Annotated in this window: 40 protein-coding genes (2 of these 40 only partly in view); 15 read left to right on the top strand and 25 right to left on the bottom strand. The window is 73.0% G+C overall.

Annotated features, from left to right (window positions below; all coding sequences use genetic code 11):
* A protein-coding gene (locus ACFVS6_RS24035; protein WP_389706732.1) for an AI-2E family transporter crosses the window boundary here: on the bottom strand, positions 1 to 455 show its beginning. It extends 643 nt beyond the left edge of the window; 455 of the gene's 1,098 nt are visible here — the first part of the coding sequence; the start codon lies at positions 453 to 455; its stop codon lies off the left edge, out of view.
* A gap of 87 nt (positions 456 to 542) precedes the next feature.
* Positions 543 to 1,169 carry a hypothetical protein gene (locus ACFVS6_RS24040; protein ID WP_389706734.1) on the bottom strand — a complete coding sequence of 209 codons (627 nt, stop codon included), beginning with the start codon at positions 1,167 to 1,169 and terminating at the stop codon, positions 543 to 545.
* Positions 1,170 to 1,327: 158 nt separating this feature from the next.
* Here ACFVS6_RS24040 and ACFVS6_RS24045 point away from each other — a divergent pair, with 158 nt between their 5' ends.
* The 3 genes from ACFVS6_RS24045 (at position 1,328) to ACFVS6_RS24055 (ending at position 6,542) form a co-directional block, all read left to right on the top strand.
* On the top strand, positions 1,328 to 1,633 hold the full coding sequence (locus ACFVS6_RS24045) for a hypothetical protein (RefSeq protein WP_389706736.1): 306 nt from the start codon (positions 1,328 to 1,330) through the stop codon (positions 1,631 to 1,633).
* A 131-nt stretch (positions 1,634 to 1,764) separates the two neighbouring features.
* The gene (locus ACFVS6_RS24050) at positions 1,765 to 2,739 is read left to right on the top strand and encodes a hypothetical protein (RefSeq protein WP_389706738.1); all 975 of its coding nucleotides are present in this window, start codon (positions 1,765 to 1,767) and stop codon (positions 2,737 to 2,739) included.
* Positions 2,736 to 6,542: a CHAT domain-containing protein gene (locus tag ACFVS6_RS24055; protein WP_389706740.1), complete on the top strand. Its 3,807-nt coding sequence runs from the start codon at positions 2,736 to 2,738 to the stop codon at positions 6,540 to 6,542. The genes ACFVS6_RS24050 and ACFVS6_RS24055 overlap by 4 nt, the downstream gene beginning before the upstream one ends.
* Before the next feature lie 63 nt (positions 6,543 to 6,605).
* On the opposite strand, the gene ACFVS6_RS24060 is transcribed toward ACFVS6_RS24055, so the two are convergent.
* The 5 genes from ACFVS6_RS24060 to ACFVS6_RS24080 all read right to left on the bottom strand — a co-directional run bounded on the left by ACFVS6_RS24060 (position 6,606) and on the right by ACFVS6_RS24080 (position 13,160).
* Positions 6,606 to 7,265 carry a DUF5825 family protein gene (locus ACFVS6_RS24060; protein WP_389706742.1) on the bottom strand — a complete coding sequence of 220 codons (660 nt, stop codon included), beginning with the start codon at positions 7,263 to 7,265 and terminating at the stop codon, positions 6,606 to 6,608.
* 24 nt (positions 7,266 to 7,289) lie between these two features.
* Positions 7,290 to 9,191, bottom strand: a complete 1,902-nt coding sequence (locus ACFVS6_RS24065) for a RiPP maturation radical SAM C-methyltransferase (RefSeq protein WP_389706744.1) — start codon at positions 9,189 to 9,191, stop codon at positions 7,290 to 7,292.
* Positions 9,192 to 9,494: 303 nt separating this feature from the next.
* Positions 9,495 to 11,372 carry an alpha/beta hydrolase family protein gene (locus ACFVS6_RS24070; RefSeq protein ID WP_389706746.1) on the bottom strand — a complete coding sequence of 626 codons (1,878 nt, stop codon included), beginning with the start codon at positions 11,370 to 11,372 and terminating at the stop codon, positions 9,495 to 9,497.
* On the bottom strand, positions 11,369 to 12,658 hold the full coding sequence (locus ACFVS6_RS24075; protein WP_389706748.1) for an MFS transporter: 1,290 nt from the start codon (positions 12,656 to 12,658) through the stop codon (positions 11,369 to 11,371). The genes ACFVS6_RS24070 and ACFVS6_RS24075 overlap by 4 nt, the downstream gene beginning before the upstream one ends.
* 286 nt (positions 12,659 to 12,944) lie before the next feature.
* The gene (locus ACFVS6_RS24080) at positions 12,945 to 13,160 is read right to left on the bottom strand and encodes a DUF6243 family protein (RefSeq protein WP_389706750.1); all 216 of its coding nucleotides are present in this window, start codon (positions 13,158 to 13,160) and stop codon (positions 12,945 to 12,947) included.
* Between the two features lie 427 nt (positions 13,161 to 13,587).
* Between ACFVS6_RS24080 and ACFVS6_RS24085 the strand changes: the two genes are divergently transcribed.
* Positions 13,588 to 14,250 carry a deoxynucleoside kinase gene (locus tag ACFVS6_RS24085; protein ID WP_389706752.1) on the top strand — a complete coding sequence of 221 codons (663 nt, stop codon included), beginning with the start codon at positions 13,588 to 13,590 and terminating at the stop codon, positions 14,248 to 14,250.
* A 145-nt stretch (positions 14,251 to 14,395) separates the two neighbouring features.
* On the top strand, positions 14,396 to 15,487 hold the full coding sequence (locus tag ACFVS6_RS24090; RefSeq protein ID WP_389706754.1) for a PP2C family protein-serine/threonine phosphatase: 1,092 nt from the start codon (positions 14,396 to 14,398) through the stop codon (positions 15,485 to 15,487).
* 22 nt (positions 15,488 to 15,509) lie between these two features.
* Here ACFVS6_RS24090 and ACFVS6_RS24095 read toward each other — a convergent pair whose 3' ends face one another.
* The 9 genes from ACFVS6_RS24095 to ACFVS6_RS24135 form a co-directional block, all read right to left on the bottom strand.
* Positions 15,510 to 16,481 (bottom strand): TauD/TfdA dioxygenase family protein, encoded by a 972-nt coding sequence (locus ACFVS6_RS24095; RefSeq protein WP_389706756.1) that lies wholly within the window; start codon positions 16,479 to 16,481, stop codon positions 15,510 to 15,512.
* A 78-nt stretch (positions 16,482 to 16,559) separates the two neighbouring features.
* The gene (locus ACFVS6_RS24100) at positions 16,560 to 17,510 is read right to left on the bottom strand and encodes an AEC family transporter (protein ID WP_389706758.1); all 951 of its coding nucleotides are present in this window, start codon (positions 17,508 to 17,510) and stop codon (positions 16,560 to 16,562) included.
* Positions 17,498 to 18,412, bottom strand: a complete 915-nt coding sequence (locus tag ACFVS6_RS24105; RefSeq protein WP_389706760.1) for an aminotransferase class IV — start codon at positions 18,410 to 18,412, stop codon at positions 17,498 to 17,500. The genes ACFVS6_RS24100 and ACFVS6_RS24105 overlap by 13 nt, the downstream gene beginning before the upstream one ends.
* Before the next feature lie 10 nt (positions 18,413 to 18,422).
* Positions 18,423 to 19,244, bottom strand: a complete 822-nt coding sequence (locus tag ACFVS6_RS24110; RefSeq protein WP_389706762.1) for a hypothetical protein — start codon at positions 19,242 to 19,244, stop codon at positions 18,423 to 18,425.
* Positions 19,245 to 19,253: 9 nt separating this feature from the next.
* Positions 19,254 to 21,053 (bottom strand): asparagine synthase (glutamine-hydrolyzing), encoded by a 1,800-nt coding sequence (gene asnB, locus ACFVS6_RS24115; RefSeq protein WP_389706764.1) that lies wholly within the window; start codon positions 21,051 to 21,053, stop codon positions 19,254 to 19,256.
* 36 nt (positions 21,054 to 21,089) lie between these two features.
* Positions 21,090 to 22,067 carry a peptidase gene (locus ACFVS6_RS24120; RefSeq protein WP_389706765.1) on the bottom strand — a complete coding sequence of 326 codons (978 nt, stop codon included), beginning with the start codon at positions 22,065 to 22,067 and terminating at the stop codon, positions 21,090 to 21,092.
* A complete protein-coding gene (locus ACFVS6_RS24125) occupies positions 22,064 to 23,344 on the bottom strand; it encodes an ATP-grasp domain-containing protein (protein WP_389706766.1) in 1,281 nt (426 codons plus the stop codon). The genes ACFVS6_RS24120 and ACFVS6_RS24125 overlap by 4 nt, the downstream gene beginning before the upstream one ends.
* A complete protein-coding gene (locus ACFVS6_RS24130) occupies positions 23,341 to 27,180 on the bottom strand; it encodes an amino acid adenylation domain-containing protein (protein WP_389706768.1) in 3,840 nt (1,279 codons plus the stop codon). Before ACFVS6_RS24130 ends, ACFVS6_RS24125 begins: the two co-directional genes overlap by 4 nt.
* Positions 27,181 to 27,456: 276 nt before the next feature.
* Entirely contained in the window at positions 27,457 to 28,683 is a 1,227-nt protein-coding gene (locus tag ACFVS6_RS24135; RefSeq protein WP_389706770.1) for an MFS transporter, read from the bottom strand.
* 448 nt (positions 28,684 to 29,131) lie between these two features.
* Here ACFVS6_RS24135 and ACFVS6_RS24140 point away from each other — a divergent pair, with 448 nt between their 5' ends.
* Together ACFVS6_RS24140 and ACFVS6_RS24145 are read left to right on the top strand one after the other, a co-directional pair.
* Entirely contained in the window at positions 29,132 to 30,262 is a 1,131-nt protein-coding gene (locus ACFVS6_RS24140; protein WP_389706772.1) for a glutamate--cysteine ligase, read from the top strand.
* 200 nt (positions 30,263 to 30,462) lie between these two features.
* On the top strand, positions 30,463 to 30,966 hold the full coding sequence (locus ACFVS6_RS24145; RefSeq protein WP_389706774.1) for a cupin domain-containing protein: 504 nt from the start codon (positions 30,463 to 30,465) through the stop codon (positions 30,964 to 30,966).
* Between the two features lie 73 nt (positions 30,967 to 31,039).
* Here the strand turns inward: ACFVS6_RS24145 and ACFVS6_RS24150 are convergent, their stop codons facing one another.
* From ACFVS6_RS24150 to ACFVS6_RS24160, 3 genes are all read right to left on the bottom strand, one after another.
* Entirely contained in the window at positions 31,040 to 31,774 is a 735-nt protein-coding gene (locus ACFVS6_RS24150; protein ID WP_389706776.1) for an NPP1 family protein, read from the bottom strand.
* Positions 31,775 to 31,983: 209 nt separating this feature from the next.
* Entirely contained in the window at positions 31,984 to 32,307 is a 324-nt protein-coding gene (cutA, locus tag ACFVS6_RS24155) for a divalent-cation tolerance protein CutA (protein WP_389706778.1), read from the bottom strand.
* 131 nt (positions 32,308 to 32,438) lie between these two features.
* Positions 32,439 to 33,083, bottom strand: coding sequence for a hypothetical protein (locus ACFVS6_RS24160; RefSeq protein ID WP_389706780.1), 645 nt, complete (start codon positions 33,081 to 33,083; stop codon positions 32,439 to 32,441).
* Between the two features lie 136 nt (positions 33,084 to 33,219).
* Here ACFVS6_RS24160 and ACFVS6_RS24165 point away from each other — a divergent pair, with 136 nt between their 5' ends.
* The 3 genes from ACFVS6_RS24165 to htpG all read left to right on the top strand — a co-directional run bounded on the left by ACFVS6_RS24165 (position 33,220) and on the right by htpG (position 37,376).
* Positions 33,220 to 33,897: a response regulator transcription factor gene (locus ACFVS6_RS24165; RefSeq protein WP_389706782.1), complete on the top strand. Its 678-nt coding sequence runs from the start codon at positions 33,220 to 33,222 to the stop codon at positions 33,895 to 33,897.
* Between the two features lie 154 nt (positions 33,898 to 34,051).
* Complete coding sequence (locus tag ACFVS6_RS24170; protein ID WP_389706831.1) at positions 34,052 to 35,506, top strand: sensor histidine kinase; 1,455 nt, start codon at positions 34,052 to 34,054, stop codon at positions 35,504 to 35,506.
* The gene (gene htpG, locus ACFVS6_RS24175; protein ID WP_389706784.1) at positions 35,499 to 37,376 is read left to right on the top strand and encodes a molecular chaperone HtpG; all 1,878 of its coding nucleotides are present in this window, start codon (positions 35,499 to 35,501) and stop codon (positions 37,374 to 37,376) included. The genes ACFVS6_RS24170 and htpG overlap by 8 nt, the downstream gene beginning before the upstream one ends.
* On the opposite strand, the gene helR is transcribed toward htpG, so the two are convergent.
* Entirely contained in the window at positions 37,373 to 39,601 is a 2,229-nt protein-coding gene (gene helR, locus ACFVS6_RS24180) for an RNA polymerase recycling motor ATPase HelR (protein WP_389706786.1), read from the bottom strand. The genes htpG and helR overlap by 4 nt on opposite strands.
* 403 nt (positions 39,602 to 40,004) lie before the next feature.
* Here helR and ACFVS6_RS24185 point away from each other — a divergent pair, with 403 nt between their 5' ends.
* Positions 40,005 to 40,784 (top strand): hypothetical protein, encoded by a 780-nt coding sequence (locus ACFVS6_RS24185; RefSeq protein ID WP_389706788.1) that lies wholly within the window; start codon positions 40,005 to 40,007, stop codon positions 40,782 to 40,784.
* Between the two features lie 197 nt (positions 40,785 to 40,981).
* Here ACFVS6_RS24185 and ACFVS6_RS24190 read toward each other — a convergent pair whose 3' ends face one another.
* Complete coding sequence (locus tag ACFVS6_RS24190) at positions 40,982 to 41,830, bottom strand: MurR/RpiR family transcriptional regulator (protein WP_389706790.1); 849 nt, start codon at positions 41,828 to 41,830, stop codon at positions 40,982 to 40,984.
* Positions 41,831 to 41,920: 90 nt separating this feature from the next.
* Here ACFVS6_RS24190 and ACFVS6_RS24195 point away from each other — a divergent pair, with 90 nt between their 5' ends.
* Positions 41,921 to 42,796 (top strand): EamA family transporter, encoded by an 876-nt coding sequence (locus ACFVS6_RS24195; RefSeq protein ID WP_389706792.1) that lies wholly within the window; start codon positions 41,921 to 41,923, stop codon positions 42,794 to 42,796.
* 15 nt (positions 42,797 to 42,811) lie between these two features.
* Here the strand turns inward: ACFVS6_RS24195 and ACFVS6_RS24200 are convergent, their stop codons facing one another.
* The 3 genes from ACFVS6_RS24200 to ACFVS6_RS24210 all read right to left on the bottom strand — a co-directional run bounded on the left by ACFVS6_RS24200 (position 42,812) and on the right by ACFVS6_RS24210 (position 44,399).
* Complete coding sequence (locus tag ACFVS6_RS24200; protein ID WP_389706794.1) at positions 42,812 to 43,636, bottom strand: hypothetical protein; 825 nt, start codon at positions 43,634 to 43,636, stop codon at positions 42,812 to 42,814.
* Positions 43,637 to 43,649: 13 nt separating this feature from the next.
* A complete protein-coding gene (locus ACFVS6_RS24205) occupies positions 43,650 to 44,024 on the bottom strand; it encodes a hypothetical protein (RefSeq protein WP_389706796.1) in 375 nt (124 codons plus the stop codon).
* A 93-nt stretch (positions 44,025 to 44,117) separates the two neighbouring features.
* Positions 44,118 to 44,399, bottom strand: coding sequence for a hypothetical protein (locus tag ACFVS6_RS24210; RefSeq protein ID WP_389706798.1), 282 nt, complete (start codon positions 44,397 to 44,399; stop codon positions 44,118 to 44,120).
* 350 nt (positions 44,400 to 44,749) lie between these two features.
* On the opposite strand from ACFVS6_RS24210, the gene ACFVS6_RS24215 reads away from it, so the two are divergent.
* A complete protein-coding gene (locus tag ACFVS6_RS24215; RefSeq protein WP_389706800.1) occupies positions 44,750 to 45,628 on the top strand; it encodes an endonuclease/exonuclease/phosphatase family protein in 879 nt (292 codons plus the stop codon).
* 36 nt (positions 45,629 to 45,664) lie between these two features.
* Here ACFVS6_RS24215 and ACFVS6_RS24220 read toward each other — a convergent pair whose 3' ends face one another.
* Positions 45,665 to 45,895, bottom strand: coding sequence for an I78 family peptidase inhibitor (locus tag ACFVS6_RS24220; RefSeq protein WP_389706801.1), 231 nt, complete (start codon positions 45,893 to 45,895; stop codon positions 45,665 to 45,667).
* 498 nt (positions 45,896 to 46,393) lie between these two features.
* Here ACFVS6_RS24220 and ACFVS6_RS24225 point away from each other — a divergent pair, with 498 nt between their 5' ends.
* Both ACFVS6_RS24225 and ACFVS6_RS24230 read left to right on the top strand, forming a co-directional pair.
* Complete coding sequence (locus ACFVS6_RS24225) at positions 46,394 to 53,563, top strand: SDR family oxidoreductase (RefSeq protein ID WP_389706803.1); 7,170 nt, start codon at positions 46,394 to 46,396, stop codon at positions 53,561 to 53,563.
* 1 nt (position 53,564) lies between these two features.
* A protein-coding gene (locus tag ACFVS6_RS24230) for a beta-ketoacyl synthase N-terminal-like domain-containing protein (RefSeq protein WP_389706805.1) crosses the window boundary here: on the top strand, positions 53,565 to 57,671 show its 5' portion. 729 nt of this gene lie beyond the right edge of the window; the window shows 4,107 of its 4,836 coding nt (coding positions 1–4,107); the start codon lies at positions 53,565 to 53,567; its stop codon lies off the right edge, out of view.

Raw genomic sequence — 57,671 nt, forward strand, 5'->3', positions numbered from 1 at the left:
GAGACCGCGCTGCCGACGCTGTTCTGGAGTCGGTCCATGGCGGCGTCGAAGGCGCCCGTGAGTTGGTCGTCGCCGATGTTCAGCGGCGGCCCGGCGGCCCATTCCCGCAGTTGCTGGATGCCCTGGCGCACGCCCTCGACCAGCTCGCCCGACTGGGAGGCCACGGGGACGGCGATGAGCGCGACGATGCCCGCGGCCACCAGGAGGAACAGCAGGGTGACCGCGGTCGCGGCGAGCGCGGGCCGCCATCCGCGCCGCCTCAGGAACGAGGCCAGGGGCCAGGTCAGCGTGGTGAGGAACAGGGCGACTATGAGCGGCCAGACCACCGACCACATGCGGCCGAGGATCCAGAGGGCGACCGCCGCCATCGCCAGCACCACCAGCGACTCGGCACTGACGCGTGCCGACGTACGAAGAGCGGCGGCGGCTCTTCCGGAGCTCAATGTGACAGACATGGGGGTCACCTTAAGCACCCCGGCGCACGGCTCCGCCCTCCGGCCCCGCGGCCGGGGCACGCCGGAAGGACGGGCGCCGCCCCGACGTCAGGCGGGGCGTCGGCCCCACACCCGGGTGCACGACCTCGGCAGGTACAGGGACAGGGCCGCGCTGACGACGTAGACGAGGGCCAGCACCCCCATCTCCCGGTGGATCGGGAACAGGACCAGGACGGCGACCCCGCCGCACGCGAACAGGAGCCACGCCACCGGATGGAACGGGGTGATGTCGCCGTCCAGGCCGACACCGCTCCACCAGCCGCACAGCACGAGGATCCCCGCGACGGCGAACCAGATCCAGAACACGGGGTCGCCCAGCGGGTCCGCGGGAGGTGTGAACCAGGTGGCCAGGTCGACGTCGCCCGGGCCCTCGGTCTCGCGCACCGTGTGGTGGAGATGGCCCGCGATGAAGAAGCTCAGGCCGAGGTACACCGCCTGCACCAGCGCCGTGATCACGGTGCGGACGGCCGCGGCGGAGCGCACGGCCGCAGGGGTCCGCGACACCCTCGTGTACATGCCGCGGGCGTGCCGGTGGGCGGAGGTGACGAGGGCGTACCAGGCGAGTGCCCATGTGGCGATGACGAACGCGTGGAGGACGAGGCTGTCTCCCCCGAACACCGTGAGCAGGATCGCCTCGACGATGTCGTCGGGCTTCGCCGGATCCGGAACAGCCATGCGCAATGCCCCCGTTCAGCCCGACGGGCGAGGACGTCGACCCGTACGGCGCAGGATCGTAGTGCAACCGGAGTCCCCAATTACCCTTCATGAGCCATGTAGTCGAAGGTCGGGGACACTGCCATCGGAAACCCGGTCGACCGACTGCGAGGAAGCCAGTGGACCAGTCCCCGGAGCACCGCGCCACCGATCACGCCGCTCGTGCCGGCGGCCCCGACCCCTTCGCCGAGGGCGGCCCCTTCGGCGGCGCCATCGACCCGGACGCCGCCGACGGCGACCTCGCCCTGACTCCCCCGCCCTCCGCGGCGGCCGCCCTCCCCCGCTTCAGTTGGCAGTGCGGGTTGGACCACGACGACCCGGAGCACTGCGCGGTCGACATCCCCGGCAGCATCGACTTCCCCCGGCGCGGCGACGGCACCTGCCCCCACGGGAAGCTCACGTACCGGATCCGTCGGCCCGCCTGAACCCGCGCGGCCCGCCGGCCCCGTGGCGGAGGCACCGCACGCACACGTCGCGGCCACGGCACCGCACGGCGCGGCCACGACGCAGCCACAGCACGGAGCCGGCACCGGAGCCGGCATGGAGGGGGTCCGCCATGGGCGTCATGTCCGTACTCGCGTCCGGTCCGGCCAAACGCTGGACCGCACTGATCAGCGGTGGCGCGTACGCCTTCGCCGCCGTACTCGTCCTGCTGCTGCGGCCCTGGGTACCGCCGGCCGGTGTCTGCCCGGGTACGGGCCTCACCCGCGCGGCGTGCGACCTGCGCGAGGGCGGCGCGCCGGCGTTGACCGCCGCGGCCGTCCTGCTGCTGGTCACGGCCGTCGGCGCCTCGCTCGTGGTGTCCGCGCTCGCGTTCCCGCTGCTGCGGCTGCTGTCCGGAACGCTCGTTCCGCTCGGGCTCCCCGGTGCGCTGCTGCTCGCCGGCCGCACGCTCCGCAAGGAACGACTGCTGCGCGTCTCCGGCCAGAGCGGCGACGCGCGCCCGGCGTCGGCGGCATCGGTGGCACGGGCGCTCGCGACGCTGCGCCGGATGCCCGAGAGCGACGCGGCCCTGCTGCCGACCCGGATCGGCAACAGCTTCGCAGCGATGTCCGAGCGGGTCCTGGCACGGCACGGGATCGACGTGAACCTCTGCTGGCCCACCCTCCAGCAGGTCTTCGACGATTCGGCGAGACGTGAGCTGGAGCAGTCCTCCGAGCTGGTTCTGGGCCGGGCCCGGAACCTCCTGTGGTCCTTGATCACCGTACTGGCGGCCGTGGCGTGCGCCTTCCTCGACCGGGTCGGCGCGTGGCCCGCCGCCGTCGCGGCCGGAGCCGCCGGCGTGGTGACGCTGATCCTGCTCCAGGGCCTCGGGAACAGCGTCGACGACTACGCCGACACGGTCGAGGCCGCCGTGCTGCGCCACCGCGATCCGCTCTACCGGGCCGCCTGTTGGCCGCTGCCCGCCGACACCGCGACCGAGCGGGCCGGCGGGGCGACGCTCACCGCCCATCTGAGCCGCAAGGACCACGAACCGTTCACGGTGGTCTTCGAACGCCCCGAACCAGCAGCCGAGGAGCGCCCGCAGTGATCGACTACACGCGACCCGCCACAGGGCCGGATCCCGACGGGGACCTCACCGCGACGCTCGCCGGCAGCAGCGCGCGGGCCGACGCCGTCCTCCGCCTCGACGTGCCGCCCCGCGACGAGGACTACCGGGTCGAGGACCTCCAGGTCCTGGAGGACTGGTACGACTCCGTGGGCCGAGTGGGCGCCGCCTGCGCCGCCTCCCACGCGCGCGCCGACCGACCGGTCGTCGCCCGCCTGGACGCCCTCGAATCATGGCTGCGCCGCGCCCATGACTGCCTCGCCCCCTTCCGGGTCCTGTTTCCCCGGCGCCGGGACGACCACGGCGACGCGGCCGCCGCCGACGACGCGAGCGCCCGCGAGCTCTTCCTGGATCTCCTCGCCGGGCTGGACCAGGTCCACGAGGAGACCGACCGGCACCGGCGCCACCTGTCCTCGCGCCGTGACGGCATCGGCCCCCAGGACGCCCGGGCCCGCTTCTCGAAGGGCCGCGCCGCACACCGCGCGTTGGCGGCCGAGGCCCTGGAGGTGCTGCCCGTCGGGGACCGGCGTCGTGACCAGTGGCTGCTGCGGCGCGCCCTCGCCACCGTGCGCCTCGCCGAGTACGGGGACGGTGCCGGGCTCGCGGCGATCGACGAGGCCCTCGCGGACGCGGACGCCCTGGCGGAGCCGGGAAGTGTCCTGGACGACGACCAGCGCAGGTTCGCCCGTTCCATCGGCGCGGCCGCGGCGACCCTGCAGAAGACCGCGGGGGACGCCTCCCGGGCGACGGACATCGAGGCGTTGGTCCTGCGCGACCTCGCCGTCCGGCAGGAGTCGGAGGGCGACCCACTGGCCGCCGCCCGGTTCGGTTGCAACCTGTGGCGGGCCGTCCAGCTCGGCGCGACGGTGCCCGGCCTGGACCTGCGCGACGCGGCCGACGCCCTCGACGAGGCCGTGCGGGACATGGACCCCGAGACCGCCGAGTTCCCGGAGACGGCAGCCGTTCGCGCGCTCGTGCACACGCAGCTCCTCGCGGTCGAGATGGGCTCGCAGCGCCGGTTGGACGAGGTGATCCGCGGGCTCGACGCCGCCCGCGCCGTCCTGCCGCCCGGGCACGAACTGCTCGTCCCCCTGCTGATGGCGCTCGCGCAACTGCTCGCCCGGCGCGCCGACCACCAAGGCTCGATCGGGGACATCCGCTCGGCCCTGGCGCTGCTGCGCCGGATCAGCGAGGAGGAACTCCCGGACCCCCTGAGCCGGTTGTACATCGACACCGTGCTCGCCTCGGTCCACCTGCGATTCCACTTCCACACGGCCGCCGACGACGCGGACTGCACCGCGACGGGCGACGAGGGCGCCTCCCCGGACCTGCGGCAGGGGCATTCCGCGCGGGTGCACCAGCAACTGCGCCTGCACCTGGCGACCGCGAGGAAGCTCGCGGCCGAACGCACCGACCACGCGCCGGAGACCATGGCCCTCGTCCTGGAGTCGCTGGGGCACTCGCTGATGCTCGGCGCCACCTACCCCGACGGACCCGGTGCCGGACCGTACCGGGGGGATGCCCGGCTCCCGCTCGTCACGGAGGCCCGCGCAGCCCTGCGGGAGGCCTGCGAGCACACCGACCCGGCCTCCCCCCACCGCGCGGGGCGCGACATGCACCACCTCCTCGCCGCGACGGTCGAGGCCCAGCACGGGTCGGACCCGGCCGCCGTCCGGGCCTGCGTCGAAGCCCTCGGCCACCTCGCCGATCGCGCGGACGTCGCGTCCCGGCCGGAGCTGCGGACGGTCGTCCGCGGCATCCTCGCCCACGCCTCGGCGACCCTGGCCCCGGCCGCGGGCGGCGCGGGCACCTCCCGTCGCGCCGAGGTGCTGCGCGGGCTGGAGGCCCGCTGCGCCGAGCGCCCCGGCGCGGTCGACCCGGCCGCCGTCCAGCTGCGCCTGCACCTGGCGCGCGCCCACCGCACGGCCGCCCCCACTCCCGTGGCGGCCGAGGGGCCGCTCGGCCACCTGCTGAACCTGCTCGCGACTCCCGTGCCGGCGACCGCCTCCCGGCCCTCCGCGTCCGACGCCGGCCGGGCCCGGGAGGTGGGCCGTTCCGTCCTGCGGATGCTGGCCTCCCGGGTCCTGGTACAGGAGTTTCCCGGAGACGCGGTCCTGACCGCCGAGAGCGCGGGGCGCATCGCGCGGGAGGTGGCGGTCTGGTGCGTCGAGGACGGGGCGTACGGGGAAGCCGTCGAGGTGTTGGAGAGCGGCCGGGCGCTCGCCCTGCACGCCGAGATGGCCACGGTCGACGTGGCGGACCGGCTCGCGGAACTGGGCCGGGGCGACCTCGCGGCGCAGTGGCGGCGGTGGCGGGCGACGCGGGTGGATCGGGCGCCCGAGCCCGAGGAGGCGGCGGGGCCGTGGGACTCGTACGCACGCCATCCGGTGCCGGAGCAGCTCGGCGTCCGGGTCCGGACGGTCCTGGAGGAACACGGGGTGCTCGACGGGTTGTCGGCTCCGGTTCCGGTGTCGGACATCGCGGCCGCGCTTCGGGCGACCGGCGCGGACGAGTTGGTCTACCTGCTCCCGGCGGACTCCGGGCCGCGGTCGGCCGGCGCGCTGCGGGTCGGCTCCGACGGGCGGGTGCGGTGGGAGCCCATGCCGGGGCTGGGCGACACCTCGGTGCTCCAGGGCTACCTCGGGGCGCTTGAGGCATGGCTGGCCTCCCCGGAGTCCGCATCCGCCCGGCGGACGTGGCGGCTCGCGCTCGGCGGGCTCTGCGATTGGGCCGGCGCGGCGGTGACCGGCCCCCTGAGCCGCGCCGTGACGAGCCGGCGCCGGGGCGGGCCGCACCCCGTCGACCCGACCGGTACCCCCCCGACAGGTACTGCTCCGGCCGGACCGACTCCGGCCGGTCCGACCCCCAACCGGCCGCCGCACCTGGTCCTCGTGCCGCTGGGGTCGCTGGCCGCCGTCCCGTGGGCGGCCGCCACCACCGCCCCGGCGGGGCCCTCCGTCGGGGGTCGGGGCCGGCCCGCGGTCGAGGGGCTCGTGCTGTCCACCGCCCCCTCGGCGCGCATGTTCGCCGTCGCGGCCGCCCGGCCGGCGGCCCGGGCCGGCGACTCGGCCCTGCTCGTCCTCGGTCTGACGGGCAAACAGGCCCGGGCCTCCTCCAGCCGCGGGCTGTACCTCCTGTACGGCGGTCGGGGTCGGTTGCTGATCCCTGGGGGCGAGCCGGACGCGGACACCCGTCCCGCGACGGTGCTCCAGGAGATCCACCGGGCCTGCCGGGAGCACGGGACGGTGGACGTGGCCGCCCATCTGATGCCCGACCCCTCGGAGTCCTGGCGGTCCTACCTGGCCTTCGGCCGCCCGGAGGGGGAGCGCGCCGACGGGCCGGACCCCGCCGCCGACCGACTCTCCGCGCAGACCATCGCGGCCCAGCGGTTCCCCGTCGCGCCCGACGGGCCGGGGCTGTGCGTGTCCCTGGCCTCGTGCGTCAACCACCTGGCCCGGCGCCACCACGACGAGTCGTTCACCATGGCGGCGGCCTTCCTGGCGGGCGGCGCCTCCAGCGTCCTCGGCTCCCTGTGGCCGGTCCGACTGCACGCCACGGCGCTGGTCGACCTCCTCTTCCACCACCGGATGCGGGAGGGGGACACCCCGGTACGGGCCCTGCGCGCGGCCCAGTTGTGGATGGCCGATCCCGCGCGGAACGTGGAGCGGGCCTTCCCCGCCCCCGTCCACGAGGCCGCCGGCGAACTGCTGGCCGCGCTGCGGACCTCCGGCCACGACCCCGCCGATCCCGCCCTGTGGGCCGGGCTGGTGGCCGTCGGCCGCTGAACGCCCCGACGGCCCCCGGCCCGGCTCCGGCCCGGCGACGCCGGGCGTCGCCGGGCCGGGGGGTCAGATCACCAGTGGTGCCTCCGACCAGCGGCGGACCCGGTACGGGGCCCACCACAGGTGGTCGCCGAGACGCAGGACGAGGGTCTCCCCCATGAGGTCGTCCAGGATCGGCCCCGGGATGGCGTCGGCGCGGGCGCCGTCGGTCAGGGCCGTGATGGCCTCGTGGTATTCGGGTTCGTCGATGGTGAAGCGGCGCAGTTCGCCGTAGCGCCGGTCGCGCACCTGCACGAACCCGGGGCCGTACCGGAAGACGCATTTGCAGATGTAGTACGCGTTGCGCCAGGCGAGAGCCGTCGCGACGGGGTCGGCGGTACCGAGCACGGCCGTCGGCGGGTGCAGATGGCCGTAGTGGCGCCAGGCTTCGGGGTCCGGGCCCGTGTGCAGCTGCCAGTCGACCGAGATGGCCAGGCTGGACAGGTCGCCCACGAAGCTGAGCGCCCGGACCGACCAGGCGGCGTCGGCGGGGTCGGTGACGTCGACCGGGCGCGGCAGCGTGACGTGCCGGGCCCCCGCCGCGAAGAGCCTGCGCGCCGCCTCACCACCGGTGAGGTCGATCTCGTAGCGGCCCAGGAACATGCTGGGCAGGGCGCCCACCTCGGGGTCGTAGTCCCGTGAGGCGGTCACCGTGAAGGGCGCGGTGCCCGTGAGTGCTGGAGTCATCGTCGTCCCTCTGTCCGGCGGTCGTCAGGCGGTCGTGGCGGCGAGTTCGGCGTCGCGGGCGGAGGTGTGCCGCATGAAGTCGATCCGCAGGAACTCCTCGTTGAGCGCGGGCGGCGCGATCTGCACGAACTGCCCGCTGTCCTCGAAGACCACCCCGAGCGCGCGCCACCGCGTCAGCACGTGCCGCAGCGCCTCCTCGCTCCTGCCGTGGTCGTCGTGGAGCTTGCGGGCGGCGGCCTTCACCGTGTGCGGCTGGTCGAGCAGCCGGAACAGCGCCAGTTCGAACGGGTCGGTCAGTTCCAGGTGCGTCCAGTCGAAGGCACGGCGCTTGCTGACGAGCACGATGCGGTCCTCCAGGTCGCAGTGGGTGAGACGGCTGCCGGCGTAGTTCCGCTTCCAGTGCGAGATGGCCTCGTCGAGGCGTTCGACGACGTCCTCCCCGATGCCGCGCGGTGGCACGTCGAAGACGTACGCCAGGTCGAACATCTCGGCGTCGGGGAGGTCGTAGGTGAGCCGGTAGGGTTCGGCGGCGCGCAGTTCGGAGAAGCCGAGACCGGGGTTGTTGAAGTACGGGCTGAACCGCTCGATGGCGATCCGGGAGGACGGTCCGACCGGCGGGTTGAGGTGTTCCAGGGCGGCCATCTGGGCCACGACGTCCGTGTAGTCCTCGGCGTCCTCGCCGGGGAAACCGTGCAGGTAGTTCCAGGCGACCGAAAGGCCCACGGTGGCGGCGTCGCGGAGCATGCGGACGTTCTGGCCGCCGGTCACGCCCTTGTCCATGAGGGTCAGGACCCGGCTGTTGAGGCTCTCGATGCCCGGTTGGACGAAGATCAGGCCCGCGTCGGCGAGGGTCTGGAGTTGCCCCTGGCGCATGTTGGACTTGATCTCGATGTGCATGCGCAGGTCGAAGCCGCTGTCGATGATGCGGGGCAGCACCGTCTTCACGTATCCCATGTCCAGGATGTTGTCGACGACGTACATGTCCAGGACCCGGTGCTTGCGGGCGAGTTCGATGATCTCGTCGTAGAACACGTCCGGGCTCTTGCTGCGGAACTGCATGAACGATCCGTTCAGCCCGCAGAAGGTGCAGTGGTGCTTCTCGCCCCACCAGCAGCCCCGGGCGCCCTCGACCACCAGCTTGGGCTCGACCCAGTTCCGGGCGTGGGAGGAGGCGAGGCGCTCGAAGTAGCCGGCGTAGTCGGGCGGGAGGATCGCGGCGGGCGGCAGCGGTTTGGTGCTCATGGCGTTGACCACGGAGGTACCGTCCGTGTCGCGCCAGCACAGGCCCGGGACCTCCGACAGCGGCTCGCCGGCGTCCAGCGCCCTGAGCAGCGCGGGGAACGACACCTCGCCCTCGCCGCGCAGGACGTGGTCGACGAAGGGGAAGTTGCGGTGGACGGTCTCGCCCTGCTTGCCGTCGCAGTTGGCGCCGCCCATGGCCGTCACGATGTGCGGGGCGAGGCGCTTGACGTACTTGGCGGCGGCGAGGGCGGCCGTGTTCTGCTGGAAGGTGGAGGTGAATCCGACCACGTCCGGTGCGAGTTCGACGATGCGCTCGGCGATGTGCCGGACGAAATCGGGGGCGGTCTCGTGCAGCGCCTTCGTCATCTCCATGCGGGGCCCGCGCACCCGAGTTCTCATGGCCTCGGTGAATTCGGCGACCCTCCATTTGGGGTCGTCGTACAGGGCGGAGGAGAACACCCAGTCGCCGCAGCCCAGGAAATAGGATCCGAGTGAGTAGTAGGAGTAGTCCTCCAGGGTGAATTCCGTGTTCTTGGTGATCCAGTCCACGTATTCGATGTTGGCGTGGAGAACGTCCGCCGTGGCGTTCGGAACGCGCTCGTCCACGCTGCGCTTGAGAATTCCGAGAGCCAGCGACGGAAGGTCGATCGGGGCCCAGGGCATGTTCACCAGGAGTACGCGCATGGCTGGCCTCTTCTCATGTGATCGGTGCGCGGTTCATGCGGTCGGTGCGCGGTTTCATGGGTCGGTGCGCGGCGACGGTGGTCCGCCGGGTGTCCGGCCGGGAGCCGTCGGGCTCCCGGCCGGGCCGGTGGGGCCGGTCGCGCACGCGGTGCGTGGCCGGCCCCTCGTTGCTGCTCGGCTACTTGTCCTCGTCCTCCATCTCCTCCGCGGAGCGGAGGTAGACGACGACACCGACGCCCGGCTTGCGGCTCTCCTCGTCGCCTTCCAGCGGGTCGCCGTGGATGATGTCCTTCTGCATGCTGTTCACCTCCTCTCCGGGTGTGGGGACGGCTCGGCCCGCACGGGCGCCGTGGGCAGCCCGCGACCGAGAAATCTGAGGGACCGCCGGATCACGGCCAGGTGGTCGGCGCCGTCGTAGCCGTCGTGGCCGGAGTCCAGCCACATGAGCTCGTGGGCGACCCCGGCGCCGCGCAGGACGGCCAGGTAGGCCTCGACCTGTTCCGGTGGGCACTTGGCGTCCCGCCGCGCGGCGACGACCAGGAGCGGGGAGCGGATGGCGGCCGCGTACGTGGACGGGGAGGCCCCGGCGTAGGCGTCGGGCACCTCGTCCGGTGTGCCGCCGAACAGCCTGCTGTCGAGGGCCTGGAGGGCGGGCGTGGAGTGCCGGAAGGCCGTGGCGCAGTCGGCGAGCGGCTTGACGGCCACCCCGACGTCCCAGAGGTCCGGACGGGTTCCCATGGCCAGCAGGGTCAGGTAGCCGCCCCAGGACGTGCCGCACAGGCCCACGGCGCCCTCACGGCCGATTCCCCTGTCGATCAGCTCGGCGCGGGCCCGCACCAGGTCGGCGACCTGGGTGTGGCCGACTCCCTCGGTGTAGGCGGAGCGCCAACGCGGCCCGTAGCCCGTCGAGCCCCGGTAGTTGACGCGCGCCACGGCGTAACCCGATCCGACGAGGGCCTGCACCATGGGGTCGTAGGCGTCGCGGTCGTGGTCGGCCGGGCCGCCGTGGACGAGGAGGACCAGGGGATGCGGCGCGGGACGGTCGGCGGGTGTGGTGACCAGGGTGTGCGCCGGGCCGTCGGGGCCGGGGGTCCACAGGTCCAGGCGGTGGCCGAACCGCGGGAGCCGCCACTGGCTCTGCCCGGGCAGGGACGTGCCCGACAGGGTCAGCGCGCGCGGCACGTTCACCGCGTCGGTCCAGATGAAGTGGACGTCCCCGTCGGCGGCCGGTGCCGCGTCCAGGATGCTGCCCTCCGGGGTGGGCACCGGGGTCAACTCGCCGCGGTCCAGGTCGGCGGTGAACAGTCGGCTGCGGCCGTGCCGGTCCTGTCGGACCAGGATGCGCGTGCTGCCGGGGCCGGGGTACCAGCGGGCGGTGGTCTCGGTGTCGAACGAGCACCAGGGCAGCAGCTCCAGTCCCCGGTCGGGGGCCCAGGTGCCGAGGTGGTAGCGGCCGGCCCGTTCGCGCAGGACCAGCAACAGGGTGCGGCCGGGCCTCGGTTCCGGGGCGGTCGGGGCGTCGGGCAGGGGCGCGGGACCGGGTAAGGGCGGTGTGCCCGCAGGCGGCGCGCCCGTGGGCGCGAAGCCGAGCGCCCAGGTGCGCTCCCCGGTGCCGGAGAGCACCGCGACGGTGGTCCCGTCCGGGGTCAGCAGTGTCACGGCGCGCTCGGAGTGCGCGGGTCCGGACACCGCCAACAGGCTCCCGTCCGGCGCCAGGTCGCACAGCGTCCCGGATTCCGTCGTCCGCAGCACCGATGCGGCGGTGCCGCCCCGCCGCCCCAGGTGGACGGCGAGTCCCCCGGGCGTCCGGATTCCGACGGCGACCAGTCCGCCTGCCGCCAGCGCCAGCCCGGCGGGCCGCCCGTGCGGTACGCCGACCAGCGCGGGGCGGTCCGGGCCGCCGTCGAAGTCCTGGATGCGCCAGCCGCCGCTGCCGCCCGGGTCCTCGTCGAACCACCACACGACCTCGTCGTCGTCGATGGCGCACAGCAGTGTGCCGTGCGGCCGGTCGGTCAGTTGTCGGCCGGTGCCCTTGGAGCGGTCCCACGTGAAGATCTCGCAGCGTCCGTCGGCGTCCCCCGTGTACACCATCCGGTCGGGGTCGCGGGGGCTGGTCACCGGCAGCACCGGCCGGTAGACGCCGTACGTGCGCGTGGCCGTCGTCGGTCCGGGGCGCGTCACGGCGCCTCCTCCACGACGAGGGCGGCTCTGGAGGTCGCGTACAGGGCCAGCCCGGCGAACGCGCCCGCGCACCCGAGTGCGACGGCGCGTCCCCCGTACTGCGCCACCAGGACCCCCGCCGCCAGTGGGGCGAGCACCGCGACGCCCTGGCCGGCGGTGCCCAGTACCGTCCCCATCCGGGCGAGCAGCCGGTCGGGGGTGGCCAGCACCGCCCGGGTCTGGAGTACGACCACCACGGACGGCACGATCAACGACACCCCGCCGAGCAGCAGGCCGTAGGCCCAGGTCCGGGTCGCGAACGCGAGCCCGGCCGCGGTCGGCACCATGACCCACGAGGCGGCCGTCACGATCAGTGCGGCCGGGACCCGCCGCACCAGCCACGGGGCGGCGAGTGCGCCGAGCAGCCCGCCGACGCCCGCCAGGGTGAGGATGAGCCCGATCGAGGAGGGGCTGGCGCCCTGGGCGTGGGAGGCGAACACCGCGTGGAAGTACAGCGCGCCGAGGAGCGCGTTGATCCCCGCGGTCCACACCACCACGAAGCGCAGGAAGGGCTCGGCGCACACGAAGCGGAGCCCTTCGGCGAGCTCACGGGTGAACGGCTCGGCCGGGCCCCCGCGTTCGGGCGTCAGGTCCGTGCGGATCGCCCTGCTCAACACCGCCACCAGCAGGAACGAGACCGCGTCCGCGAGGAGCGGCACCCACCGCGACAGTTGGTACAGGACGCCGCCCAATGTCGGCCCGACGATCTGCACGGCCTGGTCCCGTGCCTGCAGGTATCCGATCGCCCGGGTGTACCCCTCGGGCGGCACCAGCCGACGGATCGTCCCGGAGGCGGCGGCGCCGTAGGTGGCACTGGCGGCCTGCTCGACCGCTGCGGCGACGAGGACGTGGACGAGGAGGACGTGGCCGAGGGCCACGGTGACGAACACCGATCCCATGGCGCAGGCCGCGACGAGGGCGGCCGCGTACATCATGGGCTTGCGGGGCCACCGGTCGGCGAAGACGCCCGCGATCGGCGAGACCACCAGTCCGCTGACGAGTGCCACCGAGGCGACGAGGCCGGCGAGACCGGCCGAATGTCCGGCGCCCAGCAGGATCAGCGGGAGGAAGAGGGAGGAAGCGCAGGTGCCGAGACCGTCGACGGCGCCCGCCGTCCAGAAGAGCAGGAAATCCCGGCTGCGCAGAGGGGATGTGGATCGACGCTCGGCTTCGGGTAATAAAACGTCGGGCGATAAGTCGGGTAATAAGGGGCCGGAGGGTTCTAATTTCTCCTCGGCCTCTCCCATCAGGAATCCCGCTCGGCGGATATTGCTGACACGAACGAACCCACAATACCCCCCATTGATATGTGGTACGTACGGCCGTTGAGGGTTGCGATCGTATCGAACGCGGACACCCCTTACAACACTTCGTTCGAATGTAATTCTGGATCAAGGAACAGGGTTTTCCGGGGGTGCCGGCCGCGCCCGGCGCGGGCTCCCCCGGGGGGCGAGGACCCGATACGAGGGCAGGGCCCGGGCCGCGCGTCGCGGTCCGGGCCCTGCCCCCTGTGCCGCCCGCAGCGGCGGCGCGTCAGCCCTGCGCGGCGTCGTCGCCGGCCTGCGCGGCGGCCTCGGCCGCGGCCGCCTTCTCGCGCATCTTGCGGACCAGCTCGGCCTTCTGGTCGGCCGCGCCCTGGCGGTCGCGGTTGCGGTGCGGGCCGTTGTTCTGCCGTTCGGCGCGGGACAGCCGCTTGCGCGGGCCGCCGCCCTGACCCACGGGGTTGTTGATGTTCTTGCTGTCGGTCACGGGTTCTCCCGGTAGTGATGTGGAGTGATCCACGGAGCGATCGGTGGGGGACGGGCGGTGACGTCGGGGGACGTCAGCAGGGGCCCATCACGCCCTCACTCGTAAATCGGCCTCTGGAAGAACATGACAAAGACGTTACCCGGTTCCCCCGGCCCCGCACACCAACCCCACCTCCGCCCCGACGTCGACAGGGCCCCCGCCGTCGTGGACCCCGACGGCCCCGCGCTCCGGCCGGTGCGGGCCGAGTCTTCACTTATGATTCATGGCGGCCGCGGGACGGCGACTCGTCGATCCGGACGAAGGACCCCCGACGCAGGTCACGAGGATCTTGGGGGAATCGAGTGACCGCAGGCATGCGTTGCGCTGGTGTGGTGTGCCCGGTCCACCCGCCCGCCGACGAACAGAAGACCCCCGGGAGAAGTGAGGTATGCCAGTGATCTGCGTCGGAGGCATGATCGGGATCGGCAAGACGAGCGTGGCCGAGCTGCTCGCCAAGGAGCTCGGCAGCCAGGTCTTCTACGAGAGCGTGGAAGACAACCCGATCCTCCCGCTCTTCTACACGGCGAGCCCCGAGGAGATCCAGGCGAAGCGGTACCCCTTCCTGCTCCAGCTCCACTTCCTACGGACGCGGTTCGCCTCGATCAAGGAGGCGTACAAGCAGGACGACAACGTCCTCGACCGGTCCATCTACGAGGACTGGTACTTCGCCAAGGTCAACCACGATCTGGGCCGGATCAGCTCCCTCGAGATGCAGGTGTACGAGGGACTGCTCGACGAGATGATGCGCGAGATCGACGGCCTGCCCTACCGCAAGGCGCCCGACCTCATGGTCTACCTCAAGGCGGACTTCGAGACGGTGCTGCACCGCATCGGACTGCGGGGCCGCGATTTCGAGCAGGACGCGGGCCTCGTCGAGTACTACCGGACCCTGTGGTCCGGCTACGACGAGTGGGTGCACGAGCACTACTCGGCCAGCGATGTCCTCGTCGTGGACATGAGCCGCACGGACGTGGTGAACAACCCCGAGGACGCGGCCCGCGTGGCACAGCAGGTCAAGGACGCCCTGGAGGCGGGCCGCCGCACCGCCTGAGGCTCGACGGCGCCCATTTCGAACACACGTTCCCCAAGGTGTCGGGAGGCCCGTGCCCCCGGCACCCGGGCCGCGTCCCGGGGCACCGGCGCCCGGGGACGCTCCACCGGAGGACGCAGCACCACCCCGCACTTATGGTGGGTGTGTGATCGAGTCTGGACGGCCGCGGCTCCGTCGGCGTTACGGCCGGGGGACGCTCGTACGACTGTCGCCGATCATTCTGACCGTCGTGATCGCGAGCCTGGCCTACGCCACTCCGCCGGAGATGGCCTTCAGTCGTCTCCTGCCGGCGGCGCCGGCACTCGCGGCCGCGATGTGGCCCGTCCTGCCGACCGTCCTGCTCGGGACGGTGTGCCTCTGCCTGATGATCGGCCTCGGCCTCGTCTTCCCCGACCTGGGGACGTGGTGGACGGCCGCGGGGATCATCGCCGTCACCGTGGCCGCCGCGTACGGGAGCCACCTGCGGCTCCAACGGGAGCGCACCCTCCTCCAGGTGCGGCTCGTCGCGGACGCGGCGCAGCAGGTGGTCCTCAGCCCCATGCCGCGCCGCTTCGGGAACGTCGAGATCGAGTCGCTGTACCTCGCGGCCGCGGCGGAGGCGCGCATCGGCGGGGACTTCTACGAGGTCGCCGACACGCCGTTCGGCATCCGGCTGCTCATCGGTGACGTGCGCGGCAAGGGGCTGCCGGCGGTGGGGGCGGCCGCCGCGATCGTCAACGCGTTCCGGGAGGCGGCCTACGGCGAGGCCGACCTGGTCGACATCGCGCGCAGGATGGACGCCAGCAGCGCCCGCTACAACGCCGCCTTCCCCTCCGACGAGCCGATGGAGCGCTTCGCCACCGCCCTTCTCGCCGAGATCCCGCACGAGGAACAGCGCATCGTCATCCTCAACTGCGGTCACCCGCCGCCGCTGCTGCTGGGCGAGAAACGGATCCGTGTCCTGGAGTCCATGACCCCCTCGCCCCTGCTCAGCCTCGCGGAGCTGATCGGCGATCACTACAACGTCGACACCTTCGACTTCGCCCCCGGCGACCTGCTGCTCCTCTACACCGACGGGATCGCCGAGGCCCGGGCCCGCGACGGCGAGTTCTTCCCGTTGGCGGCCTGGATGGGGCGCCAACCCCCGACGCCGCCCCGCGAACTGCTCTCGGCCCTGCACCGGGACCTCCTGCACTACAGCCGGGGGCGCCTCGACGACGACGTCGCCGCACTCGCCGTGCGGCTGAGGCTGCCCTGAGGCGCCCCGCCACCGCGTAGGGCTACCAGGCCTCCAGCCGGTCGCCCGCGACCAGCTCCGAGGTGAACCCGTCGGGTCCGGTCGCGGGCTCCCCGAGGACGGTGACGCGGTGCATGACCCGGTCGACGTCGAGGTGGCCGAAGTCGGTGGGGGCGAAGTGGCAGGTGCTCCGGTTGTCCCAGAAGGCGATGCTGCCCGGCTCCCACCGGAAGCGGACCGTGTACTCGGCGCCGGTCATGTGCTGGAACAGCAGGTCCAGCAGGTGGCGGCTCTCGATCTCGCTGAAGCCGACGATCCGGGTGGTGGAGCCGGGGCTGACGAACAGCGCCCGCTCCCCCGTTTCGGGGTGTACGCGGACCACGGGGTGGACGGCGACCTGGGGGTCCTTGCAGTAGATGTCGAGGATCTCCCGGTCACGGGGGTCGGAGTGGCGCAGGTGGACGCCGGTGAAGAAGGCGTGCTCGGCCCTGAGCGAGTCCACGAGGTCGCGCAGCTGCGGCGAGAGTGCCTCGTAGGCGGCGACGGTGTTGGTCCACTGGGTGTCGCCGCCGAAGGGCGGGGTGGTCTCGGCGCGCAGGATCGACAGGTCCGGCGGGTTGACCGCCTGGGTGAGGTCGCTGTGCCAGCCGGCGATCGGGGAGACCCACTTGCGCCGGTAGTGCTCCTCGAAGTTCTTGCCGTAGCGCTCGACGTCCGCCTTGGCGTCCACCGTGAGGATCTCGGGGAAGCCCTCGGGCGAGACGCCGTGCTTGCTGCCGGGGCGGCGGGTGAGGGCGCCGAAGCGGCGGCCGAAGGCCACGTGGCGGGCGTGGTCGAGCCGCTGCCCGCGGAAGAAGACGACGCGGTGCGTGAGCACGGCCCTGCGGATCTCGGCAACGGTGGCGTCGTCGAGGTCCTCCCGCAGGTCCACGCCGGAGACCTCGGCGCCTATGTGTCCGGCGATCTGCCGGACGGTGATCCGGGTGGTCGGAGCTGCCTGGGTTGTCTGGGTCACGGTCGGGATCCACCTCTCGGATGGTGGGGTGAGGGGTAAGGGGTTCGGGTTCGCGGTGCGGGACCGGCCGCATCGGCCTCAGCCGAAGTGGACGGTCCACTGCACCCACAGGGGCAGCACGAGCAGCGACGCCAGGGAACTCTTGACGACGAGTTCCGCGGACAGGGCCACGTCGACGTCGTAGCGCTGCGCGAAGATGAACAGGTTCTGCGGGGCGGGCATCGCGGCGATCAGCACCAGGTAGGCGAGCCAGTCGCCTTCGACGCCGAAGACGTGGCGGCACACCGCCCACGCCATGAAGGGGAAGACCAGGCATTTGAAGGCGACGAGCCACACCTCCTCCGCCGTGGTGCCCCGCAGGGTGAGGCCGGCTCCGCCCAGGTGCAGGCCGAGCGCGAAGAGGGCCACCGGGGAGGCGCTGTCGCCCACGAACGCGAAGCTGTCCAGGACGGCCTCCGGCAGTCGCACCGACAGCAGGTTCAGCACGATCCCCGCGTTGCACGCGAGGACGACGGGCGTCACCAGCGAGGCGCCGACCGCGCGGGCCAGGCGCGCGCCGGGCCCGCCGGTGCGCTCCGGCCGGCCCAGCTCCATGATCGAGATGACGACGAGGGACAGCACGCAGACCTGGAACAGCAGCACGGGGAAGATCGGCGCGGCGTTCCCGAAGAGCATGATGAACACCGGTACGGCGAAGTACGCGGTGTTCACCTGGACGCCCGCCATGATGCGCAGGGCGACGCCCCGGGGGTCCAGCACGCCGAACATCCGGGCCGCGGTGCCCACCACGACCACCGCGCAGGCGGCGGTGGCCGCGTAGCCGCCGATCGCCCGCCAGTCGAAGAGGGCGGCCAGGTCGCTGGCGTAGATGTTGCCGAACAGGTAGCAGGGCACCGCGAAGAGGAAGGCGTAGTCGGCGAAGACCTTGGAGCTTTCGGCCGGTACCACCTTGCGTCGTGCGAGGAGGACGCCGCAGCCGAAGGCCAGGACCACCGGCAGCAGCTTCTCCAGGGCGGTTACCGCCCCCATGCGTTCGGCACTTCCACCGGGCTCCGGCCCGCGATCAGGTCGTGGTAGCCGGTGATGAGCCGTCCGATCACGTCGTTCCCGGTCAGGTCGTAGTGCTGGTCGTCGATGCGTGCGACCGGGAGGATCTCGCAGGCGGTGCCGCAGATGAAGGCTCCGTCGGCCTCGGCGGGGAAGTCGCCGCCCAGGTCACCGATCTCGTACGGGATGCCCTCGTGGTCGGCGATGGCCAGGACGCAGGCCCTGGTGATGCCGTCGATGGTGCACCGCGTGGTCGGCGTGTGGAGGGTGCCGCCCCGGGTGAAGAAGACGTGGGCGCCGGTGGCCTCGACGATGTTGTCCTCGTCGTCGAGGAGCAGGGCGTCGTCGAAGCCGGCCCGCAGGGCGTGGTTCTTGCTGACCGTACCGATCATGTAGTTCCCGGCGGCCTTGCTCTTGACCGGGGCGTGGCGCGGGGACGGCCTGCGGTATTCGGCCGTCACGAGGGAGATGCCCGTCCGGAGGGCGTCGGCCGCGGCGTAGTAGCCCGCCGGGATCTCCCACGCGGCCACGGAGGTGTGCACGGAGGTGCGCAGCGCGGCCGTCTGGATGACCTCGGAGCCGCGCCAGGCGTTGATGCGGACGTAGCCCTCGGTGATGCCGGCCTTGGCGACGACGTCGAGGGTGGCCCGGTGGAGGGTCTCCTCGTCGTGTTCGAGGTCGAAGTCGAGGATCCGTGCCGAGGTCCGCAGCCGCGCGAGGTGTTCACGGAGCATGAAGGGGGCGCCGCCGTAGACGCGGACGCCTTCGAAGACGCTGCTGGCGTAGTGCAGGCCGTGGGTGAGGACGTGGATCTTGGCGTCGGCCCAGTCCACGAGGCGGCCGTCGAGCCAGATGTGACCGGTTCGCTGGTCGAAGGGAAGCAAGGGGGGCACCTCAGAGCGCAAGGTCGAAGAGCGGGTTCTGGAGATCACCGACGAGGGCGACGAAGCGCCGCTGGTGCGGTGTGAGGCTGCGCACCGACACACCGTGCAGGGCCAGCGGGTTGATGGGGTACATCACGAGCGTGTTGCTCCGGTACGGGACGGTGGCGACCTCCTCGACGTACCGCGGATCGATGTCGAACCGGTTGTCGCCGTACTCGGAGGCGCTGGTGGTGAACTTGTGGGCGCCCTCACGGTACTTGTAGAGGACGAGGTCGCCGCCGATGGCGTCGTCCTCGGCGAGGCGCATGTAGAAGAGTCCGCCGAAGAGCTTGTAGGGCTTGTCCACGTGGGGGCCGCGGTAGGCGGAGGGCCGGCCGGTCACGGCCGAATTGATGACGGCGGTGCAGTCCATGAGGATGTCGTGCGTGTCGAAGCCGTCGTGGTTGCGGCGGCCGACGCGCAGGTCGCGCAGGGGGCCGCACTGCTTCTCGGCGTCGGGGAGGTTGGCTAGCAGGTCGTCCTCGAACAGGTCGAGGAACTGGGCGTAGAACTCGGGCGACGCGTGGTAGGTGACGAAGTCCTTCCACACCTGGGCCGTCGCCTCGTCCTGGAGGATGTGTTCGGACATGTAGTTGTAGCGCTCGTTCGACGTGATCTCCTTGCCGATCCGCGTGCCGATGTACTCGACGTCGGGCATGGAGGCGGCCAGCGCGTCGTACAGGGGTTGGGGCAGCGCGTCGCTGATCACGATGTGCGGGAACGGGTCACGGCGGATGTCGTCCTTGGTGACGCCTGCCAGCAGCGAGCGGATGGGCGGGGTGGACTGCGACATGTCTGTCTCCTACGGGTTGAGGTTCCTGGCGGAGAGCCAGGTTTCGAGCATCAGCAAGGACCAGAGGACTTCCGCGGTGTGCGCGCCCGGGTTCTCGGACTGCATGCGGAACAGGTCGTGTACGACGTCCTGGCGGACGTGGTCCCGGTAGCGGGCGCCGGGGGCGAGGAGGGTGTCGCCGATCAGTTCGTGCAGCGCCTCGCCGGGCTTGATCATCGCCGCGATGGGGAGGGTGAAGGGCTGCTTGGGCCGGTCGATGACGCTCCTGGGGACCCAGCGCCGGGCGGCTTCGGAAACGGGCGCCTTGACGGTGTCGCCGACGACCTTGAGGGCGGCGGGCAGGGCGTGGGCGAGGCGCATCACGGACGGTTGGAGGAAGGGGATCCTGGCTTCCACGGAGTGGGCCATGCTCAGGTGGTCGACCCGGCGCAGGATGTAGTACGGGAAGCGTTCGAACTGGTCGTAGCGCAGCAGCGTTTCCAGTTTGTCGAGCTTTCCCGAGCGGACCCGGCGGTCGAGTTCGTCGCCGGTGCGGTCGCCGAAGAGACCGCCGTTCGCGGCGAGGTGGGCGCGGTGGGCAGGGGTGTAGAGCCGCGCGAGGGTGCTGGTGCCGATGGCGGCCAAGGTGTCCTGGTAGCCGCGGTGCCAGGTCGCGGAGTCGTCGCGCGCCGCCTTGACGAAGCGGGCGTAGCCGCCGAAGAGTTCGTCGGCGCCGTCGCCGGTGAGGGCGACCTTGAACCCGGCCTGGTGGATCGCTTCGAACAGGGCGAAGGTGCTGAGGCTGTGCGGGGCGTTGTTCGGCTGGTCGAGGTGACGGACGAAGCGGTCGACGAGGGAGGGAAAGTCCGCGGGGTCGAGCAGGACCTGGTGGTGGCGGGTGCCGCTGTGGCGGGCCGCCTCCTCGGCGAAGTGTCGTTCGTCGGCCGGCCAGTCGCCCCGGTAGGCGACGTTGAAGGAGGCCAGGTCGGGGACGATGCCGGCGGCGATGGCCGATGTGTAGCTGGAGTCGAGGCCGCCGCTGGTGATGACGCAGACGGGGACGTCCGCGTCGAGCATGCGGGCGAGTTCGTGGCGCAGCGTCCCGTCGAGGAGCTCGGCTGCCGCGCCGAGGTCGGGCATCGCGTCGGGCCCGTGCTGTTCGTCGGGTGACAGCGGGGTCCGGGTGAGGGTGAGGCGTCCGTCGGCGAAGCGCAGGGTGGTGCCGGGGACCATGGTGCGGACCTTGGCGTAGACGGTGTCCGGGCCCCAGACGGCCCTGCCGCCGAGGTAGCGGTCGATGGCGAGCGGGTCGAGGGCGTCGGGGAAGTCGGGGAACCGGGACAGGGCCTGGAGTTCCGAGGCGAAGCAGAGCCGGCGGCCGTCGGCGGAGAGGTAGTAGAACAGGGACTTCATGCCGGCGTGGTCGTTGAAGAGCTTCAGACAGGGTTCGGCGCGGCGGTCGACGACGGCGATGGCGAACATGCCTTCGAGGCGGGAGACGAAGTCGTCCCCGTGGCGTTCGTACAGGGGCAGCAGGACGTCGCCGTCGCAGTCGCCCTCGAAGGTGTGTCCCGCCGCGACGAGTTCGGCGCGCAGTTCGCGGTGGTTGTAGATCTCTCCGTTGAACACGCACGTCATGTCGCCCAGGACGAAGGGTTGGCGTCCGTGGTCGATCCCCTGGACGGCGAGGCGGTTGTTGCCCAGTGCCCAGGTGGCGGCGGTGTGGACGGTCCGGTCGTCGGGACCGCCGTGGTGCATCGCCCGTGCGACGGCGTGCAGGACGTCGCGGTCGACGGGCTCCCCGCCGAAGTGGCCGTAGATGCGGCACATGCTGGTGACCTCTGTCTGTGTGCTGACCGGCCGGGCTCAGGGGCCGACGGGTGTCAGGTGGTGGCCGGACGGGCTCTGGCGGGCCTCGGGGTGGTGGCGGTCGAGGAACTCGGTGACGATCTCGACCTGGCGGAGGATGTCGTCGAGCTGGTTGAGGGTGGGGCTGACGCCGTGCCCCTCCAGTGCGCTGTTGCCGGTCTTGAGGTAGATCGGCGCGGCCACGCGGACGAACTCGGGTGCCTCGTAGGTGCGGACGAAGCCGCCGGACATCCGGGGGTTGTCGACGTGGCAGTCGAGCGGGATGGACACCGCCTGGCGCAGCGCCGCGATCATGGGCAGGGTCAGGTCGCGGACGGGGTTGAAGCTGTCGGCGCCGAGCATCTCCAGCATCTGCGCGGAGGCCGCGTTGCCGTGGCCGCAGTGGGCGGAGACCTTGAGGTGGATGTCCGCGGGGAGTTCTCCGGCGGTGCGCAGCCGGTTCAGCACCCACAGCAGGCCCTCGTCGTAGACGACGAAGCCGCGCACGCCGAGTTCGAGACCGCGTTTGACGTCCTCGACGGCCCGTACCATCTGCTCCTGGCCGCGCAGTCGGTAGCCGATCCGGACGCCCTCGGGGGTCTGGACGCTGCCACCGGTGTCGTAGCTGGCGCGGGGGCCGACCGACATGAGGATCTCGGCCCCGTACTCCCTGCCGAGGGCGACGTACTCGCCGATCTCCCGGGCGGTGTGGCGGTACATGCCGCGGGTCTCGGTGATGCGGTTGATGGTGAAGCCGCGGCGTCTGCTCTGCGACAGGAGCGTTTCGGCGGCCTGTACGGAGTTGACGGTGGGCACCTCGACGCGGAAGTGGCAGCCGTCGGCGAAGGTCTTGCCCGAGCTCTCGGTCGCGGCGGGGTCGGCGTCCGGCAGTCCCAGGCCGGCGAGCTGGGCCCTGGTCTCGGCGAAGAAGGGCCGGGTGGGCGCGTGCTGCGCCGGGGGCGCGGCAGGGGCCGTGGTGGGCGTCGTCATGGTCATCCCGTCACCTCGAAGCCGAGCAGTTCCGCCGTCCGTCCGACGATCCGCTCCGCGATCCCGATCGATGTCGTGTGGTCGGCGTGGACGACCTGTACCTCGCCGAAGTTGCCGAGGTTGCCCCGGCAGGCGGGCAGCACGTCACCGTCCGGGAAGCGGACCGTCAGCGCGTGCAGGGAGTCCCCGTACTCCGCGGCGGCCCATTCCAGGGCGGGCACGCTTTCGGGGCGGGGGGCGGGGTCCGCGGCGCCGAACCAGCGGACGGTCGCGTACCGGTCGAAGGTGGGGGTGCGGGGTTCGATCTCCTCGTCGAGGTGGACGCGGACCAGCAGTTCGAAGATGTCCCCGCCGCCGGCGAGCCGGTAGAGGTTCGGCAGGCAGGAGCCCATGATGCGCGGGTTGAGTTCGATGAGCCGGGGGCGACCGTCGGCGCCGAGCATGATCTCGACGTGGAAGATCCCGAGGCGCAGGTCCAGGGCGCCGACGACGGCCTCCGCGAAGTCCATGACGGCCGTCCGGTCCTCGGTGGAGAGGGCGGCCGGGATGGTGGTGCCGGTCTCCAGGGCCTCGTGACGGTGCCAGGTCGAGCGTTCGCTGACGGCCAGCCGTAGGAAGCGGCCGTGCGAGAGTCCGATCTCGGCGGAGACGAAGCGGCCGGTCAGGTACTCCTCGACGAGGATGCCCGCCTCGTAGGTGACGTCGTCGGCGACGGCCCGGGCGAGGACCTCGCGCAGCGCCCTCTCGTCGGGTACGACGTGAGCCCCCTCGCTGGCGGAGCCGCGGGCGGGTTTGACGACGACGGGGTACCCGGTGGTGGCGGTGAGGGCGGCGGCCCCGTCGAAGTCGGTGACGACGGCGTGCCGGGTGGTGTCGACGCCGGCGGCGGCGAGGACCTCGCGGCAGCGGTGCTTCAGTTTGGCCGCCCGTGCGCCGCTCGCGGCGGTGAAGGGGACGCCGATCTCCTCGGCGATCTCGGCGACCGGCACGACGAGCGCGTCGACGGTGGCGACGAACCCGTCGACGGGCCGACGGCGGTGGACGTCGAGGACGCAGGACCGCAGGGCCTCGTGCTCGGTGGCGTCGTCGAGGACGTGGACGGAGTCGACGAAGGCGCCGTAGGGCGAGGCGTCGAAGTCGATGTTCTGGGACTTCTCCATGCGCAGCGAGCGGATGAGGGTGACCTCGTGGCCGAGCCGTTTGGCCGCCTCGAACGCCGCCGCGTTGCCGGTCTTCCAGGTGACGAAGAGGACGTGCTTCGGGGTGGTGCGGGGCGTTGTCATCGGACCTTCCTGGCGAACCGCTGGCCGATCCGCACGAATGCCGGGAGGCGGGTTCCGGGTGCGGGGATGAAGGAGATGGAGCCTGCGAGGACGTTCTTCCTCGACATGGAGCTGAAGCCGCCGGCGCCGGAGAGGACGAGGTCGCCCTCGTCGAGGCGCTGCCACGTCCCGTCGTGGCCGCGCTCGGAGTACTCGTAGCCGAGGTGCTCGCGGCCCCGCAGGACGGTCAGCCGGTAGCCGTCGGAGTCGTACTGGCCGGCGCAGGCGTCGAGGTCCATGTCGAAGGGGCGGCCGGTGCGGATGAGGCCCTCGCCGGTCAGGGCGCGCAGGAGGTCCTCGTACAGGCCGAAGGCGGGGTAGGCGTTGGCCAGGAGGAGCAGGAAGGTGCGCTGCTCGGGGAAGATCTGGATGAAGTTGTGGTGGCCGCTGCCGTTGGAGTTGAAGCCGAAGGCGGTCGGTCCGAACATCAGCCAGCCCAGGCCCCAGGCGTGCATGAAGTGGTGTCCGGGGACGTCGATCTGCGGGGTGCGCATCTGTTCGGCGAGGTCGGCGGAGAGCAGTCGCTCGCCGCCGGGGGCGACGCCGTCGTGGAGGGCGAGGAAGGCGATCTTCGCGAGTTCGTCGAGGGTGAGGCAGACGGAGAAGGAACCGGCCGCGTCGTCGGCGATGGTCTGGGGCGGCGGGTCGTGGCGGACGTAGCGCTGTTCGCTCTCGCTCCACAGGTAGCCGGCCGAGACGGTGTCCCCGTAGTGGCCGCCCTCGGTGATGGTCTCGGGGATCTCCTTGATGCCGAGGGGGGTGAGCATGAGCTCGTTGACGGCGCGGCGCCAGGGGATGCCGAGGAGCTTTTCGATGAGCGCGGCGACGATGGAGGTGCCGCAGGCGGAGTACGCGAAGACCTCGCCCGGTTCGAAGAGCTGTCCGTAGCCGGAGAAGGTGTCGAGGTAGCGGTCGAGGTCGGGGAGGTCGGTGTCGTGCCAGACCTCGTAGGAGTCGTCGATGCCGCTGGTGTGCGAGAGGAGTTGGCGCAGCGACACCTCGACGGTGCGGCCGTCGCTGCGCCGGAACGCGTGCGGCAGCAGGGTGGTGAGGGGCTCGTCGAGGTCTACCAGGCCCCTGTCGACGAGTCGGAGCGCGGTGAAGGCCAGCATCGGCTTGGTGATGCAGGTGACGCGCTGGCGGGAGGTCTCGTCGCGCGGGGCGCCGGTCTCGACGTCGTCGACGCCGTGGTGGACGAGCCGGAGCGTGCCGTCGACGTACACGGCCGCGGCGGCTCCCGGCACGCCGTGGCCGCGGCCGGAGGCGTGGAGGGTCTCGGCGACGGCGTCCAGTCGGGCATCGGTTCCTGCCCCGTGGGTGGCGGCGGGTGCCTGTTCGCGCTTGCGGCGCAGCAGCCGCGCCTGGGCCGTCAGGGTGCGGTGTTCGTAGATCTCGGCGACGCGGACGGGGCGGCCGGCGGCGTCGCCGAGCCGGGCGGCGAGCAGGTTGGCCAGCAGCGAGTGTCCGCCGACGGAGAAGAAGTCGCGGTCGGGGCCGAGTTGGGCGACGCCGAGCAGGTCGGTCCAGACGGCGGCGACGACGGCCTCGTCGGGATCGTCGGTGGTGAAGGCGCGGTCGTCGCCGGCGGGGCCGCTCCGGTCGACGTCGCGGGCGGCGAGGGCCTTGCGGTCGACCTTGCCGTTGGGCAGTTGTGGGAGCCGTTCCTCGACGAGGATCCTGGCGGGCTGCATGTAGTGCGGCAGCTTGCGGCGCAGGTGGTCGGCCATGGCCTCGACGGGGACGTCGGCGCCTTCGAGGCCGACCCAGCAGACCAGTCGCGTGTCGCCGTCCGTGCGGACGGCGAGGGCCGCGACGTCCTTGAGGCCGACCGCCTCCCGGAGCACGGCCTCGATCTCGCCGAGTTCGATGCGGAAGCCGCGGACCTTGACCTGATTGTCCTTGCGGCCCATGAAGCGCAGTTCGCCGTCCTCGGTCCAGCGGGCCAGGTCGCCGGTGCGGTAGAGGGTGCCGGACGGCAGGGGCGGCGGGGCGGCGACGAACACGTCGGCGGTGCGCTCGGGGTCGTTGATGTAGCCGCCGGCGAGGCCGTCCCCGCCGAGGTGGAGTTCGCCGACGACGCCCCGGGGCACCAACCGTCCGCGTGCGTCGAGCAGGTGGGCCACCGTGTTGTGGACGGGTACGCCGATGGTCGGGCTGTCGGTGACGGGGCCGGTGAAGCACTTCCAGGTGGAGTACGTGGTGTCCTCGGACGGCCCGTAGAGGTTGAAGAGCCGTTCGACGCCGGTGGTCGCGAAGGCGGCGTTGACGAGTTCCTTCGCGAGGGGTTCACCGGCCACGTTGAGGACCGTGGTGCAGGCGGGTACGGCCGACCGCTGGAGCAGTACGTTCAGGGCGCTGGGCACGGTGTTGACCAGGCTCGGTCGCAGGGTGTCGTCCTCGGTGAGGGCGAGGACGTTGTCCACGACGACGACGGTCCCGCCGGTGGTGAGGGGGGCCCACAGCTCGAACACCGAGAGGTCGAAGTTGAGGGAGGTGGCGAAGAGCACCCGGGCCAGTTCCGCGGGCCGGTAGGTGTCGCGGACCCAGGCGAGCAGCGCGGCCACGTTGCGGTGGCCGATGACGACGCCCTTGGGCAGGCCGGTCGAGCCGGAGGTGTAGATCAGGTGGGTGGTGGCGGCCGGGTCCACCTCGACCTCCGGCGGGTCGGGTCGTTCGGCGCCGGCCTTCTCCCACAGTTCGTGCCAGGGCAGAGCGGTCGCGGGCACGGCGTCGAGCCAGGCCGCGGCGCCGGGGGCGTCCTCAAGGACGACGGCGGCCATGTCGGCGGTCGCGGCGATACCGCCGAGCCGGTCCGCGGGGTAGGCCGGGTCCAGGGGGACGTAGGCGCAGCCGGCCTTGTGGACGGCGAGGAGGAGGCAGACGGTGCGGTGGGTGCGGGTGACGGAGACGCCGACGCGTGAGCCGGGGGTGATGCCGTGCGCCAGGAGGGCGCGGGCGATCCGGTTGGCCTGCTCGTCGAGCTCGCGGTAGGTCAGGGTGGTGCCCCGCCACTCCACGGCCGGGGCCTGCGGGGTGCGGGCCGCCTGGGCCTCGACGTGCGCGTGGAGCGTGGTGTCGTCCAGGTGGGCGCGGGCGGCGACGCCGAGCTCCGTGAGCAGGTGACGCGTCTCGGCCTCCGAGAGCACGGTCAGGTCGCCCACGGGAGCGGTGGGGCGACGGCAGGCGTCGAGCAGGAGGGTCCGGTAGTTGGCGGCCATGCGGGAGACGAACGCCTCGGTGAACAGGGCGCCGTCGTAGGTCAGGGTGAAGCGGACGGTGTCGGGGGCGTGTTCGACCTCCAGGAGGAGGTCGAGGCCGTCGGGGCGGGCGGGCGCCGCCGCGGCCCGGGCCGGGGTGTCGCGGCCGACGAAGCCCACGCGCAGTCCGGTGCCGAGGTCGGCGGGTACGTCGGCGTGCTCGGGGTTCCGGGCCGCGGCGCGGTGGCGGGCGGAGAGCGCGGCCGTCAGGGTGGCGAAGGTGACGTCGTCCCCGATCCGGGAGCGGACGGCCACGGGGTGGACCCGGTCGGGGTCCGCCGGCCCGCCGGCGCGGGCCAGGACGAGGTCGTCCTGGCCGCTGTAGCGGTGCAGCAGCACGGTGAACGCGGCGTTGAACAGGTCATCGGGCTCAAGTCCCCTCGCCCCGACGAACTCGCTCAGCGGCTGGAAGGCGTGGTCGGTCCAGGAGTGCGCGGCCGGTGACTCCGATGCGCGACCACCGGTGTCCCGAACGGGGAGCTGGAGGGCCGGAACGGCTTTCGTCATCTCTTCGGGCGCGATGGATGTGGCGGCAGGCATTTCGCCCACGGACGTGATTCCCCTCGTTCGATGGCGCTTTTCGGTTCTGCGGGCGCGACGGACCGGCTTTCCCGGACGGTGCGGTGCACGGGAAAGCGTCCGGACGGGGCACGCAGGCCTTCTGGAATGTGCGCACGCCGATGGAACCCGGGGCCCGGAGGACGCGCGCGACACGGAATTGTTGAATGGCGGAATGGAAGAATGACGCAATGACGTGATGGCGAGGTGACTGGAGGAAATGACGGCGAATGACCGGAAAAGCGCAGCGGGTGCCGGTCAGGGGGTGGAGGGTTCGCGCGTGCGCTCGGAATGTCTGCTCCGGTCGGCCCAGCGCGCCACCGGTGGCATCAGGGCACCGACCGCGGCGAACCCGACGGCCATGACGAGCCACCCGACGGCGCCGTGTTCGATGGCCAGCCAGGTGAGCACGGCGGGCGCGATCATCTTGCCGAGGTCGGCGCCCATCGCGGCCGTGCCCTGGTACTGCCCTTGGGCGTGTTCGGGCGCGAGGCCGAAGGACATGCCCCAACTGCCGGCGGACTGTCGGATCTCGCCGAGGACGTGGGCCAGCGCACCGGCGACGAGGAGGGCGCAGGCGACGGCCGCGGAGGCGCCCTCGGTGAGGGCGAAGATCACGCAGGCCACGCCGAGGCAGAGCGATCCGGCCCGGGACGCGCGGGCCGCGGCGATCGGTTCGTCGGTTCCGCGCGCGGCCCTCACCTGGAGCAGGACGACCGCGACGGTGTTGGTGATGAGGATGGCGGCGATCATCCAGCGGGGCGCGCCGGTGTGGTGGAGCACCCAGAGCGGGAGGACCACGTCCAGCAGCAGGTTGTGCATGGAGAGCAGGCCGTCCAGCACGACGAAGGTGAGGAAGGGTCTGTCGCGCAGCACGATCAGGGCGGGCCCGGGCCTGGCCGGCTGTGGCGGCACGGCCGGGAGCAGCAGCGTGAGCAGGCCGGTGATCAGGTACGTGGTGGCGTTGAGCACGACGGCGGCCCGGTAGGCGGCGGGCGTGTCGACCACGAGCGCCAGACCGGCGAGGGCGGCACCGACGGAGACGCTGACGTTGCTGGTGGCCCGCAGGTGGGCGCGGACGGTGACCCGGTCCTCGGGCGGGACCAGTCCGGCGACCATGGCCATCCGGGCGCTGCGGCTGGCGCTGTACGCGACGGCCTGCAGGGACAGCACCAGCAGGTACTGGCGGAACCCGTCGACGACCAGCAGGGAGGCGGTGAGCGGCCCGAGGGCGAGGAAGGACCAGATCTGCACGGCCCGGGGGCCGATCCGGTCGGCCAGGTGCCCGCTGGGGGTGCTCAGGGCGAGCGCGACGCCCGCGGCGACGCCGACCCCGATGCCGAACTGTCCGGGTGAGAGCTTCAGGACGGACACGGCATAGATGGCGTTCAACGCCATCCAAAGGCCTTGTCCTAAGGTATGCACCAGCGTGATGCCGGTGAGTGTGCGGGCGGGGCCGCGCTTCGGGAGCAACTGGTTCAGCATTGCCGTACCGCGTCACTCGGATTGAATTGTCCGGACCATTTCTCGACCGCCAGGATCACTGACACCGCTCCGACCTCTCGTTCAGCACCATTGCCAACGACAAGATTCGGGAATTTCCCCCGTAGATACCCGGCCAAGATCGTCGGCCGGACACGAAGACCTATTAGAGACAGTGCCGATGCGACCCGTCCAGGGAATAACCTGTGGCGCTCGTCACACACCAATACCGCCCCGCGAGGGCAGTAAATTCTTGGTGAAATCATCCGGAGCAATGTCGCGAACGTCCGAACTACTCGCCGGTAGCAGGGGGCGGGGCGGCGCGGAACCGTCGACGCGCTCGCCACCCGTCGCGGACGGGTCGACGAACCGGGGGCCGCCGGCCGGGTATACCGGGCCGTGGGCGGGGCAGGCGGGGATCGGTTCGGTTCATGACGAGACAGGCGGTCGTATGCGCAGCGTGGGTGTGGAAGAGGAACTGCTTCTGGTCGATGCCGACAGCGGTGAGGCCCTGGCCCTCGCGGAGGCGGTGCTGGCCGCCGCCGACCGCGCGTGCGCGCCCGCCGGCGGCAAGGGCGGTACGGACGGAGCGGAGGGTCACACCTTCGAGGCGGAGCTCCAGGAGGAGCAGGTCGAGTTCGCCACCAAACCGGTGACGGAGATGGGCGAACTCCAGGAGGAGATCGTCCGCTGGCGCGGGGAGGCGGCGCGGCACGCCGCCACGGCCGGTGGGCTCGTCGTGGCGGTGGGCACCTCCCCGCTGGCCGTACGTCCGTCCATCAGCACCGGCCCTCGTTACGAATGGGTGGAGCGTCAGTTCGGACTGACGGCGCAGGAGCAACTGACCTGCGGCTGCCACGTGCACGTGTCGGTGGAGTCGGACGAGGAGGGGGTGGCCGTACTGGACCGCATTCGGCCGTGGCTGCCCGTCCTCACCGCCATGAGCGCGAACTCGCCGTTCTGGCAGGGCGAGGACAGCCTGTACGCGAGCTACCGCAGCCGGGTGTGGAACCGGCTGCCGTCGGCGGGCCCGGTGGACGTGTTCGGCTCGGCGGACCGCTATCACGAGGAGGTGGGCGCCATGGTCGGGACGGGCGTCCTCCGCGACACCGCGATGATCTACTTCGACGCCCGACTGTCGGCCTCGTACCCGACCGTGGAGATCAGGGTCGCGGACGTCGCCCTGCACGCCGGGACCCCGGTGCTCCTCGCCGCACTGGCCCGGGGACTGGTGGAGACCGCCGCCCGTGCCTGGCGGGCCGGGGAGCCTCCCGCGCGGATCAGCACCAGCCTGCTGCGGCTGGCCTCGTGGCGGGCCGGCCGGTCCGGACTCGACGGGCCCCTGCTCCACCCGGAGACCATGCGGGAAGCCGCGCCGGAGGCCGTGGTCGAAGCCCTCCACGACCACGTCCGCGACGCACTCGTCGACCTCGGCGACGACGGGCTCGTCCGGGCGGGCATCGCCGAACTCCTGGAACGCGGCAACGGGGCGCGCGTCCAACGCTCCCTGCTGCGCTCGACGGGCAGCCTGGCGGAGGTGGTGCGGCATTGCGCGCTCGTCACGACGGGGGACGCCGGCTGAGCCGCCGGGGCTCCGGGATCACGCAGGCGCGACCACCCCGGGCGGTCGTGGGCCGCTGCGCGCGCGACCGCGCCCCGTAGGGTTCGTCCGACGGGCCCCGGCCCCGCACCGCCGGACGCGGTCGGGACCGTCTCCCCCGGATCTTGTCGGTCGGGTCCGAAGGAGACGGCCCAGGAGGCCCACCGACCGATGGAGGCCGCGTGCCCACCGCACATGACTGGATCAACACCCTCGGCCTGGAGGAGCACGTGGAGGGAGGGTACTTCCGGCGCACCTTCCAGGCCGACCACCGCCCACGGACGCCGACGGCCCGCGGGGAGCGGCACACCCTGACCTCGATCCACTACCTGCTCACCCACTGGTCGCCCGTCGGGCACTGGCACCTCAACGAGTCCGACATACTGCACTTCCACCACCACGGCGAGCCGGTCACCTACCACCTGATCCACCCGGACGGCCGGCACACCACCGCCGTCCTGGGTCAGGACCCGGGCCGGGGGCATTCCCTGACCCTCGCGGTCCCCGGGGGCGTCTGGAAGGCGTCCCACCTCACCGCCGGGGACCACGCCCTGATCAGCGAAGCCGTCGCCCCCGGTTTCGACTACGCCGACATGACCCTCGGCCGGACCGGCGACATGCTGCGCCTCTTCCCCGACCACGCCGAGCTCGTACACCGCTACTGCCGGACCCCTTCGGAGCGGTGACGGCGGGGGTGCGGGACGTGCCGGGGGTGCGGGACGCGCCGGGATTTCCGGCGCGCGTCCCGCCCGCTCGACGTCAGAGGTAGGGGTCGAAGGGGATGCCGGCCGGCTTGGCCTCGGCCAGGTGGGAGGCGAAGGAGCCGTCCTTCAGACCGAAGTGCGCGCTGCCGAAGTCGGCCCGGGTCAACTTGTCGCGCACGCCGGACGGATATCCGTTCCACCCGACGAGCGCCGGGTACTGCCAGGTGTGCTTGTGGTTCTCGGGCGGTTCGTCGTTGGTGTTCGCCGCGCGGAAGCAGTGGGTGCCGAGACCGTCCTTGTGGTAGACGATCTTGGGGTGGCTTCCCTCCCAGCGGATCCGGTCGCGCGCGTGGACGACGAAGTCGCCGTGGGCCGAGGTCGCCACGTACTTGGCCTCGTTGCCCTGGATCCACACCACCACGTGTTCCCAGTCGTGACGGTGCCCGCCGAGGCTGATGCCGGGTATCGCCTGGTCCTTCTCGAAGTACAGCGCGTACACCACGGCGCACCAACCGTTGTTGCAGGTCGATCGGGAGTAGCCGTTGGTGTTGTCGAGGTCCGAGGCGTCCCGGCAGTTCCCGTTGAGGGCGCCGGTCGGGTTGAGGCCACCGTTCAGCACGCCGGTCGAACCGATGGCGGGTGTCGGGTAGCAACCGTCGGTGTCGTAGTCGTAGGCCGGTTGGTAGGTCAACTCGATCGCTTCGGCGTTGACGGGCAGGGCCGGCGGCGGCGCGGCGAAGGCCGGCTGGGAAACCCCGATGACGAGGGCGAGGGCCGCTCCGGCGACCACGAACGATCTCCGCGTACGACGGTACGTCCGCAAGGTACGCCTCCTGGCCGGCCGGGTGCGGGTGTGCGTGCGGGGTCCGGCCCGTGCCGAAATCCGGACGCCCGCAGCATCATTGGCCACGGAACCCCATCCGACAAGGGTTCGGATGCCACGAACTTGCCTTCATCCGGACGGAGTTGACACACCGCACCGTTCCCCGCACCGCCGGTTCAGCTCTCCGTGGTCTCCTTCACGGCCCACGCCAGGTACTCCTGCGAGGCGTGCGCCGGGGTCAGCGCAATCCACTGCGGCACCTCGTACGGGTGGCGCGCGTGCACCCACGCCTCCAGCTCGGCGACCTTCTCGTCGGTCGTCTGGAAGGAGACCCGGTACTCCCGCTCGTGCCGCACCTCGCCCTTCCACCAGTAGAAGGTGGTCATCCGCGCGTCCACGTGCGCGCCGGCCGCCAGGCGGGCCTCCACCGCGGCCCGCGCGATGTCGTACGCCTTCTCCTCGTCGTCCACGGTCGTCTGTGCGATGACGATGCTCGTCACTCCGGTCCTCCTCCGTCGGGTGCCGCCGACCCTATCCACCGCGCGTGGGGTGGGGCGGGCCGTCGCGGGTTCCGGCGGCCCCGGTCGCGGCCGTCCGTGCCTGCCGCGACCGGGGCCTTCGGCCCGACGGCCTATCGGGCCACGGGGGTGTTGCCGGTGACCGTTCCGTCCGTGCCTGACACCGTGACGGCGTGTCGGACGCCGTCGGGGCCGAGGACCACGGCCAGCCATGCGCTGCCTCCGCCCTCCTGGGCGACCGCACGGAGGCTCTCCACCTTTCCGCCGGTGACCGCCGCGGCGGCCTTGCCGGCCGCGTCACCGATGGCCAGGGAGGGCAGTGGCGCCGGAGCGGCCTGGACGGGACCACCGCCCGTGCCCCGACGCTCGGGGCCGCCACCGCCCGCGCCCCGGCCCTCCGGGCCGCCGAGCGCTCTGTGTTCCCCGGGGCCCGCCTGGTCTCCGTCGTGCCCGGGCACGGCTTCGGCGCGGTGCTCCCCCGGACCGTGGACGCCCGGTGCGATCCGCGCGAAGCGCGGTCGATCGTCCCGGTCGTGGTGGTGCTCGGCCGCGGCGAGGACCGCCACTCCCCCGGCGACGAGCACCACCGCGGCGCCGAGCGCACCCCATCGGGCGCCGTTGCTCCGGGGCACCAGCCGGCCCAGTGCCGCCCGCCCGCGGGGGCCGGGGGCCGGTGTGCCGTCCTGGGGCGGCGCGGACGGGCCGGGCTGCGCGGCCGGCTCGGGCTGAGCGGACGGGGGGATCGACGAGTCGGGCATGCTGTTGCTCCTCAGGACAACCGGGCGCGTCACCCGGCGGGGTCCCCGAGCATGCCGAGCCGAAGCTGAAGCCCTGCTGAAGCCACCTGAAGACCTCTTCAGCCTCCCGCGGGCCGGGCCTGAGACCCTGTTCGGCATGCGCGTACTGGTGGTGGAGGACGAACGGCGACTGGCCGTGGCCCTGCAACGGGGACTTCAGTCCGAGGGGTTTTCGGTCGACGTGGCCCACGACGGGCTCCAGGGCCTGTGGATGGCCTCCGAGCAGGACTACGACCTGATCGTGCTCGACATCATGCTGCCCGGCCTGAACGGCTATCGCGTCTGCGCGAAGCTGCGCGCCGCCGGCAACGAGTCGGGGATCCTGATGCTCACCGCGAAGGACGGCGAGTACGACGAGGCCGAGGCACTTGACACGGGCGCCGACGACTTCCTGTCCAAGCCGTTCTCCTACCTGGTGCTCGTCGCCCGGCTCCGCGCGCTCGCGCGACGCGCGGGCAGGCGCAGCCCGCAGGTGCTGCGGTGCGGCGACCTGGTGATCGACCCCGCCCGGCGGTCGTGCGCCCGGGACGGCACCGACATACGCCTGACCGCGCGGGAGTTCGCGGTCCTGGAGTGCCTGGCCCGCCGCTCGGGCGAGGTGGTGACCAAGCGGGACATCCTGGAACAGGTCTGGGACAGCGCCTTCGAGGGCGATCCCAACGTCGTCGAGGTGCACGTCAGCGCCGTGCGCCGGAAGATCGACGCGGCGTTCGGGCGCGCCGCGCTGGAAACCGTGCGCGGGGCCGGATACCGGCTGGCGGCCGACGGTGGCTGAACCTCGCCCCGCCCACGACCCCCACGGCCCGCGGGTGCGCCGCCGCCAGGTCTGCGACCTCCTCCTCCACCGCGCGCGCACGCGCGGGCCGTTCCTCCGTCGCCGCCTCCTGGAGGGCCGCCCGGCCGCGGCCGGGCGCGCGGCCGCCGCCGCGATGCTGGAGCGGTGGCCGGCCCTGCGCCGGCTGTGGCCGACCACCGTACGGGCCCGGGCGACCGTGGGGGCGAGCCTCGTCGTGGCAGCGGCCCTGTCACTGGCCTCGTTCGCCCTGCTCGGCCTGCTGGAGGCCAACCTGCTGCGCAACGCGGAGAACGACGCGCGGCGGCAGGCCGACAGCGTGGCGGAGCTCGCCGCCGCCGGTCGGCTCGACCGCGTCCGGCCGACGGGCCGCGGCGTCGAGTTCGTCCAGGTGGTGAGCGCCGACGGCAGCATCCTTTTCGCCACCCCCAACCTCCTCGGCGTCCCCGCGTTCCCCTCGGCGGGCCCCGACGTACCCGGGATCCGCTTCCAGACCTGGCGTGTTCGCCCGCTGGGCGGGGACCACCGTCAGCGGGTCGTCCGGGTCGTCACCGATACGCCGAGCGGTCCCGCCGTGGTGTACGCCGGGGCCTCCCTCCGCGACGCGGACGCCGCCGACGACACCACCACCGCGGCCCTCGTGATCGGCATGCCCCTGCTGCTGGCCACGGTCGCCCTCGTGACGTGGCGGGTCACCGGCCGCGCGCTGCGGCCCGTGGAGGCGATCCGCGCCGAGGTCGCCGAGATCTCCGACCGCGACCTGCACCGCCGGGTGCCCGTACCGGCCACCCACGACGAGGTCGCCCGTCTCGCGGAGACCATGAACTCCACCCTGGACCGGTTGGAGGCCTCCGGTGCCCGTCAGCGGCAGTTCATCGCCGATGCCTCACACGAACTGCGCTCCCCCATCACCGTCCTGCGCACGCAGTTGGAGGTGGCCCTGGCCGTCCGGGACCCGGAGCTGTGGCCCGAGCTCATCGGTGGCGCCCTGGAGGACGTCGAAAGGCTCCAGCACCTCGCCTCGGACCTGCTGCTGCTCGCCCGCATCGACGCCGCGCAGCCCGTGGCCGCCGTCGCACTGGACCTGACCGCCCTGGTGGACGAGGCCGTGGAGGCCCGGCTGGGCGACCGGGTTCCCGTACGCGTGTCGCTCGAGGAAGGGGTGGGCATCACCGGCAGCGCCCTGTGGCTGAGTCGGGTCGTCACCAACCTCTTGGACAACGCGCAGCGTTACGCGGACGGATCCGTGGAGGTCACCCTGCGCACCTCGAAGGGCCCGGGACCGCGCACGGCCGTGCTGGAGGTCACCGACGACGGTCCGGGCATCCCGCCGGCCGACCGTGACCGGGTCTTCGAGCGTTTCACCCGCCTCGACGACTCGCGCAGCCGCGATCACGGCGGGGCGGGCCTGGGCCTCGCCATCGCCCGGGACCTGTCGACCCATCACGGTGGGACGCTGACGGCCGAAAACGCCGTCCGGGGCGCGCGCCTGGTCCTGCGGTTGCCCGCCGCGCCCGTGGCGCCCGGCACGGACGCCACCCCGTCTATCATGCGTTCCAACCGTAACGAAGGGAGCACCCAGAGTGGGTAGCAGTGTCGAGACGCTCGAATTCCAGGCCGAGACGCGCCAGTTGCTCCGGTTGGTGATTCACTCGATCTACTCGAACAAGGACATCTTCCTTCGCGAGCTGATCTCGAACGCCTCGGACGCCCTGGACAAGCTGAGGCTTGAGTCACTGACCGACCCCGACCTCGGGGTCGATACCTCCGACCTGCACATCGTGCTGGAGACCGATCCAGACGCCCGCACGCTGACCGTACGGGACAACGGCATCGGCATGAGCCGCGACGACCTCGTGGAGCTCATCGGGACGATCGCCAAGTCCGGCACGGCCGGCCTGCTGGAGAAGATCAAGGACGCCGACGACCCCGCCGCGGCGCAGAACCTGATCGGGCAGTTCGGCGTCGGGTTCTACTCCGCCTTCATGGTCGCGGACAGGGTCACCCTGCGCACCCGGCGGGCAGGCGGCGAGGAGGGAACCCGGTGGGAGTCCGACGGCGAGGGCACCTACGAGATCGAGGCCGTCGACGGCCTGCCCGTGGGCACCTCGGTGACCTTGCACCTGAAGCCCGCCGACGGTGAGGACGGACTGGCCGACTACCTGGCCGAGTGGAAGATCCGTCAGATCGTCAAGCAGTACTCCGACTTCATCCGGTGGCCGATCCGGATGGCGGTCGAGCGCGCCGACGGCGATGACGCGACGACGTCCGAGGTCGAGACGCTGAACTCGATGAAGGCGATCTGGGCGCGGCCGCGCAGCGAGGTGACCGAGGCCGAGTACAACGAGTTCTACAAGCAGATCAGCCACGACTGGCAGGATCCGGCCGAGACCATCCACATGAAGGCCGAGGGCAACTTCGAGTACGAGGCCCTGCTGTTCGTGCCCTCGCAGGCACCGTTCGACCTGTACTCCCGCGAGAGCAAGCGCGGGGTGCAGCTGTACGTCAAGCGCGTCTTCATCATGGACGACTGCGAAGCGCTGATGCCGAACTACCTGCGCTTCGTCAAGGGGGTGGTGGACGCCCACGACCTGTCGCTGAACATCTCCCGCGAGATCCTCCAGCACGACCGGCAGATCCGCAGCGTGCGCCGGCGACTGGTGAAGAAGGTCCTCGGCGCCCTCAAGGGCGTGCGGAACGACGACAGTGGTCGCTACGCGGAACTGTGGTCCCAGTACGGCCGGGTCCTGAAGGAGGGGCTGCTGGAGGACACCGACAACACCGAGGCCCTGCTGGAACTGGTGTCGGCGGACTCCACGCACGACAAGGGGACGACCACCACCCTGCGCGAGTACGTCGAGCGCATGCAGGACGGCCAGGACACCATCTACTACCTGACCGGCGAGAACCGCACCACGGTGGAGAACTCTCCGCACATGGAGGCGTTCGCCGCCAAGGGGTACGAGGTCCTGATCCTCACGGACCCCGTCGACGAGGTGTGGACCGACCGGGTGCCGGCCTTCGACGGCCACCGGCTGCAGTCGATCGCCAAGGGCCAGGTCGACCTCGGCGGGCCCACCGGCGAGGACGAGGACGCCGAGTCCGGGGCCAGGCGCGACGAGGAGTTCGCCGCGCTGCTGCCCTGGCTGACGACCGCGTTGTCCGACGAGGTCAAGGAGGTCCGTCTGTCGTCGCGGCTGACGACCTCGGCCGCCTGCGTCGTCGGCGACGCCCAGGACATGACCCCGACCCTGGAGAAGATGTACCGGGCGATGGGACAGGAGATGCCTCCGGTCAAGCGGATCCTGGAGCTCAACCCCACGCACCCGCTGATCACCGCGCTGCGCACGGCGCACGGAGCGAACGCCGACGACGTCGCCCTGAAGGAGATCGCCGAGCTCGTGTACGGCAGCGCGCTGCTCGCCGAAGGCGGCGACCTGCCCGACCCCGCCCGTCTCTAACGCGCGGCTTCGCGCGACGCCCCGTCCGCGCCGCCGCCGGCGTCGTGCCGACGTCGCCCGGGGGTGGTGAGGACCACGAGCCGCTGGGTCGCCCGGGTCATCGCGACGTAGCGGTCCACCGCGCCCGCGACGCCCGGGCCGAAGTCCTGCGGGTCGACGAGGACGACCAGGTCGAACTCGAGTCCTTTCGACAGCGCCGGGGTCAACGACCGGACGCGGGACGTCGCACGGAACGAGGGATCCCCGATGACGCAGGCCACCCCTTCGGCGTGCGCGGCGAGCCAGCCGTCGAGGATCGCGTCCCGCTCCGTCACGGATCCGTGCAGGACCGGAATGCCGCTGCTGCGGACGGACGTCGGCACGTTGGCGTCCGGGAGCGCGGCGCGGATCACCGGCGCGGCCTCCGCCATGACCTCTTCCGGGGTGCGGTAGTTGACGCTCAAGGAGGCCACGGTGATCCGATCGATCCCGACCCGCTCCAGCCGTTCCCGCCAGGACTCCGTGAACCCGTGGCCGGCCTGGGCGCGGTCCCCGACGATGGTGAAGCTCCGGGACGGGCAGCGCAGCAGCAGCATCTGCCACTCGGCGTCCGTCAGTTCCTGGGCCTCGTCCACGACGATGTGCGCGAACGGCCCGGCGAGCCGGTCCCGGTCGGCATCGGGCAGCGCGGCCGCGTCGATCAGGCTGTCCTGGAGGTCCCTGCCGCGCAGCATCGTCACCGCGCCCTCGCCGTCGGCATCGGCGGCGAGCACGCTGTCGATGACCCCCGCCATGCGCTCGCGCTCGGCGGCGACGGACGCCTCGTGGCGGCGCTTGCGCAGGGACGCCCGCGGGTCGCCGAGGCGCTGCCGCGCCGCGTCCAGGAGCGGCAGGTCGGACACCGTCCAGCGTCGGGCGTCCGCGCGTTGCAGCGCGTGCGCCTCTTCGCGGCTCAGCCAGGGGGCGCACTTGCGCAGGTAGGCCGGCACCGACCACAGGTCGGCGACGAGTTCCGCCGGTTCCAGCGTCGGCCAGGCACGGTCGAGGGCCGCCGCCAGTTCCCGGTTCGCGCGCAGCGACCTGCGGAACAGTTCCTCCGGGACGTCCTCCTCGTCGCCGTCGTTGTCCCACTGGTGCTTCTCCAGCAGGATCGTCTCCAGTTCGGCGCGGATCTGCTCGCGCGCCTCGTTGTGCGCGGTGCCCGGCTCCACCGCGTCGAAGGCCGTGGCCCAGTCATCGGCGGTCAGCGGGATGTCGGACCAGTGGGTCGTGACCGTCATGCCCTTGGCGGGCGGCTCCTCGTAGATCCTGACGGCTGCCTCGATGGCCTTCACCAAGCCCGCGGAGGACTTCAGCCGGGCCACCTCCGGGTCGCTCTCGACCGTCGCCCCGGCTCCTTCGGCCACGAGGTCCTGGAGGGTGCAGGTCTGTACGCCCTCCTCCCCGAGGCTGGGCAGGACGTCGGAGACGTAGGCCAGGTAGGGGCGGTGCGGGCCGACGAACAGCACTCCGCCGCGCCGGTGTCCGAGCCGCGGGTCGCAGTGGAGGAGGTGGGCGGTGCGGTGCAGGGCGACGACGGTCTTTCCCGTGCCGGGGCCGCCGTCGACGACGAGGGCGCCGCGGGAGCCGGCCCGGATGATGGCGTCCTGGTCGGCCTGGATGGTGCCGAGCACGTCCCGCATCCGGGACGACCGGTTGGCGCCGAGGCCGGCGATGAAGGCGGACTGGTCGTCGAGGGCGGCGTGCCCCTCCAGGCCGTCGGTGGTGAACACCTCGTCCCAGTAGTCGCCGATCCGGCCACCGGTCCACCGGTACCTGCGCCGGCTGGTCAGGCCCATCGGGTTGGCGTGGGTGGCGGCGAAGAACGGCTCCGCCGCCGGGGAGCGCCAGTCGACCAGCAGCCGGCGGCCCGTGCTGTCGGTGAGGCCGAACCGTCCGACGTACAGGGGGCGGGCGTCCTCGGCGCCGACCATGCGGCCGAGGCACAGGTCCAGGCCGAAGCGGCGCAGCAGGCGCAGGCGGGCACTCAGTCGATGGATCTCCGCGTCCCGGTCCATCGCCTCCCTGCCCAGGCCTCCGGGTGCCCTGCGGGCGGCGTCGAGTCGCTCGGACACCTCGGCGATCGTGGAGTCGAGGCTCTCCGCGAGGGCCGAGAAGTGCTGCTCGTCGCCGGCGACCAACATGGGGTCGGCCTTGGCGGAAAGGTGGTCGGGAAGGTCGAACACGCTGGTGGTCAGCGGGTGCACGGATGCGGCTCCGATCTCGGGTCGGTCGTCGGCGACCCCGGTGTGCGGGAGGTTCTGTATGCGGGGGCGGGGGCGCGTCGGGGCGTCCGGGCGGGAATCGGGGGCGGCGTGCGGGCGCCGGCTGCGCCCCGACGCCGTCCAGCCGCTCGGTGAACTCCTCGTCCGGCGGCGCGCACGGCGGACCCCTCCTGCCTCTTGACATTGGCTTGGACCGGTGATTCTGCTTCACCACCGGGGCCTTGCCGCAAGCCCCCCTACGCGCTATAACTTGAGAGTGGCAAGGAGTGCGTATCCCTCCTTGCCTTTGTTGTTTGCCGCCCGTTGCGGACGGACCGCCCGGCGCGCGTGACGGGGCGCCGCGCGTGCGGTGGTCCCTCGTCCCGGTCGCGAGGGGGCCACGGACGTGGCACGCGTCGACGTCGATCCCGGGACCCTCGCCTGGCGGCACGAACTGCCGGAGGGCGTTCTCGTGTCCCGCGACGGCGCGGGCTCGAACTCGCGCCTCGTGGAGGCCCTCTGCGGGCCGGACGCAGGCCGGCTCACGGGCTGGGACGCCTGGTCCGGGCAGCGACGTTGGGAGCGTACGGAGCCGACGACCCACTCCGTGCTGGACGGCTGCGCACGCGACGCGGCCCTCCGCCGCACCGACCGGTGCGAGACGTACCTGGTGGCGGGCGAGCGGATCGCCCGGGTGGACCCGGACACGGGGGAGCCGCACCGGGTGGAGGGGCTGCGGCTCCCCGAGGGTCGGATCGACCGGGTGGCCGTCCAGGGCGGTGACCGGCTGCTCGTGCTGACCGCGCCGACCGAGGGCGACTGCCGGGCCACGGTGATGGCGAGCGCCGTCACTTCCGGATCGGGCGACGCGGGCCGGCGCCAGGACGTCACCTGGGACCAGCCCCAGGTCGCGCGCGACGCCGCCACCGGATGCCGGTGGGACCGCACCGTGCCGCTGGACGCCGGATTCCGCCTGGTGGTCCCGGACGCGCGGGGAGCGTACCTGCTGGACCCCTGCTTCGGCACCCTGCGACCCTTCACCCGCCTGTCCCCCGACGAGTGCCCGCTGCCCGACATCGAGGCTCGGACGGTGGTGCGCGCCCGGCCGGAGCGACCGCGACGTGCACGAGGCGGACCGGCCGGTGCGCCCGGCGGGCCTCGGGCCCGGCGCGGTACGGGTCGGTGAGGGGTTCTGGCGGGACGGGCGTCACCTGTACCTGTACGTGCGCGACGAACGGGTGCTGTGGCGCGCGGAGTCCGGGTGTCGCGCGAGGATCACCCGGCACGGCGAACTGGGTTACTGCACCGGCGGCGAACTCGTCCTGCTCAGGACGGTCGCCCCGCGCTGGGCGGGACGGGCGGCGCCTTGCCGGCCGGTGGCCGTCAGTACGAGTGGTCGACCGTGACGTCGGCCGACAGCCGCAGGGCCTCCTCGGCCGGCGCCCCGCGCAGCCCCAACAGGGTCAGCGTGAGGGCGTCGATCACCGCGAGGTGGGCCAGTCGGCCCGCCACGGTCTCCAGGCCGAACACCAGGTCCTGTCCGCCCGCCACGAGCGTGCAGTCGCTGGTCCCGCTCAGGGGCGAGCGGGCGTAGCTGGTGACGGCCACCACCTGGGCGCCGGCCCGTCGTGCGCGCCGGGCGGCGTCCACGGTGCTGCGCGTGGCGCCCGTGTGGCTGATGGCCAGGCAGACGGCGGGGGCCGTGAGCTGCGACGCCGCCAGTTGTGCGGTCAGCGGGTCGGCCGGCGCGTCGACCACGCAGCCCAGGGCGCGCAGCCGGTAGGCGGTGTCCAGGGCGACGGCGCCGGACAGTCCCGCGCCGACCACCAGCACCCGGGTGGCCGCGTCGACCAGTCCGGCCGCCGTGCTCAGTCGCTCCGGCGTCACCGTGGCCGCCAGCCCGTTCAGTGCCTCCTGGGCGGCGCGGACGGTGTCGGCCAGGGCGCGGGCGGCCGGGTCCCGCTCCCGGGAGGGTTCCGGCGCGGGTGCCTGCCGGGCGGCGTTGATCTTCAGCTCCTGGTAACCGCGGAACCCCAGCCGCTGGCAGGCCCGCACGACCGTGGAGGGCGCGGTGCCGGCGAGGGCCGCGACGTCGCTGACGCTGAGGTGCACCAGCTCCGCGCCCTTGTCCAGGACGACCCGCGCCACCCTGGCCTCGGTCTCGCGCAGCTCGGGCAGGTGGGAGCGGATGTGTGCGGCGAGCCCGTCCCCCGATGCGGAATGAATTTCCATGGGGCTAGTGTAGTGGGGAATCCTGTTCCACAACCCTTCCATGACTCCTCGGAGTCATGTCACTCCGTAGGACCACCGTGGGGAGCACACGTGCCCGGGAACCTGCCCTTCTTGACGGGCTCGGCCGCCGTGCCAGTCGTCGTCCTCGCCTCGGCGGTGCTGCACGCCACCTGGAACGGCCTCACCCACGGCCTGCGCGACAAGCTGGCCGGGTTCACCCTGATCAGCCTCGCCTCCGCCGGATCCGGCGCCGTCCTCGTCTGTTTCGCCCCGCCGCCCGCCCCGGCGGCCTGGCCGTACATCGCGGCCTCCGCCGCCCTGCAGGTCGCCTACCAACTGCTGCTCCTACGGGCCTACCAACTCGGCGACTTCGGTCAGATGTACCCGACCGCCCGGGGCACCTCTCCCGTCGTGGTGGCCCTGGTCTCCACGACCCTGCTCGGCCACTCCCTGCCGGTCGGACAGGCCGTCGGCATCGCGGTGATCTCCTGCGGCCTGGCCGGGCTCGCGCTGGCCGACGGCCTTCCGGGCCGCGCCCAGTTCCCCGCGCTCGCGGCCGCCGTCGGGACGGGGGTGATGATCGCCTCGTACACCCTCGTGGACGGCAGCGGCGTCCGCGTCTCCGGCAGCGTCTTCGGATACATCGCCTGGCTCTTCCTGTGCCAGGGACTCGTCCTCCCGTTGATCGCCCTGGCCCGCCGGGGGCCCGCGCTGTTCACCGCGCTGCGGCCGCTGTGCGGTCGCGGCCTGGTCGGCGGGCTGCTCTCCCTCCTGGCGTACGGGCTCGTCGTGTGGGCGCAGTCCCGCGGCGACCTGTCCACCATCGCCGCGCTACGGGAGACCAGCATCGTCTTCGGCGCCCTGATCGGCGCGTTCGTCTTCCGCGAACGGCTCGGTCACCGACGCGTCACCGCCGCCGCCACCGTCCTCGCGGGCATAGCCGTGCTCCAGCTCACCGGTCAGTAGCGCCCGTCCGACGGGTCACTTCGCGCAGGTGAAGGTCACCTGTGCGCTGCGTGCGCTCTGGTTCTGGTCCGGTAGGTGCAAGGTGACGAAGGTGCTCACCGTCGAGGCGTTCGGCTGTGGCGGGACCTCCACGACGTGCAGCAGGGCGTGGCCGGTGGTGGGGGGCTTGAAGTCGACGGAGCCGGGCGAGACCGGGGTGGAACTGGAGGCGAAGGTCCAGTAGTAGCGGACCTTTCCGGTGCCGGTGGCCGTGATCTTGCCGTCGAACTCGGCGGTGGTCGGCTTGGCGCAGTCGATGACGGTACCGGCGGGCGTCAGGACGACCACCTCGACCTTGGTGACCAGTACGTCCTGCTTGCCGCCGCCCGGTTTCTGGGCCGCGGCCGTGGCGCAGGTGACGCGCTTGGCCTGTTGGGACCCGGCCACCTTGTAGCTCACGCCGTACGCGCCCTGGCGCAGGCCCGGTCGGTCCAGGACCCCCTTGGCGTTGACCTTGACCTGCACGGACGTCTTCGGCCCCTCGATGCGCACCGTCTGGTTCGCGGGGAACCCGCCGAGGTGGAGCTTGTAGGACGTGTCACCGGCCGGCCCGCCGTTCCCACCCGGCAGCAGTTGGCAGGAGGGTGCCGCGGGGGCGGCTCCCGGCTGCGTCGCCGTGCCGCCGTGGGCCGCCAGGGCGGGGGTGAGGGCGACGGAGGAGGCGAGGAGCGGAGCCGCGAGGAGCACGAGACACCGACGCCGGTTGGTCTGCCCGTTCATCGCGCTGCCCTTCGTGAGGAGAGCCCCGAGCGAGGACCTCAGGATATCGGCCGTCGCCTCCACGGGCAGCGCGTGCGGCACGTGCGGCTCCCGGTCAGGTGTTGTCCCGGTCCGGGCGCGGATCGTCCGCGGGTCGGAGCTGTTCCACCGTGCTGGTGCCGCTTCCCGGCCGGGACTCCCACGTCCACGTCTCCTCCATGCGGAGGCGGCCGTCGGCGAGCTCGGTGATGAGGGAGACGCAGTGCCCGGAGGCGGTCGTGCCGTCGGTGCGGAGTTGGACGTAACGGAAGTCGATGGTGTCGCCGGCCCGGGTGCCGACCAGGTGGCCCTTCACCACGTCCCCGCCGGCGTACTCGGCCCATATGCGTCCGTCCGCCTCGTGGTATTCGAACAGGGTCCGCAGACCGACCTGCCCGGGCTCCTGGTCGGCGATGGGGGCGAACGTGAGGCCGTCGAGCGAACGCGTCATGAATGGTCCTCGGAAGTGGGAAGTGGGTGGGTTGGCCGGTGTCGCATACTGCCCGACGCCCGTCGGAAAGGCGGAGTGGGGTGGGCCCCGGGACTATCTGCCGAAGAGGAAGAAACGGGCCGGGACGAAGATCTCGTGGCCGGTGGGGAAGCGGACGCGCACCCCGGACTCCGTCCATGTGGTCGATTCGACGCCCTTCGCGCCGAGGACCGGGTCGATGTCCAACCAGTGTCCGTACGACGCCCCGGGATATCTTCCGACGATCATCTTGTAGGAGTGCCGGCCGGACAGGGTGTGTTCGTGCACCAGCCCCAGGTGGTGCGGTGCCTCGTCGGCGTACTTCACGTTCGAGGGGGCGGCGCTGGTGTACGTCACCTCGGTCCGGGGCCACCAGAGGACCGTCAGGAGACCGGCGGTCAGGAGGATCCCCGCCGCGGCGCCGAGCAGCAGCCTGCCGATCCCACTCGTGCGGCGGGGACCCGCGACCCCGCCGGACCTCTCGGGTGTGTTGGTGTCGATGGTGTTCCTCCAGGACCTCGCTCCGCACCCGGTCGGTCGGAGACGGCTCTGCGCGGAAGACGCGGAAGCGGGCCGACGGGTTGTCGTGACGGCGGCTCAGTTCCGTGTGCGCGCCTCGGCGGGTGCTCGCGCGCGCCCGCCGGCGCCGGGTGGGCGACGCGTCGTCCGCGACCCGTCCCATACCCTCGTGCAGGAGATGCTCCGTGATGCCGTGCGCATCCGTACCCGAGGAGGCGACGGTGAGGGGAACAGGCCTGCGGTGGTGGCTCGCGGGGGCCGTGACCGCGCTCTGCGTGGTGCTCCTGGGCCCCAGCGCACCGAGCAGTGCCCTCATCGTCAGGCCGCTACCGGCCCACGCCGTGCAGCACATCGTGCCCGACCGGGTCGCCACGTGGAACATCTGCAACCCCTGTGGTGGGGTCGGGCAGAACCTCGGCCGGGCCGCGGAGATCGCCACGTACGCGCCCCAGGTCATCGGCCTGCAAGAGGCGTGCGTGCGCGACGTGGAGAAGATCCGTGAGTACCTGAGGAACTTCTACGGACTCGACTACCACGTCGAGTACGGCATGGTCCTCCGGAACCGGAACCGCTGCGGGGGGCTTCCGTGGAGCCCGGGGGCCTTCGGCCAGGCCATCCTCTCGGCGGCGCCCATGACGGACAGCAGGCAAGTGGAATACCCCGACGGTGGATCCGAGGACCGCGGGTACATGGCGGTCACCACCACCGTGGGCGGTCGATCCGTCCGCGTCCTCAACACCCACCTCGCCCAACGGCGGCAGGAGACGGTCCGGGCGGACCAGGTCGGCGTACTCGCCGCGGAGGTCGCCCGGCACGACCGGGCCATCGTCCTCGGGGACTTCAACGCCGTGCCGGAAGCCTCCGAACTCGGCCCGGCATGGGCCCTGGCCGCGGACGCGGACCCGCAGTGCCGACCCTCGCCCGGCGCGGGCTGCGGGCCGACCACCGACTGGAACATGAAGTTCGACTACGTCTTCCTGCGGGGCATCACCCCACGGGCGCAGCACGTGCAACCCAGCCGGTACTCGGACCACCACCTGGTGCACGCCGATCTGAACGTCACCTGAACCCGACTCGAAGCCGGCTCGAAGCCCGCTGTCGGATCAACCCTTCCAGGCGCGTCGCACCCTGCCCTCCTCGACCTCGAAGTTCAGGCGGCCCTCCAGGTATTCCAGGGTGATCATCGCGCCCGGCGGCAGTCGGCGCAGGGTCGACCAGCCCCGTAGGCGGGCCCGTTGTTCGGCCTCCCCCGCTTCGAGCCCGACGTAGCGGGTCGGGTCGTCGTCGGGGGTCGGGTCGTCGTCGGGGGTCTCGGGGAGGGAAGAAGGAGTCATGGGTCCCTCCTGCCCCGCCGGTCCCCTGCCGACTCCCCGGGCGGCGGAGCGGTGCGGAGCGGTGCGGGGCGGTGCGGGGCGGTGCGGGGCGGCGCCGGAGGACGCCCGGGGAGGATGGTCGGCAGTGGCGCGAAATCGGACAGGTGTCCGGTCCGGTGGGATCCGGAACCGCCCGACGAAAGCCCTACTGACCAGTACTTTCGGCGCCCCGACCGATGCGGATGCCCGTTGAATTCTCGCCTTTCATTCACGTCGACGCATGACGCCCGGAACGCCGATATCAGGAATGGGCCACCCTTCGAAGGCGCGCGGACACCCTGGAGCCCCCTGCGGATCAGGGCCGCAGCGTTGACCCCTCAGTAACTTGCCGCTACTTTCGCTACGTCCACCGAACTGCCCGAATTCCCGTTCCGGGCGCGCGCGACCTCATGCCTTCCTTCGGCGCTTTCGTTTGACCGAAATTTCCCCCCGGGTAATGCATCGCACATTCGGAGAATTATGACGTCGGCAGAGCACGTCCTGGACCTGGTCATTGGATTGACTCCTTTCGGTGAGCCCGACGCGCGGCTGGCGGCCGCCGTGACGCGCGGCGGGGGGCTCGGCGTGCTGGACCTCGGGAGCGGGGACCGCGCCGCCCGGAAGGAGTGGGCCGACCTGCGCGGGTGGCTGCCCGGCCGCCACGGGATCCGCGTCGGTCCGCGGTGCCGATTACCCCTCGACGACCTCGTCCGCGACGGCGCCCCGCCCCACACCGTGATCCTCGGCGTCGGCTCCGCGTGGTCTCCCGGCATCCTGCCCCGCGGCGTGCGCGTCCTGGCCGAGGTGACCGGGGCGGACGAGGCCCGGGCCGCCCTGGACTCTGGCGTCCACGGCCTCATCGCCCGTGGCGGGGAGTGCGGGGGGCGGATCGGCGAGCTCGGCACCTTCGTCCTGCTCCAGCAACTGCTCGAAATGGTCGGCCCCGACGGTCCACCGGTGTGGGCCTGCGGCGGCATGGCGCCGGGCACGGCCGCCGCGGCCGTGGTGGGCGGGGCCGCGGGCGTGGTGCTCGACACCCAGCTCGCGCTGCTGGCCGAGTCGGCGGTCCCCGAATCCGTCGCGGCCGTACTGCGGGGCATGGACGGCTCCGAGACCACGGTCATGGGGGGCCACCGGTTCCTGCACCGCCGCGCCCTGGGCGCCGGGCCCACGGACGGGGTTCCCGACGACCCGGCACGGGTGGCGGCCCTGCTCGGCGGTCGTGACCCGGACGGGCAACTGCTGCCCGTGGGCCAGGACGCCTTCCTCGCGGCCCGTTTCGCGGACCGCTACGGCGACGCCGCGAACGCCGTCCGCGCCGTCACCGAAGCGGTGCTGACCGCCGTGGAGGGGGACCCCGCCACCGGCGTCCTGCTCCCCGGATCGGCCATGAGCCGCGCCCTGGGCACCCGCCTGCCGATCGCGCAGGGCCCCATGACCCGCGTCAGCGACGGCGTCGACTTCGCCCGGGCCGTGGCCGACGGCGGGGCCCTGCCCTTCCTGGCCCTGGCGCTCGCCGGCGGCGACCGGGCCCGCGCCCTGCTCGCCGAGGCGGGGACGGCGTTGGCCGGCCGCCCCTGGGGGGTCGGCGTGCTCGGCTTCGCCCCCGAGGAAACCCGTACCGCCCAGCTGGAGGCCGTCCGCGCCCACCGGCCCACACACGTGATCATCGCCGGCGGCCGGCCCTCACAGGCGCGGTCCCTGGAGGCCGACGGCATCAAGGCCTTCCTGCACGTGCCCTCGCCGGGACTGCTGCGCCAGTACCTGGAACAGGGCGCCCGACGCTTCGTCTTCGAGGGCGCCGAGTGCGGCGGCCACGTCGGGCCCCGCAACAGCTTCCCGCTGTGGGAGGCCCAACTCACCGTGTTGGGCGACTGGATGGACGAGAACCAGGGCCGCGGGCACGGCCCGGGAGGGCGGCCGGGTCCCGACCGGGAGCAGGGCACGGACGACGCGGCGGGCATCGAGGTGTTCCTCGCGGGCGGGATCCACGACGCCCGCTCGGCGGCCATGGTGGCCGCGCTCGCCGCCCCGCTGACCGCCCGCGGCTGCGCGGTGGGCGTCCTGATGGGCACCGCCTACCTGTTCACCGAGGAAGCCGTGGCGTGCGGGGCGGTACGGCCCCTCTTCCAACGGCAGGTGCTCGCCGCGGAGCGGACCGCGCTGCTGCGCACCGCCCCCGGGCACGCCACCCGGTGCGTTCCCAGCCCGTTCAGCGACGGATTCCGCGAGGTGGAGGCCGGGCTGCGTGCCGAGGGCGTTCCCGGGCGCGAGATCTGGGAGCGGCTGGAACGGCTCAACGTCGGCCGGTTGCGGATCGCCAGCAAGGGTGTCGAACGCACCGGCGCCGGGGCCCTGGAGACCGTGGACGAGTCCCGCCAGTACGCGGAGGGCATGTTCATGGCCGGCGAGGTGGCGGTGCTGCGCAACTCGACCACCACCGTCGCCGCTCTGCACGCGTCCGTCACCGAGGGCGCCGTGGACTTCCTCGACCGGCGCACCGCCGGCCTCCGCGGCGACCGCGTACCCGGGGCGGACCCCGCCGAGAACGCCGCCGACGCCGAGCCCGCACCGGCACCGCTGGACGTGGCGATCGTCGGCATGGCCTGCATGTTCCCGCAGGCTCCGGACCTGGCCGCCTTCTGGTCGCTCGTCCTCGACGGCCGGGACGCCGTCACCGAGGTGCCGCCGGAGCGCTGGGACCCCGCCGTGCACCACTCCCCCGAGCCCGGGGCCGCCAGCGCCTCGAAGTGGGGCGGTTTCCTGCCCCGGATCCCCTTCGACCCGCTGCGCTACGGCATCCCGCCGACCTCACTGGGCAACATCGAGCCCGTACAGCTCCTGGCCCTCGAATCCGCCCGGCGCGCCCTGGAGGACGCCGGGTACGGGGAGGAGGGCCGGGCCTTCGACCGGACGCGGACGGGGGTCGTCTTCGGTGCCGAGGCGGGCAGCGACCTGTCCAACGCCACCACCCTGCGGGCGGTGCTCCCCTCCTACTACGGGCACGTCCCCGCCGAACTGGACGACCAGTTGCCGCGGTTCACCGAGGACACCTTCCCCGGCATGCTGGCCAACGTCATCTCCGGGCGGGTCGCCAACCGCCTCGACCTGCGCGGCGCCAACTACACGGTCGACGCGGCCTGCGCCTCCTCCCTGGCCGCCGTCGACGCCGCCTGCAAGGAGTTGGTGCTGGGGACCAGCGACCTGATGCTGTGCGGGGGCGCCGACCTGCACAACGGCATCAACGACTACGCCCTGTTCACCTCCGTGCACGCCCTCTCCCCCACCGGCCGGTCGCGCCCCTTCGACGCCGGCGCGGACGGCATCGTCCTCGGGGAGGGCGTCGCCTGCGTCGTCCTCAAGCGCCTCGCGGACGCCGAGCGCGACGGCGACCGCGTGTACGGCGTGATCAAGGGGGTCGGCAGTTCCAGCGACGGCCGTTCCCTCGGGCTGACCGCCCCGCGTCCGGAGGGCCAGCGCGCCGCCCTGGAGCGCGCCTACCGCAACGCCGGTGTCTCGCCCGCGCAGGTCTCCCTCGTGGAGGCGCACGGCACCGGCACCGTGGTGGGTGACCGCACCGAACTGGGCGTGCTCACCGAGGTGTTCTCCGAGGCGGGCGCGGCGAGCGGCGCGTGCGTGCTGGGATCGGTGAAGTCGCAGATCGGGCACACCAAGTGCGCCGCGGGACTGGCCGGGCTGATCAAGACCGCGCTCGCCCTGCACACCGGCGTCCGACCGCCCACCCTGCACCTGGCGAAGCCGGTGTCCGCGTGGAAGGAGGGCGAGAGCCCGTTCGTCTTCCACCGGGAGGCGCTGCCGTGGCCGGACGCACCCGAGCGGCGGCTCGCGGGGTTGAGCGCCTTCGGTTTCGGCGGCACCAACTTCCACGTCGTGCTCGCCGCGCACGGCGGTGACGGACCGCCTCCGGTCCACTCCCGGGACGACTGGCCGGCGGAGCTGTTCACCTTCCGGGGCGCCACCGCGGCGGCGGCCCGCCGAGCCGCCGCCGAGCTGCTCGACCTGGCCGCCGGGGCCGAGTCGGGGGCGACGCCGTGGCGGCTGCGCGACCTGGCCGTCACGGCCTCGCACCGCGCAGCCCGCGCCCAGGGGCCCGTGCGCGCCGCGTTCGTCGCGCACGACCCCGCCGACCTGCGCCGGCGGCTCGGACACGTCCTCGAAGCGCTCGACGCCCACACCGCCCTCGACGACCTTCCGCCCGATGCCACCCCCGCCCCGGAGGCGGCGCGCCTTCCCGCGGCCGCCGCCGGAGGTCCGGCGCCGGAGGTCCACCTCGCGGAGCCGGCGGATGACGGCGGCCCCGGCCTCACGGCGTTCCTGTTCCCCGGACAGGGCAGCCAACGTCCGGGCATGTCCGCGCACCTGTTCACCACCTTCCCGGAACTCGGCCGACTGCTGAACACCCGCGGTGGCGCCCACGTCCCCGCGGCCCTCCACCCGCCCGCCGCGTTCGACGACTCCGGACGGGAGCGCGACCGACGGGCCCTGACCGACACCCGGGCGGCCCAGCCGGCCCTGGGCATCGTCGAACTCGCCGCGTACGACGTCCTCACCCGCGCCGGGGTCCGCCCCGACCTGGCCGCCGGTCACAGCTACGGAGAACTCGTCGCCCTGTGCGCGGCGGGCGTCATCGACACCGACGCCCTGCCCGGTCTCAGCGCCGCACGGGCGGCCGCCGTACTCGGCGCGACCGGTGACGATCCCGGCACCATGGCCGCCGTCGCGGCCACGCCCGAGGAGGTCGAGCGGGTCCTCGGCCGGCGGCTGCCGCAGGGGCTGGTCCTCGCGAACCACAACGCCCCCCGGCAGAGCGTCCTCTCCGGCCCGACCGCCGCCGTCGACGCGGCGCTGAGAACGCTGCGCGACGCCGGTCTCGGTGCCAAGAGGCTGCCGGTCGCGTGCGCGTTCCACAGTCCGCTGGTCGCGGCCGCCGGCCCCGCCTTCCGTCAGGTCCTCGCACAACAGGCGCTCCGGGAGCCGGAGTTCCCGGTCTGGGCGAACCGGACCGCCCGCCCGTACGAGTCCCGCGCCGACTCCGTGCGCGACGAACTCGCCGCCCAGATCGGTTCACCCGTGCGCTTCGTGGCCCAGATCGAGGCCATGTACGAGGCCGGTGCGCGCACCTTCGTCGAGGTGGGGCCCGGCCGGGTGCTGACCCGGCTCGTCGCCGACATCCTGGGCGACCGCCCGCACCGGGTCGTCGCCTGCGAGCCCCGGCCCGGCAGTGGTCTACCGGACCTGCTCGACGCGCTCGCCCGGCTCGCCGTCGCCGGACTGCCCGTGGTGACGGACTGGATGTTCCGGGGCCGCGACGCCGTCGACATCGACCGGACACCGGCGCCGCGCCGCGCCGGTTGGACGGTGGACGGACACCTCGTACGCACCGCCGCCGGCGAGACGCTCCCCGGCGCCCTCGCGCCCGCCCGACGAGTCGAGGAGATCCCCGTGACAACGAATCCCGGTCAGCCGCCGACCGGTTCCGCCGACGCCCTCGTCGCGGAGTTCCTCCGCACCAGCCGGGACATGATCGCCGCGCAACGCGACGTCCTGCTGGCCTACTTCGGCACCGCCCCGGAGCCGGGACACCCCCTGGGGAGAACGGGGCCGCCGGCGCCGGCGCGGGAGCTGCCGCAGCTCCCGGCCGCCCCCGGGGCGTACGTCGAGGCGTACCCCGAGCCTGCCGCCGCGGGCGGTGCCGTGGCCCCGCCGGCCGTCGCGGCGGTGGTCGCCGGAGCCCCGGAGGCTCCGGGGGACCTCACCGAAGCGGGGGTGCTGCGCACGGTGCTGGAGCTCATCAGCGAGCGCACCGGCTACCCCCTGGACATGGTGGAGCCCGACCTCGACCTGGAGGCGGACCTCAGCGTCGACTCCATCAAGCGCGCCGAGATCGCCGGTGAGCTGGCTCGGCGCCTGGGCGCCTTCGACGGCTCCGCCGCGCTCTCCCTGGACGACACCGAGCTGGAGGAGCTCACCCGGGCCCGGACCGCCTCGGCGATCGCGCACTGGCTGGTCACCCGCGTCTCCGGCCCCTCGGACGGCGAGGGCGGCGCAACCGCAGCCGAACCCACCACCGCGTCCTCACCCGAACCCGAACCCGTCTCCGTCTCCGCGTCCGCGGTGCACGACGCACCCGGCGAGCCGCCACGCGCCGCCGCCCCCCGGCGCTTCCGGATGTCGCCGGTACCGCTGCCCGACCCGCGGGGTCCCGAACCGGTCGGACTCGCCGGTGCGCGGTACGCCCTCGTCGGCGACGGCAGCGGGGTCTTCCGCGGGGTCGCGGCCGAACTGTCCGCACGCCTGACGGGGCTCGGCGCCGAGCCGGTCGCGTTCGCGGCCGACCACGCCCCGAGCGGGGACGACGGGCCAGTGGCCGGCGTCGTCGTCCTCACGGCCCTCGGGGAGGACGGCGCTCCGTTCCTGCCGGCGGGTTTCCCCCTCGTACGGGACGTCCTGCGCGGCGGACCCCGCCGGCTGCTCCTCGCCCACGAGGCGGCCGGGATCCGGGCCGCGGGAGTGGACGGGCTGTTGCGGTCCGCCGCCCGGGAGTACCCGGCCGTGGGCGTGCGCTCGGTCGGGCTCGACCTCGGCGGCGCCGGGTCCCCGGCCCGCGCGGCGGACGCGCTGGTGGCCGAGCTCCTCGCGGACGACGCCGTACCCGTGGTGCTGCGCACCCCTGCCGGGCGGTTCACGACGGAGCTGACCGAGGCGCCGCTCGGGGCGCTGGGCAGCACGGGAGCGGGACCGGCCGGTGAGGGCGCCGCGGAGGTGGCGGCGCTGGGCCTGGACCGGGAGAGCGTCGTGGTCCTCGTCGGCGGCGCGCGGGGGATCACCGCGCGCTGCGCGGTCGCGCTCGCGACCGCCTCACGGTGCCGGATCGAACTCCTGGGCCGCACCCCGGTGCCGGACGGACCCGAGGACCCGGAGACCTCCGGCGCCGTCGACCGGGCGGCCCTGCGGGCCGTGCTCGCGGGTACCGGCCGCTACGGCACTCCCGCCGAGATCGACCGCGCCGCCGACCTGGTCCTGGCCCGGCGCGAGGTGACCGCGACGTTGGACGCGCTGAACGCCGCTGGCAGCCGGGCCCGCTACCGCAGGGTGGACTGCCGGGAGGCACCCGCCGTACTCCAGGCGGTCAAGGAGATCCACGCCGAACACGGTCGCGTCGACGGGGTGGTGCACGCCGCCGGGATCATCGAGGACCGGCTGATGGAGGAGAAGTCCGTCGCCTCGTTCGGTCAGGTCTACGGCACCAAGACGGAGAGCGCCTCGGCGTTGCTCGCCGCCCTGGAGCAGTTGCCCCGACCGCCGTCCTTCGCCGTGCTGTTCGGCAGCATCGCCGCGGTGCTCGGAAACCGGGGGCAGTCGGACTACGCGGCGGCCAACGACGCCCTGGAGGCGATCGGTTCCGCGTGGGCCGCACGGACCGGAGGGCGCGCGCTGACCGTCCACTGGGGACCCTGGGCTCCTTCCGCGGACCACGCCGGCATGGTCGGGCCCGAGCTTGCCCGGCACTACGCGCAGCGCGGGATCACCCTCATCGACCCCGAGGAGGGCGCCCTGGCCCTGTTGCGGGAGCTCGCCTGGGGCGAGGAGACGGTCCGCTCGGTCGTCCACACCGCCTCGGAGTGGTGAGATGGCCCTTCCCTCCCACGGGGGCGCGGCCCACGCCCCCGTCGCCATCACGGGCATGGCGGTGCTCCTGCCCGGCGCGCCCGACCTGGCGACGTACTGGCACAACCTCGCCGCCGGCGTCGACGTGATCGGCGAGGTGCCGGCGGGGCGTTGGGATCGCGACTACTACCACCCCGGCAGTGCCTCGGAACCGGCCGCGGCCGACCGGGTGTACTGCCGGCGGGGCGGCTTCGTCGACGCCGTCGCGGAGGTCGACGTCACCCGGTTCGGGATCATGCCGCACTCGGTGCCCGGCACCGAGCCGGACCAGCTGATCGCCCTGCACGTCGCGGCGAGCGCCCTCGCGGACGCGGGCGGCGTCGAGCGGCTGCCCGACCGCGACCGGGTCGGGATCGTGCTCGGGCGCGGCGGCTACCTCACGCCGGGGCTGGTCCGGCTCGACCAGCGCGTGCGGACGGCGCGCCAGCTGGTACGGACGCTCGGCGATCTCGTGCCCGGTCTGGACGCGGAGCAACTGGAGCGGGTGCGGGCGGCGTTCACCGACCGGCTCGGTCCCGACCGGCCGGAGGACGCCATCGGTCTGGTGCCCAACCTGGCCGCGTCCCGGGTCGCGAACCGGCTCGACCTGCGGGGGCCGGCCTACACCGTCGACGCCGCCTGCGCCTCGTCGCTGCTCGCCGTGGACCAGGCGGTGTCCGCGCTCGCCTCCGGGCGGTGCGACGTGATGCTGGCCGGGGGTGTGCACCACTGCCACGACATCACGTTGTGGAGCGTCTTCTCACAGTTGCGCGCGCTCTCCCCCAGCGAGCGCATCCGGCCCTTCCACAAGGGCGCCGACGGCATCCTCATCGGTGAGGGGACCGGCGTGGTGGTGCTCAAGCGCCTCGCCGACGCGGAGCGCGACGGCGACCGCGTGTACGCCGTGATCCGGGGCACCGGCGTCAGCAGCGACGGTCGCGCCTCCGGGTTGGTCAATCCCGACCCCGCCGGGCAGAGCCGGGCGGTGCGGGCCGCGTGGCGGGCAGCGGGGCTCGATCCCGCCGAGCGTGGCTCCCTCGGGCTGCTGGAGGCGCACGGTACGGCCACTCCGGCCGGTGACGCCGCCGAACTGGCGACGCTCAGGGACGTTTTCGGGCCGGAGCCGTCGTCGGGGGCGGATCCGGCGGACCGGGCGGTGATCGGTTCGGTGAAGTCGATGATCGGGCACGCCATGCCCGCGGCCGGGGTCGCGGGTCTGGTCAAGGCCGCGCTCGCCGTGCACCACGGCATCCTGTTGCCCACCCTGCACTGTGAGGACCCGCATCCGGCGCTGGCCGGCACCCGTTTCCGCCCGCTGGCCGAGGCGGCTCCCTGGGAGAGCCCGTCCGGGCGACCGCGCCGCGCCGCCGTGAACGCGTTCGGCTTCGGGGGGATCAACGCGCACGTCGTCCTCGAACAGGCGCCCGGCGCCCACGCCGGCGGCGGCTCCCCCGCGTCGGCGCCCGCCGCCCCGGTCGCCCGCCGGGCGGTGGTCAGGGAGGACGAACGGGTGCTGCTGCTGGGCGCGGCGACGGTCGAGGCCCTGGGGGTTCTGCTCGACTCCCCCGACCCGGCGCCGACCCCGGGCTCCGACGGGCCCGTACGGCTGGGCATCGTCGGCCCCACGCCCAAACGGCTCGCGCTGGCCCGCCGGGTGGTCGCCAAGGGCGAGGCGTGGCAAGGACGCAACGACGTCTTCTTCAGCCCGCGTCCGCTCCTCGGCGGCGCGGCGGGGGGCCGTACGGCGTTCCTCTTCCCGGGTCTGGAGGGGGAGTTCGCGCCGCGGGTCGACGACGTCGCCGACCACTTCGGGCTGCCCCGGCCGCCCCTTACCGGGCCGTACGCCGACGGTCGCGCGCCGGAGTCCGGGGGCGGCCCCGCAGAGACCGGGGACAGCCCCCGCGGTCCGGTCCGCAACGGACTCGGCCGGCACGGGCTCGGTGTCGTCGCCGTCGGGAGGCTGCTCGACACGGCGCTGCGGCGCATCGGAGTCGTGCCCGATGCCGTCGCCGGGCACAGCGTCGGCGAATGGACCGCGATGGCCGTCGGCGGGGTGTACGAGGAAGCGGCCGTGGACGCCTTCATGGCGGCCCTGGACCCGGAGGCGGTTCGGGCCGCGGACCTCGCGTACGCCGCCGTGGGCACGCACGCGGACCGGGTGGCCCGGGTCCTGGCCGGTGGTGGACACCCGTCGGTCGTCCTCTCCCACGACAACGCCCCGAACCAGTCGATGGTGTGCGGGCCGCCGGACGCCGTGGAGGCGTTCGCGACGGAATCGCGCGCCGAGGGGATCCTCGTGCGCGTCCTGCCGTTCCGGTCCGGTTTCCACACCCCGATGTTCGAGCCGTGGCTGGGGCCCTTCAGGGAGGCCGCCGAACGGATGCGGCTGCGGGCCCCGCACGTCCCCGTCTGGTCGGGGACCACGGCGGCCCCCTTCCCGTCGGAGGAGGCCGCCGTCCGGGCCCTGTTCGTCCGCCACCTCCTCGAACCGGTCCGCTTCCGCGCCCTGACCGAGGCCCTGTACGGGGCCGGCTTCCGCGCCTTCGTACAGGCCGGTCCCGGGCAGCTCGGCTCGCTCGTCGGTGACACCCTGGCCGGACGCGACCACCTGGTCGTCGCCGCCAACTCCCCGCACCGCACCGGCCTGGCGCAACTCCGCCGGGTGGCGACCGCGCTGTGGACCGCCGGGGCGCCGACCGACCCCCGGGTGCTGGACGGTTCCGGGCCGGTCGGCCCCGCCGGACCGCTGCCCGCCCCCGGGTCTCCGCCGGCCACGGCCGGTCCCGCGCCCTCCGCGGCAACCGCCCGGCGGGGCGTGCGCCTCGACCTGGGCGGTGCGCTGGTGGACCTGCCGGCGGATCCCCTGCTCGTGACCGCGTTGTCCCGCGATCCGGCGGCCGCCCTCGCCCCGGCCGCGTCCGCCTCGCCGATGGCGGCCGAACTGACGGCCCTGCTCCGCGAGACCGCGCAGACCGCCGCGACCCTGATCGCCGCGGCGGGCACGGCCCACCCGCCCGGTGTGCGGCGCCCTCCGGCCACGCCGGTACCGGAACCCGCCCGCACCACCCGGCCCTCGCCCCGCCGCGCGGGGGCCGCCGGGCCGCCGGCCGGGCCGCCGGTCGACGGTTCCGCCGCCGTGCGGCACGAGAACGTACGGGTCGGGGTGGACCGGATGCCGTACCTGCTCGACCACTGCTTCTTCCCTCAGCGCGCGGGCTGGCCCGACGTCGCCGACCGGTGGCCCGTGGTGCCCGCCACCACCATCGTCGCGCACCTGATGGCGGCGGCCGAGCGCTCCGCACCGGGTCGCGTGGCCGTCGCGGTGCACGAGGCGTGCTTCGACCGGTGGCTCACGGCCGCCGAACCAGTGGACGTGCCCGTGACCGTGACGCCGCGGGGGCCGGACCGGGTCGCGGTGTCGTTCGGCCCGGACGCCCGCGCGGTGGTGGAGCTCGCCGACCGGCACCCCCAGCCGCCCTCCGCTCCGGAGCCTCCCGACCCCGGCTCCGAGCGCGCGCCCGCGCACACCGCGGAGCAGGTCTACCGCGAGCGGTGGATGTTCCACGGCCCGGCGTACCGGGGCATGACCCGGCTGTCCGCGATCGGCGACCGGCACGTGCGCGCCACGTTGACCACCCCGTCGGCGCCCGGCGCGCTGCTGGACAACGTGGGGCAGGTGCTCGGCTACTGGATCATGGCGACGCACACCGACCGCACGGTGGTCTTCCCGGTCCGGATGCGGCGCATGAGCTTCTTCGGCCCGCATCCGGAGCCCGGCACACCGGTGGAGTGCGTGATCCGGATCGTGTCCCTCACGGACGCGGCGCTCGAAGCGGACGCGGTGCTCACCGTCGCCGGCCGGGTGTGGGCGAGGCTCTCCGGCTGGCAGGACCGCCGCTTCGACAACGACCCCACCACCCGGCCCGTCGAGCGGTTCCCGGACCTCAACACCCTCTCCGCCGCCCGCCCCGGCGGCTGGTCCCTGGTGTACGAGCGCTGGCCCGACCTGGCCTCCCGGGAGCTGATCATGCGCAACGCGCTGGGCGGCCCGGAACGTTCGGCGTACGCCGAGCGGCCGCCGCGGGGTCGC

Source organism: Streptomyces sp. NPDC057939 (assembly GCF_042887545.1).
Taxonomy (GTDB): Bacteria; Actinomycetota; Actinomycetes; order Streptomycetales; family Streptomycetaceae; genus Streptomyces.

Excerpts from the sequence above, each read along its gene's own strand:
- ACFVS6_RS24170 (WP_389706831.1), top strand. The coding sequence starts at position 34,052 with ATGCTGGAGCGGTGGCCGGCCCTGCGCCGGCTGTGGCCGACCACCGTA.
- ACFVS6_RS24050 (WP_389706738.1), top strand. The coding sequence starts at position 1,765 with ATGGGCGTCATGTCCGTACTCGCGTCCGGTCCGGCCAAACGCTGGACC.
- ACFVS6_RS24125 (WP_389706766.1), bottom strand. The coding sequence starts at position 23,344 with ATGACAACGCCCCGCACCACCCCGAAGCACGTCCTCTTCGTCACCTGG.
- ACFVS6_RS24225 (WP_389706803.1), top strand. The coding sequence starts at position 46,394 with ATGACGTCGGCAGAGCACGTCCTGGACCTGGTCATTGGATTGACTCCT.
- ACFVS6_RS24060 (WP_389706742.1), bottom strand. The coding sequence starts at position 7,265 with ATGACTCCAGCACTCACGGGCACCGCGCCCTTCACGGTGACCGCCTCA.
- asnB (WP_389706764.1), bottom strand. The coding sequence starts at position 21,053 with ATGTGCCGCATCTACGGCCACTTCGGCGGGGAGCCCGTCGACCGCGAC.
- ACFVS6_RS24215 (WP_389706800.1), top strand. The coding sequence starts at position 44,750 with ATGCCGTGCGCATCCGTACCCGAGGAGGCGACGGTGAGGGGAACAGGC.
- ACFVS6_RS24140 (WP_389706772.1), top strand. The coding sequence starts at position 29,132 with ATGCGCAGCGTGGGTGTGGAAGAGGAACTGCTTCTGGTCGATGCCGAC.
- ACFVS6_RS24220 (WP_389706801.1), bottom strand. The coding sequence starts at position 45,895 with ATGACTCCTTCTTCCCTCCCCGAGACCCCCGACGACGACCCGACCCCC.
- ACFVS6_RS24120 (WP_389706765.1), bottom strand. The coding sequence starts at position 22,067 with ATGACCATGACGACGCCCACCACGGCCCCTGCCGCGCCCCCGGCGCAG.
- ACFVS6_RS24190 (WP_389706790.1), bottom strand. The coding sequence starts at position 41,830 with ATGGAAATTCATTCCGCATCGGGGGACGGGCTCGCCGCACACATCCGC.
- ACFVS6_RS24110 (WP_389706762.1), bottom strand. The coding sequence starts at position 19,244 with ATGTCGCAGTCCACCCCGCCCATCCGCTCGCTGCTGGCAGGCGTCACC.
- ACFVS6_RS24160 (WP_389706780.1), bottom strand. The coding sequence starts at position 33,083 with ATGCCCGACTCGTCGATCCCCCCGTCCGCTCAGCCCGAGCCGGCCGCG.
- ACFVS6_RS24085 (WP_389706752.1), top strand. The coding sequence starts at position 13,588 with ATGCCAGTGATCTGCGTCGGAGGCATGATCGGGATCGGCAAGACGAGC.
- ACFVS6_RS24075 (WP_389706748.1), bottom strand. The coding sequence starts at position 12,658 with ATGGGAGAGGCCGAGGAGAAATTAGAACCCTCCGGCCCCTTATTACCC.
- ACFVS6_RS24135 (WP_389706770.1), bottom strand. The coding sequence starts at position 28,683 with ATGCTGAACCAGTTGCTCCCGAAGCGCGGCCCCGCCCGCACACTCACC.
- ACFVS6_RS24165 (WP_389706782.1), top strand. The coding sequence starts at position 33,220 with ATGCGCGTACTGGTGGTGGAGGACGAACGGCGACTGGCCGTGGCCCTG.
- ACFVS6_RS24205 (WP_389706796.1), bottom strand. The coding sequence starts at position 44,024 with ATGACGCGTTCGCTCGACGGCCTCACGTTCGCCCCCATCGCCGACCAG.
- ACFVS6_RS24040 (WP_389706734.1), bottom strand. The coding sequence starts at position 1,169 with ATGGCTGTTCCGGATCCGGCGAAGCCCGACGACATCGTCGAGGCGATC.
- ACFVS6_RS24100 (WP_389706758.1), bottom strand. The coding sequence starts at position 17,510 with ATGGGGGCGGTAACCGCCCTGGAGAAGCTGCTGCCGGTGGTCCTGGCC.
- ACFVS6_RS24130 (WP_389706768.1), bottom strand. The coding sequence starts at position 27,180 with ATGCCTGCCGCCACATCCATCGCGCCCGAAGAGATGACGAAAGCCGTT.
- ACFVS6_RS24065 (WP_389706744.1), bottom strand. The coding sequence starts at position 9,191 with ATGCGCGTACTCCTGGTGAACATGCCCTGGGCCCCGATCGACCTTCCG.